We start from the raw sequence: 57,671 nt of genomic DNA, 5'->3' as shown, positions 1-57,671 counted from the left end.
TGCACCGACGACAGCGATCGAGACCGCGCTCGCCGACATCTTCGCCGACACTCTCGGACTCGACGACCGGCCGGGCGTCGACGACGACTTCTTCGCGCTCGGCGGCGACAGCATCGTCTCGACGACCTTGGTCAATCGCGCACGACGACGTGGCATCCGATTCACGCCGAGGGATGTCTTCACTCACCGCACGGTCGCCGGGCTGGGCTCGGTCGCCGAGTGGATCGACGACACGTCGTCTGCCGCTCCGACGAGCACGGACGACCCGGCGGCCACCGCGCCGACGCCCATTCCGCTGCTGCCGATCGTCCATCGACTCCGTGAGATCGGTGGCACGATCGACCGGTTCAACCAGTCGCTCGTCGTCGACACCCCGGCGGAACTCGACGCCGACACGCTTCGCGCAATGTTCCGTGCACTGCTCGATTCCCATGAGGCGCTTCGGAGTTCGTTGCAGATCGTCGCCGGTGTGCTCTGGAACATGCAGAGCGCGCCACCGGGATCGGTCGACGTCGACGACGTCCTGCGAATCGTCACGCTCGACAGATCCGTCTTCGACGACCCGGACGCGCTCGCCGCAACCGTGTCGGCCGAATCCAGCGCGGCGGCAGGCAGATTGTCGCCCGGCGCAGGACTCATGGTGGCCGCGACCTGGTTGACGACCGGCTCGCCCGACGATCCGATCGCGGGGCGACTGATCCTGGTCATTCACCATCTCGCCGTCGACGGCGTCTCACGGCGCATCCTGCTCGAGGATCTCCGCACCCTCTGGGAGACGGCAGCCACCGGTGTTGCGCTGCAACCGATTCCGACCCCGACACCCCTGCACGCATTCGCCGCCGCCGTGACCGAGCGAGCCGCCGATCCGGCACTGCTCGACGAGGCTGCCCATTGGGCGCAGGTGCTGGCACCGGGCGGCGAACTGGTGCCCGGTCAGCTCCCCACGTCGGGCACCGTCACCGACCAGCGGCGCCACGTCGTCACGTTGTCTCCGGAAACCTCGGCATCGCTCGTCTCCGATCTACCCACCCGCCGCGGTGTGGGAATCACGTCGCTGCTCCTCGGGGCGTTGCGTGTCGCCGCAACACGAGCTCTCGACACAGGGGACCTCATCGTCGACACCGAACGTCATGGTCGCGATGCACATGAGTTCGGCATCGACGCGGATCTGTCACACACGGTGGGCTGGTTCACCACCGTCGCGCCGATCCGGCTATCGGCCACCGGCGACATCGCCGACGCAATCGCCGACGCTGAGACAGCATGGACCGCAATGCCCGCTGCCGGAGCGGGATTCGGCATGCTGCGCTACCTCAACCCGCAGTTGTCGGCCGCGCTCGCCACCATGTCGCGACCGTCCGTGCTGCTCAACTACCTCGGACGCTTCACCGTCGGCGGGGGCTCGCCATGGCAGCCCTCGGTGGAATCGACGGCACTCGCCGCAGATCCCGACCCGGGCCTCGGTGTCGCCTACCCACTCGAGATCGACATCGTCTGTCGTGACGAGTCGTCGGGTCCCGTTGTCGCCGCGACTTTCAGCTATCTACCCGACCACCTCGACGACGCCGCTGTGCGCGACCTCGCCGCTGCACTGTGCACGGCGCTCGATTCGCTTGCGGCGCCAGCAGAATCCGGAGTCAACCAGTGACCTCGCAGCATGTCAGCCCCCAACATCCGACTTCGCAGCATCCGACTTCGCAGGATCAGACACTGCCCGTCCTCGCCGGTCAGCGTGACATCTATCTGTCGATGCAGGCCTCGGGCGACCCCGCACTGTACGTGACCGGACTCTACGTCGAGGTCGACGCACGAACCGATGTCGAACGTCTCCGGGCGTCTATCCTCGCGGTCCTCGAGAAGGCCGAAGCGATGCGCGCCGTGTTCGTCGAAGAGGGCGGCGACGTACGGCAGCGAGTCCTGCCCATTACCGACTTCGATGTCGACATCCTCGACATGCCTCTCCCCGAAGCGCGCGACTGGATGGCCGCACAACTCGCGCAGCCGATGGACATCGCGCACGGCCCACTCACCGAATGCACGATCCTGCGCACCGCCCGAACCGACACCGACTCAGCAACCGACCAGCCCGACCCGACATTGGCGCTTGTGAAGGTTCACCACCTCGTCTGCGACGGCATGGGGCTCGGCTTCTTCACCCAGGCGGTGCAGGAGCATTACGACGTATCCGGCGTTTCTGGGACATCCGAGACTTCTGGCAACGGCACTGCGTCGCGAGCCAGGGACTGGCGGCTGCTCCCGGTGCTCGACGCCGAGCACGACTATCGCGACGGTCCCGACTTCACCGCCGATGCCGACTACTGGTTGGCGCGCATGGGCGACCGGCCGCAGCCGGTGCGACTCCTCGACGACGATGTGGTGCCCGGTCGCGGCATCATCGCGTCACGCTTCGACATTCCCCTCGAGGTTCTCGACCCGTTGCGCACGCTCGCGCGCGATGCAGGGGTACGACCGACCGTCCTGCTGATCGCCGCGGTTGCGGCGTTTGCCCACGTGCGCACCGGCCGCACCGACCTGGTTCTCGCGCTACCCGTGACCGGGCGACTTGACCGTAGGGCACGCACAACACCGTCGATGGTGACCAGTGTGCTGCCGCTGCGCGTCGACGCGGACCCGCGCGACAACCTCGCCGACCTCGCCGCCCGCACCGAACGCGCGGTGTTCGCGCTCGTCGCCCACAGTCGTTTTCGCGGTGAGGATCTCGGCCGTGCTCTCGCAGCGCAGGCCAGGGAGGCGGGTTCATCGGCACCATCTGACGGCCCGTACCGCATGTTCGGTCTCGGCGTGAACGTCATGGCGAACACCTCGCGGCAGACGATGGGCGGCCATCCACTCTCGCTGCATGCTCTCGCATCCGGTCCTGTCTCCGATGTCGAGATCCAGATCCAGGTGAGGCGTCGGGACAGGCCCGCCGAAGTCGTCGTTCGCACCGTCGCCGAGGCAGCCGAACAGGCGCACCGTCTCGGCGAAGATTTCGCCGCTTTCCTGCGCGCGCTCGCCACCGCTCCCTCCGAACGCCTACGCGCATTCACTCCCGACGGACAGCTCGACGATGCGCTGCGCTCGGTTCGCACCGAAACGCACGGAGCTGCGGGCGCGGTATCGCTCACACCCTCGTTGGCGCGACTTCGCGAAGGCCAGATCGATCCGGATACATTGCCGCCCCGCGTCATTCGTGCCTGGGCGCCCTCAACAGTGACCGCCGACGCGGTCAGTGACATCGCCTCTGCGCTGGCCGCGGCACATCCCGCGTTGCGCACCACGGTCAGTCGGCCCGCACCGATCCTGTGGACCTTGACGACCGCGTCCACGCATGACATCACCCTTCCGGTCTCGATCACCGACGTCGAGCCGACCGGAGCACCCGCGCACGGGTTGACCTTCGTGCCCGCGACCGGTGAGGTCATCGGCGCGTTCGACGCCGCGCTTGTCGATCCGACGTCCGCGGAGATTCTCCGCACCGACCTGCAGACCGCGCTCGACGACGCCGCCGCGGGTAGGCACATCGAGGTCGATGCACCTGACGCCGAACTCAGCACTCTGGCAACGGGATTGGCAGGACGAGCCGCCGATGTCGGCGCGTTGGCGCACTATCTTGAAGCCCTCGCGCCGGGAGCGTCGCTACCGCGCATCGACGGCGCGTCCGGCGCATCCGGGGCCGACCACTCGACACACAGCTCTCGCGTCGACGTGGACGACCCGAACGTCGAACATCCCACCCAGCACGCTCTCGTTGCGGCGCTGGCAGGTGCGATCGCAGACGTCTTCGGCGTCGATGCGCCGCGGGAACTCCTGATCGACCTCGCCGTCGACCTGCGACCCGTCGGCACTCGCACGGTCGGCCCGTTGCAGGCACTCGAGCCGATACGCATCGACCTGGCGAATCCCTCGCTACCCTCCGGCCCCAACCCGACGCTCGGCAACGGACCGGGTCTCGATGTGCTGCGCTATCTCTCACCGCAGGTCGGCGCGGCGTTGGCCGGCGCCACTGCTGCGGGGCAGATCGTCGAACCCGACGTGCTCGTCGGCGACCACGGACTGCCGACCGCACACCCCGTCTCGATCAGGCTGTTGCGCAACGACTCTCCCGATCACGCAGGCTGGTCGGTCATCGTCGACGTCGATTCGGAAGTCATCCCACACGCCGACACCCTGGCGCAGGCGATCACCGACCGGGTGATCGCAGACGCCGATCGACGTCTGGTGGCACTCGACGAAGCGACCGTCGAGCGACTCACTCGCGAACACGGAACCATCGACGACATCTGGCCGCTGACACCGCTACAGGAGGGATTGTTCTTCCAGTCGCAGGTCGACGCATCCGACGACATCTACACCGCGCAGTTCTGGCTCGACCTCGGCCACCGAATCGACGTTGAGGCGCTGCGGCGCGCCGCACGCGCGCTACTCGACGAGAATCCCGAATTGCGGGCCGCATTCGTCGAGGTCGACGGCTCCCCTGTGCAGATCATCCGCAGCGCGGTCGATCCCGTCATCGCGGAGGTCGACCTCACGGAGGTGTCGCCCGACGTCGTCGACTTCGAGCTCGACGCGGTCCTCGACGCCGACCGCGGCCGCGAGATCCCGATCGGCACCGCACCCCTCTGGCGGATCACGCTGATTCACCTGCCCGGCGAGCACGACCGCATCGTCGTCAACCGTCGATTCCTGCTGTGGGACGGCTGGTCTGGCGGACTCGTGGTGTCGCGGCTGCTCGCCCACCTCGAAGGCGCCCCGGCGACGACACCGGAAGCCTCACTGCGCGATTACCTCGCCTGGATCGCTGACACGTCCGACGCCGACGCGCTCGCGGCATGGCACGCACATCTCGACGGCTACACCGAGCCAGCGCTCGTCGCGCCGCGGGCGGTGGGGTCTACTCCTCGTGCGCCGCGTCGGATCGAGGTCGACCTCGGTGTCGCCGCGTCGGAGTCACTCCGCGCTGACGCGAGGTCTGCGGGCGTCACACTCAACACCGTCATCTCGGGAGCCCTGACCCTCACGTTGTCGCGCGTCCTCGGAGTCACCGACGTCGCGTTCGGTTCCACCGTCGCCGGCCGTCCGACAGAGGTTGCCGGCCTCGACACCGTGATCGGGCTGTTCCTCAACACCGTCCCCGTGCGAACGGTGCTGCATCCGCAGGAGTCGGTGCGAGACTTCCTGCGCCGCAGTCAGGATGCCCGCGTAGAGCTGATGGCCTACGACCACATCGGATTGGCCCGCCTTCAGCAGGAGACCGAGCATCCGGTGCTGTTCGACGTCCTCTACGTCCTGCAGAACTTCCGAACCGAAGAAGAGGAGCGCGAGCAGTCGGCGCTGCACGACGTCATCGGCGAGGGCAGTCTGGACCACACCCATTACCCGTTGGCGCTCGTGGTGACACCTGGTGCATCGATTCGGTTCCGACTCGAGTATCGAGACGACCTGATCGACCATCGTTACGCCGACGGATTCGTGACACGATTCCGCCACGCACTGGAGTTGATCGGTCGCGACCTCGGCACCACGGTTGCCTCTCTCGATCTGTCGCTCGAGTCAGACGTTGCGCTCGTCGGTCCACTCCATCGGCTCCCCGACACCACGGTGTCGGGATTGCTCGCCGAGCGCGCCGCAACGATCCCCGACGCCGATGCACTCATCTACGGCGATTCGCGTCTCACCTACGCACAGCTCGACGGCGAGGTCGACCGTGTCGCACATGTGCTCGCAGACCACGGCGTCGGAGCGGAAACAGTTGTCGCACTGGCGATCCCCCGTTCCATTGAGACCGTCGTCGCGCTGTTTGCGATCCTGCGGGCCGGCGGAGCGTATCTGCCCCTCGAACTCGATCACCCCGACGGCAGACTCCACGGCATCATCGACGACGCAGCGCCGCTGCTGATCCTGACCCACAGCTCGGTGGCGCACCGATTCGACACGGTCGGCCTGCCGACACTTGCGGTCGACGGCCTGCCCGACCCCACATCACCGGCGTGGGCGGCTCCCCACGTCGACCCGGATCAACCGGCGTACGTGATCTACACGTCGGGTTCGACGGGCAAACCCAAGGGTGTCATCACGCCCTACCGCGGCCTGACCAACATGCAGCTCAACCACCGCGAGAAGGTCTTCGAGCCCGCGATCGCGCTCGCTCGTGAGGCCGGTGTCAGCAGGAGACTCCGCATCGCGCATACGGTCTCGTTCGCGTTCGACATGTCCTGGGAAGAGCTGCTGTGGCTCGTCGAGGGCCACGAGGTCCACGTTGCCGACGAGCAACTCCGTGCCGATTCGACGGCGCTCGTCGCCTACTGCGCGACCCACCGCATCGATGTCATCAACGTGACGCCCACGTATGCAGCGCAGTTGTTCGCCGACGGTCTGCTCGCAGGCGACCACGTGCCCGCGCTCGTCCTGCTCGGTGGTGAGGCAGTCTCCGAACCGGTGTGGACTGCGCTTCGTCAACACCCGCACACCCTCGGCTACAACCTCTACGGCCCGACCGAGTACACGATCAACACCCTCGGGGTGGGCACCGACGAAACACCGACGTCGTCGGTCGGTACCCCGATCTGGAACACCACCGCACACCTGCTCGACCCGTGGCTGCGCCCGGTGCCCGCGGGTGTGCCGGGCGAGTTGTACATCAGCGGCGCGGGCCTTGCGCGCGGATATCTCGGACGGCCCGATCTGACCGCCGAGAGGTTCGTCGCGGATCCGTTCTCCGACGGAGGCCGCCTGTATCGCACCGGCGACGCGATGAAGATCCGTCCCGACGGCAATCTCGACTTCCTCGGACGCACAGACGATCAGGTCAAGGTCCGCGGTTACCGGGTCGAGCTCGCCGAGATAGACGCCGCAGTGACCGCGCTGCCGCAGATCGCGTCGTCGGCAGTCGTGGCGACCGCCGATCCCGCGACACCCGACGTCAAACGTCTGGTGGCGTACGTGATTCCCACCGACGCGGGCTCGGAGCTCGACTACGCGCAATTGCGACGCGAGTTGAGCGCAAACCTCCCCGACTACATGGTCCCCACCCTGTTCGCCACGGTCACCGAGTTCCCGATGACCGTCAACGGCAAGCTCGACGTGAAGGCGCTGCCCGCCCCCGAGGTCGGCGGTACGCGACGCGCACCCCGCACCGATCTCGAACGACGGCTGTGCGAGGTCTTCGCCGAGGTCCTCGGACTCCCGGACACCGATGAGGGATGTGCGGTCGGGATCGACGATGACTTCTTCGCGCTCGGCGGTCACTCGATGGCGGCGATGCGTCTCGTCTCGACGCTGCGCGCCGAACTCGGCGCCGAACTGGCGATCCGCGACCTCTTCGAGGCGAGGACTCCCGCCGACATCGCGCTGCGCACCGAACTGACCGGATCGACCACCGACATCACGACCGGTGTTCGGCCGGACCGTATCCCGCTCTCGCCCGCACAGGAACGACTCTGGGTGCTCTACGAGATGGATCCCGACGACATCTCATATCACTACGGCCACGTCGTGCGCGTGCACGAATCCATCGACACCGACGCACTGTCGGCGGCATTGAGAGATGTACTGGCACGCCACGAGAGTTTGCGCACCGTCTTCGAGACCACGGCGGACGGCGAGGTGTACCAACGTGTTCTCGACTCCGCTGAGGTCCCCGATGTGGTCGAGGTGCGCACCGCCGGTGCCGAGGTCACAGAGGTGACACGTGAGTTCCTCACGCGCACTTTCGATCTGCGTTCGGCGCCACCGATACGGGTGCAGGTGGCGCAGGTCGCTGCACCCGCCGAGTCGACCGTTGCGGTCCTGACCATCGCGATGCACCACATCGCCACCGACGAGTGGTCGGACCGACCACTGCTCACTGACCTCACCGCTGCCTACGCCGCACGGGCCGCAGGTGCAGTACCGGAGTTCTCACCGCTGCCCGTCCAGTACGCCGATTACGCACTGTGGCAACGTGATCGGATCAGCGAGCGCGGTCAGAAGCAGCTCGACTTCTGGACCGACACACTCGCCGACCTCCCCGAGGAGCTCGCACTCCCCCGCGACCGTCCACGGCGTCCCGGTGCGCCCGGACCCGCGGCAACGGAGTCGACCGTCGTCGATGCCGACACCCGTGCGACTCTCGCGCGTATCGCCGCCGATCATGGAGCCAGCATGTTCATGGTCGCCCAGGCGGCAGTGGCCACGCTGCTGTACCGAGTAGGTGCCGGAGCCGACATCCCGCTCGGATCGCCGGTCTCGGGCCGTAACGATCCCGCGCTCGACGACCTCGTCGGCTTCTTCGTCGACACCCAGGTATTGCGCACCGACGTCGGCGGCCACCCGCGTTTCGACGAACTCATCGACCGTGTCCGCTTAGTTGATCTCGCTGCATTCGACAACCAGGACATCCCCTTCCAGCAGATCGTCGAACACCTTGCACCGCAGCGCGTTCCCGGACGCAATCCGCTGTTCTGTGTCAGCGTCGGATACCTGCCGTTCGGCGCGATGCCCGATCGCTTCCTCGGTGTCCCGGCGACGTTCGAGCACCTGACGTCCGTATCGGCCAAGTTCGATCTCGCCTTCACCGTCGTCGACAACACCGAGACGGGTGAACTGACACTCGCCCTCGAGTACGCGACGACGATGTTCGACGCCGCTACCGCTCAGGACCTGCTCGCACGCCTTGCCCGCATCCTGCGCGTCGTCAGTGCGACGCCCGACGTCGTCGTCGATCAGATCGAGCTTCTCGGTCCCGACGACGAGGCTTCCATCCGCGACGCCGAGCGCGGCGCGCAGGCGCTCGCCGATCACGCCGACACGGTGACAGATCTCATCGACGACGTCACCCGCCGGCATTCGTCGCAAATAGCGTTGTCCGACACCGATGGTGGATCGGTCGACTACGCCCAGCTGGCAGGAGCGACCGAACGACTGGCTGCGCGACTCATCGACCTCGGCGTGCGACCCGGCGACGTGGTTGCCGTCCTCGTCCCGCGGAGCATGGCGCAACTGGCCGCCCTACAGGGCGTGCTGCGCGCGGGTGCGGCCTACCTGCCGATCGACAGCGACACACCCACTGACCGTGTCGCGACGATCCTCGACGACGCGCGGCCCGCCGCGGTCATCGTCGGAAGCGGCAGCTCGGCAGTGACCACCGCCAGTGTCCCCGCGATCAGTGTCCCGACGATCAGCGTCGACGATCGGCTCTTCGAGGAGAACCCAGCGGCATCGATCACCGACTCCGAGCTGCCTCACGTACGCGCCGACGACGCCGCATATGTGATCTACACGTCGGGTTCGACGGGCAGGCCGAAGGGCGTGGTGGTCACCCATCGCAGCGTGGTGAACGTGCTGCGGTGGCGCGCGGAGACCATGCCGGGCGGCGGTATCGGACCCGCCGACACCGTTCTCGCCAAGACGCCGGTGGGTTTCGACGGTGCCGTGTGGGAGTTGTTGCTGCCGTTCACCGTCGGCGCGCGCGTTCTCGTCGCAGAACCGGGCGCACAGCGCGACCCCCGCCGACTCGCCGACCTCATCGGCGCCCACGGCGTGACGACGACGGTCTTCGTGCCGTCGCTGCTCGAGCTGTTCGTCCCCCACCTTCCTGGCCTCGACTCACTGCGTCACATGATCGTCGGCGGCGAGGCGTTACGCACCGAGCTCGTCGACGACGTACTCGCCGCGGCACCGTCGCTGGCAGTGATCAATGCCTACGGTCCCACCGAGACCACGGTCGTCGTCACCGATCACACCGCGGTTCCACACGCGTCCACCCGCACGGCACCCATCGGACGTCCGATCGCCGGTACCGACCTCCTCGTCCTCGACACGTCGTTGCGGCGTGTACCCGACGGCGCGGTGGGCGAACTGTACGTGCGCGGAACACCGCTCGCCCGTGGATATCTCGGGCGCCCAGCTCGCACCGCGGGCTCCTTCGTCGCCGATCCGACCGGTGACCAGCCGGGCACGCGGGTGTATCGGACGGGCGATCTGGTCCGACGTCGAGCAGGCGTCCTCGAGTACCTCGGCCGTATCGACAGCCAGGTGAAGGTGCGCGGAAACCGCGTCGAGCTCGGCGAGATCGAGGCGGCACTGCGTTCGCTGCCCCGGGTCGCCGACGCCGCGGTCGCCGTCGACTCCGATCGGGTCGTCGGCTGGATCGTCGCAGCAAGCAATTCGGAAGACGCCGACTCGCAGGACGAGTCGTCCGTCGTCGAGTCCGTGACACGTCAACTCTCGACGTTGCTGCCGGACTACATGATTCCGTCACCGCTGGTCGTGCTCGATGCGTTTCCGCTGAATCAGACCGGCAAGCTCGACCGCCGTGCGTTGCCGACGCCGACCGTCGACGGTTCGCAGGGCACCAGCCCGCGGACCTCGCTGGAATCCGACCTCGCCGAGATATTCTCGGCGGTACTCGGGACCGACGTCACCGATATCCACGCTAGCTTCTTCACCCTCGGCGGCCACTCGCTCGCCGCCATCAAGTTGGTCAACCTGATTCGCGGTTCACTCGGGTACGACGTCGGGGTCCGGACAGTGTTCGACGAGCCGAGCATCGCTCAACTGGCCGAGTGGCTCGTCGCCAACGGGGATGCCACGTCGACGGAATCGCATTCGGACACAACGAGTTTGCGTCGTCGCGCCGACGCCGAACCGGTGCTCTCCTTCGGTCAGGCCCAGATGCTGACGCTCGCGGGAGTGTCGGGACCCACCAGCACGTACAACGTGCCGCTGCTCTGGCGTCCGGGCGGGCCCCAGGGGACAACACCCATCGACCCGGATGTGTTGCGCGCAGCAGTCCGCGACGTCGTCGACCGCCACGAGATACTCCGAACGCGGTACCCGGACGATCGCCCCGATGTCGTCGTCGCGCCACAGATTCCGGTCCGCGTGGTCTCCGACATCGCTGAGCTGCACGCGGACGCGGCACACGCCTTCGACCTTGCCGCCGAGATACCGATTCGGGTGGCGACAACATCCGAGTTCGCGGTGGTCACGATCCATCACATCGCCACCGACGAGTGGTCGGCAGCGCCGCTGCGTGCCGACCTCGACACGGCGTATCGTGCACGCGCACAACAGATTGCACCCGAGTGGGACGATCTCGCACTGCAGTACTCCGACTTCGCCGCATGGCAGCGGGATCTGCTTGCCGACGACCGCGGTCGACGCGAGCTGGACTTCTGGCGCCGCATTCTCGACGGTTCGCCGGAGGAGCTGTCACTTCCCTACGACCGGGCCCGACCTCCGCGACCGTCAGGTCGTGGCGACGGAGTCCTCGTCGGCGTTCGCCCCGAGACGGTCGTGGCACTCAAGGAGCTTGCCGCATCGACGGGAACGTCGATGTTCATGGTGTTCCAGGCGGCCGTGGCGGTTCTACTGTCGCGACTGGGTGCAGGCACCGACATCCCGCTCGGTTCGCCGGTCACCGTGCGCGACGACGCACGGCTCGACCAACTGGTCGGCTTCTTCCTGAACACCCTCGTGCTGCGCACCGATGTGTCGGGTGATCCGACGGTGGCCGAGCTACTCGCACGGATCCGCGCGGCCGACCTGTCGGCGTTCGAGAACAAGGACGTCCCGTTCGAGCAGGTCGTCGAAGCGGTGGCGCAGTCACGCTCGTCGGCGCTCAACCCGCTGTTCCAGACGATGGTGGTCTACGTCGACGGGCGACTCCCCGAGTCACCAACCGACGGCAACACGGGAACCGGCGGGGGTGAAGGCATCGCGCCGCCACTGCCGACGACGGCCAAGTTCGATCTGTCGTTCGACTTCACCGAGGACGCCACCGGCGTGACGCCGCGGGTGGGCGGAGTGATCGAGTACAGCACCGATCTGTTCGATCGGGCGACGGTCGAATCGATGGCCCTACGGCTCGTCATGATCCTGGACTTCATGGCGGCACAACGGGATCGGCCGCTACGCGCGCTCGACATCCGAATCGCGACAGAACTGCGCGACCTGCATCGTCCGCCCGCTCCTGCGACGACCTTCCCCGAGTTGTTCGACGCCGCGGTGGCCCGCGATCGATCTGCACCTGCGCTCCGAGGGCACGACGGTACTCGCACGTTCGGCGAGCTCGACCTGCGCGTGAAGACAATCGCGGCCAGGCTCGTGGCCGAGGGCATCGGTCCCGAGGACGTCGTGGTCGTGTCGCTGCCTCGTGGTGTGGTCGCGCTCGAAGCGATCTTCGGCGTACTCGTCGCGGGTGCCGCCTACCTACCGATCGAGCCGGGCACACCGCCCGAGCGAGTTGCCGCGATGACCGGCGTCGCGTCGCCGCGACGCGTGATCGACACCCTCGACGACCCGATTCTCGCTCCAACACAGGCCGATTCGGCGCCTGCGCTGAGGCGGACAGCGACGGTGCTGCCCGATCACCCCGCCTACGTCATCTTCACCTCCGGGTCCACGGGCACACCGAAGGGGGTCGTGGTGCCCCATCGCGGTCTTGCGAACCTCTTCGCAAGCCATCGACGCATGCTCCACGAGCCCGCACGTCGCCGTGCCGGGCGTGATCGCCTGCGCGTCGGCCACGCGTGGTCACTGGCGTTCGACGCCTCGTGGCAGCCACAGCTGTGGCTCCTCGACGGCCACGAGGTGAGCATCGTCGACGCCGATACCCAGCACGACGCGCAGGCGCTCGCCGCGCAGTTGCGTGCTGAAAGCTGGGATTTCCTCGAGCTGACGCCGTCACACCTGCGTCAACTCGACGGTGCCGAAGAATCCCTGTGCGCCATCGGTTTCGGTGGCGAAGCGGTTCCCGACGCCCAGTGGCAGCGCTATCGCGAACTGAACGGAACCGAAGCCTACAACCTCTACGGCCCCACGGAGGCGACGGTCGACGCTCTCGTCGCACGCGCGGCCGACGCCGAGCATCCGGTTGTCGGCCGACCCGTCGACGGTGCGCGCGCCTACGTCCTCGACCCGGCACTCATGCCGGTTCCCGACGGCGTCGACGGTGAGTTGTACCTCGCCGGAGCGGGATTGGCACGCGGCTACCTCGGTCGCGGCGACCTCACCGCCGAACGTTTTGTCGCCGACCCGTTCGCGGCAGACGGGTCGCGGATGTATCGCACGGGCGACACGGTTCGTTGGACGCGCGACGGCCAGCTCGACTTCCGCGGCCGTGCCGACGACCAGGTGAAGATCCGCGGCTTCCGCGTCGAGCTCGGTGACGTCGAGTCGGCGCTGACGTCGGTACCGGGAGTGACGACGGCGCTCGTCGTCGCGCGTGCCGGCAGGCTCGTCGGCTATGTCGTGGCCGATCGTTACGCAGGCGAGGAGCAGGCTCCGGTGGAGCCCGCCACCCTGCGTGCTGCCGTGCGCACGATGCTGCCCGACTACATGGTGCCCGCGACCGTCGTCGTGCTCGACGCGCTGCCCACCCTGCCGAACGGCAAGATCGATCGCCGCGCACTACCGGAACCGACCTTCGACCACACTGTGCGTCCGCCGGAGACGGACGTGCAGCGGCGAGTGTGTCATGCCGTGGCCGACGTGCTGGAATTGCCGGCAGACCAGGTGGGACTCGACGACGACTTCGCAGAGCTCGGTGGCGACAGCATCGTGGCGATGCAGCTCGTCGCCCGGTTGCGCGCCGAGGGCTTCACACTCAGTCCGCGTGACGTGATGGTCAATCGCACCATCGTCGGACTCGCAGAGACACTTCAACGCGCAGGGACCGCACCGAAACTCCCCCGGGTGGCCGCGGGCGTCGTGCCTGCCACCCCGATCGTTGGCTGGCTCGACGAACTCACGAGCGGCAACCCCGAGCACATCGGTGGCTTCCACCAATCAGCGCTGCTCACGGTTCCCGCGGGTCTCGACGTCGACGCGCTCACACAGGCGCTCAACATTCTCGTGTCGCGCCACCACATGCTGCGCGCTCGACTCGTCGCCACCACGTCGCCGTGGCACTTCGACATCCCCGAGATCGGCGAGGACACAACCGAATCCGGCGTCGTGCCCGAGGTGCTCGTCGTCGACGGCAGTGACGGCACTGACGGCGACCTGACTGAGCTCGCACGCACTGTGCGCGCTCGCCTGGATCCCGTGGCAGGACGCATGGTCGCGGCCGCGTGGAGCGACCGGGGCGATGAACCGGGCCGCCTGCTGGTGGCCATCCATCACCTCGTCATCGACGGTGTGTCGTGGCGCGTGCTCGTCCCGGAACTGATTGCCGCGTACACGCAGCTGACCGCAGGTGTTGCACCGGAGGACATCTCGCTCGCGCAGGTATCGACCGACTTCGGTGCGTGGGCGCGCGAGTTGGCGGAGTTGGACCGCAGTGGTGAGACGGACCTCTGGCGTCAGATCGCCGCCGATGTCGATCCGCTGGCCGTCTTCTCGCGTGCCCTCGATCCCACTCGTGATCGCCAGGGCACCGTGCTCCGACATCGCGTCGATGTCGATACCGATGTCGCGCGGGAGATCCTGGGTCCGGTCGGCGCGCGGCTGGGTGTCGGCGTCGACGAGGTGCTGTTGGGCGCGTTCGGTGCGGCGATCAGCACCCCGACGCTCGTCGACTCCGAGGGGCACGGCCGCGTCGAACATCTCGTTCCGGGCGCCGATCTTACCGGCACCGTCGGGTGGTTCACGGCCGTCCATCCGATCCGGGTCGGCGGTACCGACGACGCCGCAACACAGGCGAGAGATCTCGCGGCGCAACGGGCGACGATCCCGGACGGTGGCGTCGGGTACGGTCTGCTGCGGTACGGTTCCGCGAGCGGCGACGAAAACACTGACCGGGAGGTCATCGACCTACCGAGCGCGGCTATCGAGTTCAATTACGTTGGTCGATACCGTGATTTCGCCTTCGACGGGTGGTCGATGGCGCCCGAGTCGGTCGACATCGGACCCGACGACGAGATGCCCGCCGGTTACGGACTCATCGTCGACGTCGCGACGGTCGACGGGCCGAACGGGCCGCGACTGTCGGCAACGTGGAACTACCAGCCCGGAATGATCGACGCACATGCCATTGCGCGTCTGGCAGATCGATGGCTGGCTGCCCTCACCGAGTTGGCGAGCGTGAACAGCGGCGAGACGGAAGGTGGTCGATGAGCGGCAAGGTACGTGGGGTCCTGATCGATATCAGTCCCCTGCGCGAGAGCGCGGCCTTCCGCCGCATCTTCTGCGCCCGACTCATCTCGATCATCGGCATCGGGCTCCTCATGGTGTCGGTGCCGATCCAGATGTACGACCTCACCGGATCGTCGGCGCAGGTCGGCGCGGCGACTGCCGTCACGGGCGTCACGACGTTCGTCGGCATGCTGGTCGGTGGTGTTCTCGCCGACCGGTTCGATCGCAAGAAGCTGATTCTTCTCGGACGCACGGGCGCGGCACTGAGCTTCGCAGGCCTCGCGCTGAACGCTTTCGGTGTATTCGGCACGACGTCGGTGGTGGCTCTGTACGTTCTTGCGGGCGTCGACGGGCTGATCGGTTCGCTCTCGACGTCGGCGTTGATGGCGGCGGTGCCGACGCTGATCCCGCGAGACAAGCTCGTGGCGGTCGGCGCACTCAGTTCGCTGACAGTCCGGGTCGGGACCGCGATCTCGCCTGCCATCGCCGGATTGATCATCGCGGCTGCCGGTGTCGAGTGGGCCTACACCATTGCCGCGATCCTGGCGACCCTGACGGTGCTGATCCTGCTGGGTCTCCCGTCGATGCCTCCCACTGCGGCAACCCTTGGCGCAGAGTCGGAGTCGTCGTCCGGAGGAGCTCAGGTCAACGCCGCGGACGCGGCACACAGCGACTCGCCGCAATCACTCGTCGAGTTCCTCACCTCGCAACGCGTCGTGCTCGGCGTGATGATCGTCGGTGTTCTGGCGATGCTGGGCGCGGGACTCGTGGCACTCCTTCCCGCGCTCGTGGCGGAGCGGTTCGGCGGCGACGCCAGAGCAACCGGCCTGCTGTACGCGGCCGTCGCCTGTGGCGCGATGCTCGGCGCACTCACCAGTGGATGGTTGGCAGGGGTACGGCGTCCGGGTGTCGTGTTGCTCGGCGCACTCGCGGGCGCGGCGCTCGTCCAGGTGCTCTTCGGGTTCGCACCGGTCGCGTGGCTGGCGATCGTCCTGCTGTGCATCGTCGGATATCTCGAGGCGACGCAGGAAGTGCTCCGGTATTCCCTCATCCAGCACCACACCCCCGGGCCGCTGCTGGGACGGGTGAACGGCATCTGGATGGCCCAGGAGGTCGGCGGCGTGACGATCGGTGCGCTCGTCGCAGGCGTCTTCGGCACGATCTGGACCGCATCGGATGCCATCGTCTACTACGGACTCGCGCTGCTCGTCCTGTCGATCATCGCGGCCTTCGTGCTCCGGGCGGTCGTCGCAGTACGTAACGACCGCCCGGTGGAGAGCACGCTGTCCTGAGCGGTCTGAGCGGTCGGAGCGGTCGGAAGGGTCAGCCCGCGAGGATCTCGCGGAGTTTCTTGCGGCTCACCTTGCCGACGCCGGTCTCGGGGAATTCGTCGATGATCTTGACGATGTCGGGGAGCTTCCACTCGGCGAGGCCGTTCTCGCGGACAAAGCGTCGGATACCCGCGAGGTTCGGCGGATTGTCGGCGTCGTCGGCGATCAGGTAGGCGCAGGTGCGCTCACCGAGATAGGGGTCGGCTACCGCCACCACGATGGCGTCGCGCACCGCAGGGTGTGTCAGCAACTGTTCTTCGAGTTGCTCGGCGGACACCTTCTCGCCGCCGCGATTGACACGATCGCCGCCACGACCGCGCACCACGACGTTGCCCTCTGCGGTCAGCTCGACGACATCCCCTGTGCGGTACCACCCGTCGGTCGCGAACGACGACGGACTCGCGTCCTGCCAATACGAACGAATCGTGTACGGCCCCTGCGTCTCCAGAAAACCAGGTCCGGCGCCGACGTCGACGCCGTCCTCGTCGACGAGCCTGACCTGGTCATCTGCCGACATCGGACGGCCCTGCGTCGTGGTGATCACGTCGATCGGATCGTCGAGTCGCGTGTAGCAGACCAGGCCCTCGGCCATACCGAACACCTGCTGCAGGCGCACCCCGAGTGCCGGGCCGATGCGGCGTGCGAGTTCGTCCGGGCAGCGCGCACCTCCGACCTGAATGACGTCGAGAGACGAGAGGTCGAAAGATGTTCCGGCCTCGGCGGTTTCGGTCCACAGCCGCGCAAGGGGCGGCACGAGGCCGGTCATCGTCACGCCCTCGCGCGCCACCATCTCCCATGCGACGGACGGCGCGGGCGACGCGGTGAGGGCGATCGTCCCACCGGCACACATCGCGCCGAGAATGCCTGGCGAACTCATCGGGAAGTTGTGTGCGACGGGCAGCGTCGCGAGATAGACCGTGTCGGCGGTGACGCCGCAGAGTTCATTACTGCGACGCACGCTGTAGAGGTAGTCGTCGTGTGTGCGCGGAATGAGCTTGGGGATGCCCGTACTTCCACCCGACAGTTGTAGGAAGGCGAGTTCGGCGGGGTTCGCGCGGTCGTGCTCGCACGGTGGCGCCAACAACGCGTCGAGGTCGTCGGCGTCGATCCACCGGGTCACCGAATCAACCTGCGCCGCAATGGTGTCGGCGAGTCCGCGATAGTCGAATCCCGCGTCCTCGCGTGGCGAGATGATCGCGGTGGCACCGGCCGCGCGCGCGATACCGACGAGTTCGCCTGCACGATGAGCGGGAAGCGTGAACACCGGGATAGCGCGGAGTCGGAACAGCGCGAAGACGGCTTCGACGTAGCAGACCCGGTTCGGGATCTGCACCAGCACACGATCATCGGGCGCGATACCGAGTTCGACGAAGCCCGCCGCGATCCGGCTGACGCGATCGTTCAACTCCGCGTAGGTGAGCCTGCGGTGGATGTCGACGACAGCGGTATGGTCGGCGGACGCCGGGTCGTCGGCCCGAGAGCGCAGGACGTCGTCGAACGTCTCCCCCACCCACAGTCCGTCGGCTCGATATTTCGCTTCCAGTTCCGGGGGCCATGGAGACACGAGCATAAAGGTGAGGCTACCCTAATGGCGTGGCTATCCCGACGATCACCCCGTACCAGATTCCCGACGGACCGTTCCCGCAGCGCGTCGACTGGAAGTTGGAACCCTCGCGCGCCGCACTGCTGATCCACGACATGCAGAACTACTTCATCGACGCCTACGATACGCAGGCCGAACCGATGGCGACCGCGCTCCCGAACATGGTCGCCATCCGTGCGGCAGCCACCGCCGCGGGCATACCCGTCGTCTACACGGCGCAGCCCGGCGATCAACACCCCTCGCGTCGAGGAATCCTGGCCGACTTCTGGGGCCGCGGACTCGATTCCGGCCGTGACGAGCACATCATTCCCGCACTGGCTCCTCGCCAGGGCGACATCACCGTCACCAAGTGGCGGTACTCGGGATTTCAGCGCACCGATCTGAGACACCTGTTGGCACGGCACGGGCGTGATCAGCTCATCGTGATCGGCGTGTACGCCCATATGGGGTGCATGATCAGCGCAACCGAGGCGTTCATGATGGACGTCGAGCCGTTCTTTGTTGCCGACGCCGTCGCCGACTTCACGCGCGACGAGCACACGATGGCGTGCGAGTACGTCGGCAAGCGTGCGGGACGGGTCCTCACCACCGACGACGTTGTCGACGCGCTGCAGAAAGGCGCAACGTCAGAATCGGACACCCCCGCGCGCGGGGCGCGCAGCCATGCCTGATTCTGCGCTGCTTCAACCTGGGTCGCTCGCGGGAACACGTGCGGTGGTCACCGGCGCCGCGGGGGGTATCGGGGCAGCCGTCACCGCGTTGCTGCGCGCACACGGATCCTCAGTCGACGCGTGGGATCTGGTGCACGACAACGGTATCCGTCGTGTCGATGTGACGGATCGGCAGGCGGTCGGTGAAGCGTGGAGGACGGCGACGCAGCCGGGCCCCGTCGATATCGTCATCTCGGCCGCCGGAGTGATGTCCGACGACTGGGATACCTGCATGGCCGTGAACGCGGGTGGGGTGCGCAATCTGCTCGACGTCTCACTCGACGACCTCACCGCGCGACGGAGCGGATCCGTCGTGGTCGTCTCGAGCAACGCGGGAGCCACCCCGCGATCGGGCCTGGCCGCGTACGGCGCATCCAAAGCCGCCGCGACGTCGTACGCACGCAGTCTCGGACTTCGGGTCGCGCCGTACGGTGTCCGCGTCAACATCGTCTCCCCCGGTTCCACCGACACGCCGATGCTGCGGGGAATGTGGACCGACAACGCTGACCGCGACCGGGTACTCGCCGGGGAACCAGACGCCTATCGACTCGGAATACCGTTGGGACGCATAGCAAGTCCCGAAGATGTTGCATCGACAGTGGTATTCCTCGCGTCGAACGCCGCACGCCACATCACCATGCACGACCTTCGCGTCGACGGAGGTGCGACGTTGGACATGTGATGTGCGATGTACCGTCCGAAACTGACATACCCGACACAGACGATTGGATTGAAGTGAAGAAAACGCGCGCGACGCGGGCACTCGCGGTTCTGCTGACAGCAGGACTCATCGGTTTCCTGGCCGCATGCTCGTCCTCGGAGGACGACGCATCGTCGTCGTCATCGGAATCGTTCGCCCCCGTGACGATCGACCACGAGTTCGGCAGCACCACGATCGACAAGAAGCCGACCAAGGTGGTCAGCCTGATCACCGACTGGACCGACACCCTTGCGGCGCTGGATATCCCGATCACCGCTGAGTTCGTTCCGCAGGGCACCCCGAGCTTCGAGTGGACGCCCAAGCACGACTCCGAGGTGATCCAGGTTGCAGACATCTCGCAGGTCAGCGTCGGCGAGATCGCCAAGTACCAACCGGATCTGATCCTGGCAGGCTATGTCGGCGACAAGAGCCGCTACGACAAGCTGGCTGAGATCGCACCGACGATCCCCGTCCTGACCAAGGGCGCGACGGTCGATACGTGGGAGAAGATCGCCACCACCACCGGGCAGATCTTCGGCAAGCAGCAGCAGGCAACCGAACTCGTCGACTCGACGAACAAGAAGATCTCCGACTTCAAGGCGAAGTACCCCGCGGCCGTCGGCAAGACGTTCACCTTCGCACAGGTCGGTCCGACCGGCCAGGTCGGTGCGATCAACACCACCGACGATGCCGCCGCAGGTCTGATCGCCCAGCTCGGTTTCACCCTGAACCCGAAGGTCGCAGCGGAGCACAAGGAGGGTTCGACGCGCTCGCTCATCTCTGCCGAGCGAATCGACCTGCTCGACTCGGATCTGCTCGTTGTCTACACCCCGGGCGGCGATCCCGCTGTCGCAGAGCGTGTTCCGGGTTGGTCGTCGCTGCCCGCGGTCCAGAAGGGCACCGTGGTGTTCCTCGACGACAAGACGCAGCCCGCATTCAGCGTGCCCAGCGCACCGTCGGTCGGATTCGTGATCAACACCCTCGATCCCGTGGCCGCCAAGTTCTGAGGCCTGCGCCGGGGAGAGAAACCCACCACAAAGACTGCGTCCCGCTCACCGATTCCTCGGTGAGCGGGACGCAGTCTTTGTAGATCGTTGTAGCGCTGACGCGCTGCGATCAGGCCGTCGGCCAGCGGAGCCCTTCGGACCATGCCAGCGCGTTCGTTTCCGCGTAGACACCGACGCCGTGGCCGGCCTGGTAGGTCCGCAGATCGACATTGACGCCGTTCGCCTTCGCGCGGTCAACCCACCGCTGTGTCAGCGGCGCGAATGCCACCGGATCGAGTGCGCCCTGCTGGAGCAGAATCGGTGCTGGATAACCCTTTTCGGGGACGTACGTCACCGAGCGCAAAGCCGGGATCAGCGGACCCTCGTTGAACGGCTTCGCAACGAGTTGCCCGACGGTCATCCCCTTTGTCGCGCGACCCTGATTCGGGTAGCACAGCGTCTGCGCGTCTTTCACGACCTTGCGCCCCTGCGGGGTCAGGTAGGAATCGACGTCCACATCGGGTCGCGCGACCTTGAGTCCCGCGAGCACGTACGAGAAGTAGGTGACGTAGTCGGGCACCTCGACCGGCGGAACACCCGGTCGGATCGCCGAGAAGTAGTCGGCGATGTCGACGGGCGGTGAGGTCGCGGCGACACCGACATTGGTCAACTCGGGAGCGTACGACGGCGTGAGATGACCCGCCCACAACGCGGCGTGTCCACCCTGCGAACCACCCGTGGACACAAAGCCCTTCGAGGTCTGCACTCCGGTGAACTGTGGGGTCACGACGCGCGCCGCGCGAACGGAATCGAGGATGTTCTTGCCTGCGATGTCGCCGTCGAGGTAGGCGTGCACACCGGGGCCGCCGATACCCGCGTACTCGGTCGCCGCGATGACATAGCCCTTCTTGAGCCACGGACCAAGCCAGGAGTCGTAGCGCCCCTGATGCCCCATGCGGTCGGTGACGGTGCAGTCGTCGCCGAGGCCCGCGGTGCCGTGACCGTAGGCCAGGACGCGATAGCCATCCTTCGGTGCGGCGACCGCGGGAATCATGATCGTGGCACGCACGGGCACGAGCGTGCCGTCACTCTGCGGCGAAAGGTAGGTCACGGCAACAACTTTGCCCGCACCTGCGACCTTCGCGTCCGGCCTGTCGGTGATGTCCTCGGCGCTGAGCACCGTGCCCGCGGTGGCAGGCGCTGCAGCAGCGGGGGTTGCGGTGAGCGTGGGCACCAACCCGATCACCACCGCGACGAGTACGGATACCACCGACCCAAGCATCGCGGCGAAACGACGCCGCGGGATCCTGGCCAGAGAACGCATGAGACCGCCTTCCTTACAGACACGGCGCCCGACATTAGGCGACCCTAAGCAACGTAGCAGGTCATCTGGGTCTCGCCGTCGATGGCCCTTCGGTCACCGACGATCGAAGGAGGCGAGGATTTCCTGCGCAGCCAGGGCGGGCGTCAGGTCGCCGGATCCGACACGCGCTTCGACGTCACTGCGGATCCCGGCGACCTCCGGGCTGGCCGCCAGGCGATTGAGCAACTCGTCGCGCACCATCGTCCACGTCCAGTCGATCTGCTGGCGGCTGCGCCTGGCGTCGAACTCGCCCGCGTCGACCAGCACGGAATGATGGCGCTCGACGGCCCGCCAGAAGTCCTCGACGCCGGTGTTCTCGAGTGCGCTCATCGTCAGGACGGGTGGCACCCACAGCGCGTCGTGCGGATAGATCAACTTGAGCGCGTTCTTCAGTTCGCGCGCAGCCCCTTTGGCCTCGGTGAGATGCGAGCCGTCGGCCTTGTTCACCACGATGACGTCGGCGAGTTCGAGCACGCCCTTCTTGATGCCCTGCAGCGAATCGCCTGTCCGCGCGAGGGTGAGGAACGTGAAGGTATCGACCATGTTGGCGACGGTCACCTCCGACTGACCGACGCCGACCGTCTCGACGAGCACGACGTCGAATCCGGCGGCCTCGACGAGCACGATGCTCTCGCGGGTTGCCTTCGCGACGCCACCGAGCGTGCCCGACGTCGGAGACGGGCGGATGTAGGCGTCGGGGTGCACAGCCAGCGTGCCCATGCGTGTCTTGTCGCCGAGTATCGAACCACCCGTACGCGTCGACGATGGGTCGACTGCCAGCACCGCGACGCGGTGGCCCTGCTCGATGAGGTGCATCCCGAGCGCTTCGATCGTCGTCGACTTGCCGACGCCGGGCACGCCGGTGATCCCCACGCGAAACGACTTCCCGGCATGCGGGGTGAGCGCCAACAGCAACTCCTGTGCCGCCGCACGGTGGTCCGGTCGCGTTGACTCGACCAATGTGATCGCCCTCGCGAGATCGGCGCGACGATCACCGAGCACACCGTCGGTCAGCGCCTGAACATCAACCCGACGTTGCACTCCCATTAACCGGCAGCCACCTCTGGCAACTCGATGTCGAGGCTGCTTGCGAGCTTGGAGATCAACTCGACGGCGGAATCGGCGATCACGCTGCCGGGCGGGAAGATGGCGGCTGCACCTGCCTCGTAGAGCTCGTCGAAATCGCCCGGCGGAATGACGCCGCCGACGACGATCATGATGTCCTCGCGACCGACGTCGGCCAACGCCTGACGCAGCGCAGGTACCAGGGTGAGGTGACCCGCCGCCAACGATGACACCCCGACGACGTGGACGTCGTTGTCGGCAGCCTGCGCGGCGACCTCTTCCGGCGTGGCGAACAGCGGGCCGACGTCGACGTCGAAGCCGAGGTCGGCGAAGGCGGTCGCGATCACCTTTTGTCCGCGATCGTGGCCGTCCTGACCCATTTTCGCGACGAGCACGCGGGGTCGTCGACCCTCCGCCTCCGCGAAACGTCGAACGATGTCGGTCGCCGCGTCGATGTTGCTCACGTCGCCTGCCTCATGCCGGTACACCCCGCTGATGGTCTTGATCTGCGCCTGATGGCGACCATAGACCTTTTCCAGGGCGGCCGAGATCTCACCGACGGTCGCCTGATGACGTGCCGCCTCGATCGCGAGCGCCATCAGGTTGTTGTCCAGACCGCCCGAGGTGTCGGTCGACGCCGCGGCGCGGGTGAGATCGGCAAGTGCAGCATCGACCGCGGCCTGATCGCGTTGTGTCCGAAGCCTTTTCAGCTTCTCGAGCTGCTCGGCCCGCACCTTGGAGTTCTCGACCTTGAGGACCTCGATCTCCTCGTCGTCGTCGACTCGGTACTTGTTCACGCCGATCAGTGGTTGCTGCCCGGAGTCGATGCGCGCCTGTGTGCGGGCGGCGGCCTCCTCGATGCGGAGTTTCGGCAGACCCTCGTTGATGGCCTGCGTCATGCCGCCGGTCTCCTCGACCTCAGCGATATGGCGACGAGCCTTGTCGGCGAGTTGCGCGGTGAGCCACTCGACGTAATTCGACCCCGCCCACGGGTCGATGGGACGCGTGGTGCCCGACTCCTGTTGGAGCAGTAGCTGCGTGTTGCGGGCGATCCTGGCCGAGAAGTCGGTCGGCAGAGCGATGGCCTCGTCGAGCGCGTTGGTGTGCAACGACTGCGTGTGCCCCTGCGTCGCAGCCATTGCCTCGACGCAGGTACGTGCCACGTTGTTGAAGACGTCCTGCGCAGTCAGCGACCATCCGGAGGTCTGCGAATGTGTGCGCAGCGACAGCGATTTCGGATTCTTCGGGCTGAACTGCGCCACCAGCTCACTCCACAGCAGCCGTGCGGCACGAAGCTTGGCGACCTCCATGAAGAAGTTCATGCCGATGCCCCAGAAGAACGAGAGTCGGGGCGCGAACTTGTCGATGTCGAGGCCGGCCTCGATGCCTGCACGGATGTACTCGACGCCGTCGGCAAGCGTGTAGGCGAGCTCGAGATCGGCTGTCGCTCCGGCCTCCTGGATGTGATAGCCGGAGATCGATATCGAGTTGAACTTCGGCATCTTCGCGCTGGTGTAGGCGAAGATGTCGGAGATGATCCGCATGGAGGGCTTGGGCGGATAGATGTAGGTGTTGCGGACCATGAACTCTTTGAGGATGTCGTTCTGGATGGTCCCGGCCAACTTCTCCGGCGGCACGCCCTGCTCTTCGGCGGCAACGACATACAACGCCAGGATGGGCAGCACGGCGCCGTTCATCGTCATCGACACCGAGACTGCGCCCAGGTCGATGCCGTCGAAGAGCTGGCGCATGTCGAGGATCGAGTCGATCGCGACACCCGCCATTCCCACGTCACCCGCGACGCGCGGGTGGTCGGAGTCGTAGCCGCGGTGGGTTGCGAGGTCGAAGGCGACCGACAAACCCTTCTGCCCGGCCGCCAGATTCCGTCGGTAGAAGGCGTTCGATTCCGCGGCCGTCGAGAAGCCCGCGTACTGACGAATCGTCCACGGCTGGTTCACGTACATCGTGGGGTATGGCCCCCGGATGAAGGGTGCGGCGCCGGGGATGGAGTCGAGCGGATAGGGGTGCTCGGCGTCGCGGGTGACGGCGTCGCGGTCGGCCCGGGTGTAGATGGGCTTGACGTCGATCTGTTCGGGTGTGCTCCAGACGACCTGCTCGGTCGTGTAGCCATTCGCCGCTGCGAGCGTGTCGATCGCACCGGCGACATCCGACGACCCCGCGGTGGCCGCGAAATCGCCTGCGCCGTCGAGATCGACGTCGGCGAAACTACCGATGGTTCCCGCCTGCTGTGTGCCCGTCTGCTGCGTACCCGCCTGCTGTGTTTCGGTCATGCCGAGGCTCCCGAGGTGTTCGACCCGGCCGGGGTCGATGTGGTCAGCGTGTCAAAGAGATCGTTCAGGGTGGCGACGGCGTCGATACCGACACGGAGCGACCCGTCGGGCTTCGCCTGCCCTTCGGATTCGGTTGCAGGCCACTCCTTTTCAGGACCGGCGAGAAGCACATTGCCGATCCCGGCCGCACGTGCCGCCGCAAGTGCGGCAGGCCCGTCGTCGGCATAGCGCTGCTTGGTTCCACAGATGACCGCGATCGGGGTGTTCGCCGCTGTTGCCAGGTCGGCGATGTCGTCGGCGGTCACCGGCCCGGGGTTGATGACCGCGATACCGCCTGCGGCGAGGAGATTCGCCACGAAAGTGGTACGACCGTTGTGTTCTGCGACGCTCCCGAGCGGCAGCAGCAGCACCGTCGGACGACGTCCGGTGTCGGCGAGCACGGCGTCGGATCGGTCGCGCAATTCCTCGAATGCACGTCCCACCCGTGCGAGCCGCGGACCGCCGGTCACGAGGGCGGTTGCGTCTGCGGTGTCGGGGCCGAGCGGTTTCTCGTCGAGGTTGGGGAATTCGCTCACGCCGGTGACCGGCTTACGCCGGTGCGCCACCTCGACGTCGCGTCGTGCCAGGGATTCGCCGATACGGTCGGCGACCCAGCCCGACGAGAGTGCGGCGCGGTAGCCCCCGGCTGATTCGATGTCGGTGAAGACCGCCCACGCGTTGGATGCGAGGTCGTCGGTGAGGCTTTCGACAAACCACGAGCCGCCCGCAGGGTCGAGGACGCGGCCGACATTGGACTCCTCGAGAAGCAACAGTTGGGTGTTGCGGGCGATGCGTCGGGTGAACGTCGACCCCGACGTACGCTTCGACGCAGGCAGCGCGGCATCGTAGGGCAGGACGCTGACCTGGTCGGCGCCACCGACACCCGCACCGAATGCCGCAACCGTGCTGCGCAGCATGTTCACCCAGGGATCCCGCTGGGAGTACATCGAGAGTGCTGTCACCGCGTGGGTGAGCGCACCACCGACCTCCGGCGCGCCGACGACACCGGCGACGCGCGCCCAGATCTTACGCAGCGCACGCAGTTTCGCGATGGATGCGAACTGGTCGTCGTCTACCGACACACCGAACGACACCTGGGTCAACGCCTGCGCCGGGGTCAATCCGGCGTCGGTGAGGTCACGCAGATGTGTGAGGGCCGCGCCGACGATGAGCGCGATCTCGAGGCCGTTGTCGGCGCCCGCGGTGGCAAAGTCGGCACCGTCGACGCGGAACGTACGCAGGGCGGGGTCGGGATTCGAGACTGCCAGCGCCGTGGCCTGCGCCGCGTCCACGGTCGGTCGGCCGCTGTACGCCGCAGTCAGCGGCGAGAGTCCCAGCGAATGCGTGGTGCCGACGGTGGGCGCGGTGGTCACCGGCGGCTCCGGCGCGCCCGCACGTATCGCAGCGAATGCCTGGGCCGCCGCGATTCCATCGGCCCCGGCGTCGAGCGTCACCGGCGCGAGATCGAGATAGACGCCGTCGAGCACCGTGGCGAGGTCATCGGCTGCCACGGCCCCGCCGACCGCGATCCACAGGCCGCTGGTGCCGTTGTTCATCGCCTCGAGGATCTCGGTGTTGACCGCCGCTGCGTCGACCGTCGGGTCGTCGCCGAATCGTTCGGTGACTCGCCAACCGGCCGTCACATCGCGCGCGGGATCTGCACCTCGGACGAAGGGAAACGCCCCGGGCAGTCCGGGCTCGGGGGTTTCGTCCTTGCGGGTGTAGAGCGGCCGAACCGTGAGGCCGTCGGCTGTCGAGGTCGACAGCAGGGCTTCCGGAGTATCGGGAAGGTCGGCGACGTCGACACGTCGCGACTTGGCGAGCACCGCAGCCGCCGACTCCGACCAGTGTTGGTAGGCCTCGTCGAGTGCCGGGTCTGACTGCACAGGCTGATCATTCATGTGGTCTGGCTAACCTCCGTGATGCTCCTGTTGGGCGCGTAACCGAACCTTAGCCGATCGTTCGCTCGGTCGGGTAAGCGCTCCATGGAAGCAGTTCGCCACAAGGGACGACGAGTAGAGTTACCCGGTGCCCTCAGAGACCGTGACCCCGACGCCTACACAGGATGTCGGAGACCGTGCGGCACGCAGGCGTCTGGTCCGCAACGCGGTCATCGCGTTCATAGCGGTGTGCGCTGTGCTGGTCACGTCGTATCTGGTGCCCGTCCCGACGGTCGCGAGCGTCCGTAGTTGGGGCGAGGACCTCGGACCGGGGTTCGTCTGGGTCTTCTTCCTCGCGTACGCGCTCGTCACCGTGTTTCCCATCCCCCGCACCGTGTTCACGGTGTCCGCGGGCGTGCTGTTCGGGCCCGTCGTCGGACTCATCGGCGCACTGATCTCGACAGCGGTGGCCGCAACGCTCGGATTTCTGCTTGCGCGGTGGGCAGGGCGCGATCGGGTCACGCCTTTCCTGAGCCGTCCGGTTGTCATGACGATCGACGCAAGGCTTGCTGCACGCGGGTGGCTGGCGATCGGATCGCTGCGATTGATCCCGATCTGTCCGTTCTGGTTGTTGAACTGGTGCGCCGGGCTCTCGTCCGTGCGGCTTCTCCCCTACCTGATCGCGTCGGTCATCGCGTCTGCGCCGGGCACCGTCGCGGTGGTCCTGCTCGGCAACGCTCTGACCGGCGAGCGCAATCCTCTGCTCATGCTCTTGAGCGCGACCTTCTTCGCCGTCGGGGTCATCGGACTGATCGTCGACGTCCGACTACCGGTACGCGAGCAGTCGACCACTGCGTGAGCGCGGCCTCACTCGGTTCGCAGCGCCTCATCGTCGGCCGTCGTCGCGGGAGACGCGGTGTCGGCCAACTCGTTCGCGGCGGGCTGGGGCTCGGCGTACGGCAGCGACGACCGCACGGGACGCGCAGTCACCTCGGGGGCGACGGGCTTGCGCGCAACGGCCTCGGCCTCTGCTACCGCCTGCGCCACCTTGGGATCTGATGCGAGAGAGAACCAGTCCTCGGTCTCGGCGTCGTCGACCTCCGGGGCCGATTCGTCGTGGTTGGGCTCGTACCGGAACACGCCGTCATCACCCTGCTGAGCGAACGACCTCGCGAATCCCTGCAGCGCCGAGCCGAAATCGGTGGGGAGCACCCAGACCTTGTTCGCCTCACCCTTGGCCATCTCCGGAATCTGCTGCAGGTACTGGTAGGCGAGAACCTCGGGCGTCGGCTTGCTCGACTTCACCGCAGCAAAGGTCTTCTCGATTGCCTTGGCCTCGCCTTGCGCCTGCAGGTAGACCGCCGCGCGATCGCCCTGGGCGCGCAGAATGCGTGACTGCCGGTCGGCCTCCGCGCCGAGAATCGCAGCCTGCTTGGCGCCCTCCGCCGCGAGGATCTGGCTCTGCTTGTTACCTTCGGCCGTCTTGATCGCCGACTCACGCTGGCCCTCGGCGGCGAGAATCGTCGCGCGCTTCTCCCGGTCGGCCTTCATCTGCTTCTCCATCGACTCCTGGATCGACGGGGGCGGCATGATCGACTTCAGTTCGACGCGAGCCACTCGCAAGCCCCACCTGCCGGTCGCCTCGTCGAGGACACCACGCAGCTGCCCGTTGATCGAGTCACGAGAGGTCAGCGTCTCTTCGAGAGTCATGCCACCGACGACGTTGCGCAACGTGGTGATGGTGAGCTGCTCGACACCCGCGATGTAGTCGTCGATCTCGTAGACCGCCGACCGCGGGTTGGTCACCTGGAAGTACACGACTGTGTCGATCGACAGGGTCAGGTTGTCCTCGGTGATCACCGGCTGCGGCGGAAACGACACGACACGTTCACGGATGTCGACCCGTGCGCGAATGCGATCGATGAACGGCAGCAGGAGCGTCAACTGACCGGAGACGGTTCGCGTGTAGCGACCGAGCCGTTCGATCACCGCCGCCTCGGCCTGCGGAATCAGTGCTACCGATTTCGCCAGGACCACCACAACGAGGAGCACCAGCAGGATCACCACGGCCAAGCCGATGTATTCCATTGCCATTCATCCCTTCCAGACGACAGCGGTCGCGCCGTCGATCTGCACGATCGTCACATGTTCACCCGGCTCGATGGTCTCGGCCGGGTCCATCGACCGCGCCGACCAGATCTCGCCGCCGATCTTCACCCGACCGTCAGTGCCGTCGATCTGCTCGGTCACTATTCCCTGCTTGCCCTCCAACGCCTCGGTGTTGGTGAGCACGCGCGGTCGACTCAACATGTGGCGCTTGGCAACCGGCCGCACGACGGCGACCAGCAGGATGGACACCACGGCGAAGACGACCCCGTCGACCCATATCGGTGGATCGAACGCGACGTCGACACCCGCGGTGGCGAACGCACCACCTGCGAGCATGAGAAGGACGAGATCGCCACTGAAGATCTCTCCGATCAGCAGCACGATCGCGGCGGCAAGCCAGATCAGTGCGCTCATATATTCATTGTGCCAGAACGAATCCGACAAACCCGACGACGAGCAGAAACTGTGCCGTCTGGTCAGTCGTCGCCGGGCGTGAGCGTCACGAAGTCGATCAGCTCTTCGACCGACCGCAACAGCGGAACCTCGAGATCACGAAAGTCGTTGACTCCGGCCAGAACTCGACGCCAGCCGTCCTGCGGTGTGCCCCATCGAAGTCGTGCACAGATGCCGGTCTTCCAGTCCTCACCACGCGGAACATCAGGCCACTTCGCGATCCGTACCGATGACGGCTTCACCGCCTGCCAGACGTCGATATAGGGATGTCCGCACACCAGAACGTTCTCGCCGACGTCCGCGGTCAGTCGCTCCTCCTTGGATCCCGCGACGAGATGATCGACCAGAACGCCGACGCGGCGATGCGGTGCCGGACCGAACTCCGCCAACGCGGATTCGAGATTGTCGAGTCCGTCGAGACTCTCCACGACGACACCTTCGGCACGGAGGTCGGCGCCCCACACACGCTCGATGAGGGTGGCGTCGTGCACACCCTCGACAAACAATCGACTCGCTCTGGCTTGCCGTGCACGTTGTTGCGGTAGCGCCCGCGATCCGGATGCGGTGCGCGACGCGGCCTGCGGACCGCGGGTCCGCGGACGTACGAGCGTCACCGGCTTGCCGTCGATGAGAAACGCCCCCGGCAGCATCAGGAACACGCGCGATCGTCCGTGACGGTCCTCGAGTCGCACCAGGTCGCCGGAGTAGCTCTTCTCGAGTCCGATGACGGCACCACAGAAGCCCGTCGCGGCGTCCTCGACAACCAGGTCACGTTCGGCCGCCACCTCGGGAGGCCTCGGCTTGGCCCGGCGCGGCGTCGCCAGCACGTCTCGTCCATATCGATCGTCGCTCACTCCGGACACGCTAAGGGCAGACCCGACGCGCTGCGTGTCGCCACGCCGGGCACCTCCATGACGTGTCGGTGTCGATGCGAGCGGCGCGGCGCGGCGTGAGTCGATGCGCGCAGCGCGCATGAGCCGCCATCGGTATCGTGATTCCTCGTGACCAGTACCGACCACACCGTGACGCGAGCGTGGCCAGCATGCGCGCTCGGCGGCTGGGCCGCGGCGTGGCTGGCGGGCCGATGCTCACCCGACGACGTGGCCGACACACTCGCGATCTTCGCCGATCACCACGCGGTCGACGACCACACCGACCACCCGCGCGTCGGCGACGACGGCGTTCTCGGACTCCTCTCGCTCCTACGCGGTGCCACGGCGATGTCGGTGCGTCTACCGTCAGCGGGCGACCCCCACGGTCTGCCCCCCGGACCTGCCACGTCTGCGTGCTTCGCAGCCGGCGAAGTCCTGCTTGTCGACGACGAGATCGGAAAGCGCGCAGGCCCCCTCGCGCTCGTCCCCGACCTCGACGCCGACGTATGCCGGTGGTCTGTGTACCGCTACTCCGCCCCGCTGCCCGCAGACCCGTCGGCACCCGTCGGAGAAGTGGAATATCAACTGCGCCAATCGGTGTCGGAGGCGGCGGCCCTGGCGACCCGGGTCGGCTCGCGTGCGGGCAACCCTCCCGCCGACCTGCGCGGCTCCGTCCGCGCGCTCACGCTGCGCAATCAGGTCGACCTACCGCCCCACGACGACACCCGTGCGAGCAGAGTGATCGATACCGCCGCTCAGATCGAGGCGATCGTGACCGTCGCCGGTCGAGGTGACGTCACCTTCGGCGCGACGTCGAACGAATTGCATTCCGGCGACGGCGAATTACGACGCCTGGTCTCGCTTGCCCGCGCCGCTCGCGGCGCCGCGGTCAATCGGGTCATCTCCGAGTACGTACCGACGATCCCGTAAAGCCGTCGTCAGCGTCGGCGTGCCTCGATGAGGTGACGTGTGGAGTGGGCGACGAACGGCCCCTCCCGCTGGATCTGCTCGTGTAGTTCGTGAAGCCGGCCCCTATATCCGTCCACCGTGAATCCGGGGACCCACCACACAATCTTTCTCAGGAGATAGATCACCGCGGCGACGTCGAAGATCTCGATGCGGAGTCGGGCCGTGCGAAGATCGACGACCCCGAGCACGCGCGTAACCCCACGGAGGGCGTTCCTCGGTTGCACGTCCGTCCAACCACGAGAAATCCCAACCCGACACGTCGGCGGCCGCGCCGTCGGCCACGAGGTCGGTGAACGACGTCGCGACCGCATCGTCGTCTACCTCCGACCCCACTGCTAGGCCCGCTGGGGTCGGCGCACCGGGACGCAGCAGTTCGGGCGGCACGTCGCACCGTTGTCGGCGCACCCGAGTGCCCGCAGGTCACCCCCGCCGTCGGCGTAGCGGTCGATGAGGTCGGCGATCATCGTGATGAAACGCGGATCGGTTCCCACGCTGTCGGCACGCGCGTACTCCATCCCGAGTTTCTCGGCGACTTCCGCGGCCTCGTTGTCGAGGTCCCACACCACCTCGAGGTGATCGGAAATGAATCCGACGGGACTCACCACCACTCTGGAAACGCCTGCCGCAGAGAGCGATTCGAGGTGGTCGCAAATGTCGGGCTCGAGCCACGGGATCTGTGGCGGGCCAGACCTCGACTGCCAAACCTGATCGACATCGGAGTGTGCAGCACCCTCGAGCGCCCCGGCGACGGCATTCGACGCCGCGCGCACCTGCCGTGAGTAGAGCCGACCGCCACCGGCTGCGATGCCCTCACCATTCGTGGTGTCGCCGGTGCGCTCGGCGGTTTCGTCGACGGGCCCCGACGCCGCGTCAGCCGACATCGGTACGGAATGCGCGGTGAAGACGAGATGAGTGGGCGTGTCCGAAGCGGGCAGCGAAGCCACCGCGCGACGCACCGCGTCGGCGCCGGCGTCGACGAAAGACGGCTCGGCCCAGTACTGCGGGAGCTTCCGAAGCAACAACGGGTCGTCAGCCGAAGCGGGGACGCGGGCGGCGAGTGCGTCGAGGGCGCGCGCGATGTCCTCGTGATACTGACGGCATCCCGAGTAACCGCCCCAGGCGGAGGTCGGGAACACGAGCACCCGCCGATGACCGTCGGCGTACATCTGCTCAACGGTGTCCTCGACCATCGGCTCCCAGTTGCGGTTGCCGAAGTAGACCGGAAGGTCGCGTCCCCGTCGCGCGAGTTCGGCACGCAACGACTCGATCATGTCCAGGTTCAGTCGATTGATCGGCGACACCCCACCGAAGTGGTAGTAATGCTCGGCGACGGCCTCCAGTCGCTCACGCGGGATGCCTCGACCGCGCGTGACGTTCTCGAGGAATGGCATCACCTCGTCGGGCCCGTTGGGTCCGCCGAACGAGAGGAACAGCACGGCGTCAAATGCCGTGCTGTTCTGCGTGCTCGAGCTCTGCGAAGTCACTCGCTGAGGAAGTTCTCCGGGAACCAGGTGTTGTGGCTGGCTCCGCCGTCGACGTACACGATCGAGCCCGTTGTGCCGGGCAGCCAATCGCTGAGCAGGGTGCACACACTCTTACCGACCACTACCGGGTCGTTGACGTCCCAACCGATGGGCGACGCGCCGTCCCAGTAGGTGTTGAGCATGGTGAGCTTCTTGGCGTCGTCGGTAGCCGTACCCGAAATCGCCTTGGCTGCAAGCGTTTTGATCGGGCCGGCGGCGACGAGGTTGGAACGGATCTTCTTCGCGTAGCCGACCTCGCGCGCCACGTAGCGGTTGACCGACTCGAGTGCGGCCTTCGCAACGCCCATCCAGTTGTAGTCCGGCAGCGCGGTCCGCGGGTCGAAGTCCATGCCCACGATCGAGCCACCCTCGTTCATCACAGGCAGCGCCGCGCGAGCCAGCGATGCATAGCTCCACGCCGAGATCTCGAACGACTTCGCGACGTCGGGACCAGGACCGTCGAGGAAGGGCACGGCGTCGGGGCCCATCAGCGTCTTCGGTGCGAACGCGATCGAGTGCACGAGACCGTCGACCCCCTCGGGCGCGAGTTCGCGCACCTTGTCGGCGAGTTCGCCGAGGCTCTGCTCATCGGTGACGTCGAGCGGAATAGCGGGCGGCACCTCCTGCGGGAGTCGCTTCGCGATGCGGTCGATCAGTCGCAGACGCTCGGGGATGCCGGTGATGATCACCTTCGCGCCCTGCTCCTGCGCGACCTTGGCCGTGCTGAACGCGATCGACGCGTCGGTGATGATGCCGGTGATGAGGACGGTCTTTCCGTCCAGGATTCCGCTCACAGTGCTGGGCTCCTCTGCGGGTAGGCGTGTCTGTGGATGGTGTCTGTGCGTGTGAGGCTGGGGGGTGTGCGGCTGAGGGGGTCTAGTGGCCCATGCCGAGGCCGCCGTCGACGTTGATCACGTTGCCGGTGACATAGGCCGAGTCGTCGGACGCGAGGAAGCTGACCACTGCGGCCACTTCTTCCGGCTGCCCCATGCGCTTGGCGGGGATCGCCTGGTCGACGGCCGTCTTGGTGTACTCCTCGGGCAGCGACCGTGTCATGTCGGTGTCGATCAGACCGGGTGCGACGACATTCGCGGTGATGTTGCGTCCGCCGAGCTCACGGGTCACGGAGCGGGCGAGGCCAACCAATCCAGCCTTCGACGCCGCGTAGTTGGCCTGCCCCGGGGTGCCCATCAGCGCGACGACCGAGCCGAGGTAGATGAACCGACCCCACCGCTTGCGCAGCATGTCGCGCGTCGCGGCCTTGGTGACGCGGAATGCGCCCGTCAGGTTGGCGTCGACGACGTCTTCGAAGCTCTCGACGCTCATCCGCATCAGAAGGGTGTCTGCGGTGATACCGGCGTTCGACACGACCACCTCGACCGGCCCCTGGTGCTCTGCGACCTCTTTGAACGCGGCGTCGACGGATGCGGTGTCGGTGACATCGCACGTCACGCCGAACAGGCCCTCGGGGGCGCCGGAGCCGCGGTGGGTGACGGCGACCTTGTGACCGTCCGCGGAGAGCCGGCGAGCGACCGCGAGACCGATGCCGCGGTTGCCTCCGGTCACGAGAACCGAACGCGAGACACGGCTGGGAGATTCATTGCTCTGCGACATGGGTTACAAACCTATCGGTTGCGAGTGCGTGTGACGTCGGCAGGGTCGATGCGGTGATGATCGCCGACGATCAGGGTAATCGCTGGTTGATGAGCATCGCACCGCCCGCGGCGAGGATGACGAAAATGGTGCCGGCGAGCAGCCATGGCCACGAATCGTCGCCCTTGCGGTACTCGTAGCCGATCTCCTCCTGCAAGGTGCTGTAGACCTTGTTCAGCTCATCGAGACTCGACGCCGTGAAGAACCGGCCGCCGCTGAGGTTGGCGATCTTGCGCAGCGACTCGTCATCAACCGGAACCGGAACCTGGTCGCCCTCGAGATCGACGGTGCCTGTCGAGGTACCGAACGAGATCGTGGAAACGGGGATCTTCTCCTCTTTCGCCTTGCGAGCGGCGGTGAAGGCTCCGCGCGGGTCGTCCGGGTCGTCTGGCACGGTCTCTTTACCGTCGGAGAGCAGCACGATGCGCGCGGGTGGTGCGCCCTCGTCTCCGCCGAGCACCGCGTTGAGCGTCTGGATCTGCTGCAGAGCGGCGAAGATTCCCTCACCGGTCGCCGTCTTGTCGGCGAGCTGCAACTTGTCGACCGCCTGCTTGGTGGCGTCGTGATTCGGCGTAGGGGTGACCAGCGTCGACGCCGTGCCGGCGAACGAGATCAGTCCGAGGTTGATGCCGTCGGTGAGGTTGTCGGCGAACTGTTTCGCCGCCGACTGTGCCGCCTTGATTCTCGACGGTGCGACATCGGTGGCGTTCATCGAGCGCGACACGTCCATCACCAGGATCACCGTCGCCTTGTTCCGCGGGATCTTGCGGTTGGCCTGCGGTCCGGCGACTGCGACCACGAGCAGCACCAACGCCAAGAGCAGCGCGACCATGGGCGCGTGGCGCACCCAACGCTTCCACCGCGGCTCTGCGGGCACGATGCGGTCGAGCATCTCGGTGTTGGCGAACTGCAACGCCCGCTGGCGCCGCATCCGGAGCATGTACCAATAGCCTGCGCCGAGGGCGGCGACGAGGACGAGCGCGAGCAACCACCATGGGTGCGAGAACACTGTCGTCCTCACCCAACCCCGGCGGCGAGTCCGCGGCGACGACGCCCCACGAACTTCACCATGTCGTTGATCCAGTCCCGGTCGGTACGCAACGACAACACGGGCCCGCCACAGCCACGGATGGTCCGATGCACCTTCTGCTGGTGAGCTCGGGCAGCGTCGGCGAAGTCGCGACGCAACGACTCGGTGATCGTAACCTGCCTGATCTCACCCGACTCGGCGTCGGCGAGTGTGACGTCGCCGATGGGTGGCAATTCCAGATCGCGTGGGTCGAGAACCTCGATCGCCAGGAGTTCGTGATGGGCGCCGATGGCGCGAAGCGAGCGCTCCCAGTCGATCGGACCCAGGAAGTCGCTGATCACGACCGCCAGGCCGCGACGCCGCTGCGGTCGGCGCAGCGCTTCGAGTCCTGCCTTGAGATCGCCCCGCACGCCGGGTTCCGCGCGACGGGTGGTGGCGATCGTCTTCAGCAGACTCAGGTCGTGGGCACGCCCGGCGTGGGCGGGTACGCGGACGATCTTGTCACCGGTGCACACCACCGCGCCGTGGCGATTGCCACCACCGGAGGTGAGATGCACGATGGCCGACGACGCGGCCACCGCGAGCTCGCGTTTGGTGTGGGCGACGGTGCCGAAGTCGAGGCTCGCTGACGCGTCGACGACGAGCCACGTCTCGAGCTCGCGGTCGGCGATCATCTGTCGGACATGGGGTTGGGTCGTACGGGCAGTGACCGACCACTCCATCCGGCGGATATCGTCGCCGGGCTGGTACGGCCGTGCCTCTCCCGGTTCGGAACCCGGTCCCGGAATCAGTCCCTGGTGTTCGCCCTGCAGCACGCCGTCGAGCTTGCGGCGCACCGTCAGTTCGAGCGACTTCAGCGCTGCCGAGAGCTGCGGTTCGTCGAGCAGGCCTGATTCGAGCGACGGCAGTGTGCTGTTAGCCGCCATACCGCGCTGACGTCTGGTTGGCCGGACCCGCCGGGTAGCGGCCCTGTGCACCGTTGACCGGCTGTTCCTGTTGCGGGGGCTGCTGCGGGTTCTGACCGGGTGCGCCGTTCACGCCCGGGGCCTGTGGTCCGACGCCGGGCTGACCCGGCATCGCCTGCATCGGCGGCGCCTGCTGCTGCACGGGCTGTGTACCCACCTGCGGCAACCCGATGGTCTGCAGGATGCGGTTGATGATCTGGTCGGCTGTGACCTCGTCGGCGAGAGCGTCGTAGCTCAGCACCAGACGATGGCGCAGGACGTCGGGGATGAGCTCGACGATGTCGGCGGGGATCACGTAATCGCGACCACGCACGAGTGCCAGCGCGCGGGCAGCCGCAACGATGCCGAGCGTCGCACGCGGTGAGGCGCCGTAGGACAACCAGGAATCGACGTCGTGCAGACCGAGCTCGGCGGGACGTCGGGTCGCGTTGATGACACGGACGACATAGTCGACCAAAGCATGGTGGACGAACACATTGGCCGCGGTCTCCTGCAGCCGGATCGTCGTCTCCGGATCGAGGATCTGCGCCGCGCTCGGTGGCACATTGCCCATCCGGTAGACGATCTCGCGCTCTTCCTCGACCGACGGGTAGTCGACGAGGATCTTGAACAGGAAGCGGTCGCGCTGTGCCTCGGGCAGCGGGTAGACACCCTCGTTCTCGATGGGGTTCTGCGTCGCCATGACGAGGAACGGGCTCGGCATCGGATAGGTGGTTCCGCCGATCGAGACGTGCCGCTCGGCCATCACCTCGAGAAGAGCCGACTGCACCTTCGCCGGTGCACGGTTGATCTCGTCGGCGAGGAGGAAGTTCGCGACAACCGGGCCCAGCTCGGTGTCGAACTCTTCACGACCCTGGCGGTAGATGCGCGTTCCGAGCAGGTCGGTTGGCACGAGGTCTGGCGTGAACTGAACGCGGGAGAAGTTGCCGCCGATGACCTTCGCGAACGTCTCGACCGCGAGCGTCTTGGCCACACCGGGGACACCCTCGAGGAGGATGTGCCCGCGAGCGAGCAGTCCGACGAGGATGCGCTCGACGAGCTGATCCTGGCCGACGATCACACGCTTGACCTCATAGATCGCACGTTCCACGAGCTTCACGTCGTCGTCGCTGAGCGTCACCGCTCCCCCGCCCGAGTTCGACGCGGCGTGCGCCTGCTCAGTGTTCGGATGCGAAGAGGTCAACCCCTACTCCTAAGGTTCGTCCGGATACCGGCGCAGCCGCGTTGTGCCTTCGCAGAATCGGTTGCCGACATGATTGCAAGCCAGCCTAGCCGTGCGTCCTGAAAACGCGCCAAGAAGGTCGTTCGGATGGCGCGGCATCACGGCATCCGGCTCGGTGCGGAATCAGAGCAGGCGCACCACGTTGGGCATCGCGCCCGCCGTCCGCAGCGGCGACACCTTGACGACGTCGCCCGACTGCGGCGCCTCGACCATCTTGTTGTCGCCGAGGTAGAGCGCGACATGCTCACTCGCATTGGGTCCGTAGAAGATCATGTCGCCACGCTGCATCTGCGCCAGCGGCACCTGGGGACCCGATGTGTACTGGTAGCCCGTGTAGTGCGGGAGCTGGATACCGACGCCGCCGAACGCATACATCATGAGACCCGAGCAATCGAAGCCGACCTTGTTGTAATCGCCGTAGCTGTCGGCAACACCACCGTCGCGGATACCGAGGGTGGGACCGTTGGCGTCACCACCACCCCACGCGTAGGGCACGTTGAGCTGCGAGAGCGCGCGGTTCACCACGATCTCGACGGCCTGAGGGCCACGCAGACCAGGACGCACCGGCCCACCGCCACCCGAGGAACTGCCGAACAGCGTGCCGAGACTGCCGGAACCGAGCCTGCTGGCGATGCTGTCAGCACCAGAGGAGCCCAGCGACGCACCCCCGAGGCCGAGTTCGTCGAGGAGTTCCGAGTGCGGGATCTGCGCCTGGCCGACCATTGCCGCGAGCGCCTTCTGGCCAAGGTCTCCCGCGAGACGAGCGGCGGCCTCCGCGGCCACCTGAAGCGCTTGGTTGTCACTCGTCCCTTCGACCTGAGTCGCGCCGGGCGCGCTCGGACGAGGTCCCGGGAGTCCCGGGATTCCGGGGAAGAGTCCCGACAACAGGTCGGTCGGCGCGGGAGCGTCGACCTTCTTGGGTGTTGTGACCGTGCCACGCAGCTTGTCGAGTTTCTGCTGGACCGAATCACGTTGAGTCACGAGCGAATTGCGACGCTGCTGTTCGTTGAGCATCGCCGACCGGGCTTCGCGTACGGCGGCAAGTGCGTCGTTCTTGCGCTGCTCCGCGCCCGAGGTGGCAAGCGCCGCCTGCCGTTTGAGAGCTTCGAGCGCCGACACCCTGTTGGCTTGTTGGTTGCGGGCCACCTGCAGGCGACGGATCGTGTCCTGCTGGTTCCGGGCGAGCCGGTCGAGCGTCGACATCCGCTCGAGCACCCTGTCGGGATTGTCGGAGGACACGTACTTGGTCATCGAACTCGACGTGGTGCCATTCCGATAGACATCACGGATCAGTGCATCGAACGATTTCTGGGCGTCTTTGGCAGCACGGTTGGCTTTGGTGAGAGAGTTCTCGGCGCCGGATGCCGCCTGGGTGGCCAGCTGCTGCGCCGCGATCGAGTTCTGATAATCGGCAAGCGACCTGTTGGCGTTCTCCTGGCGAACGGCGACCGCTCCGTCGAGATCCTTGATGTTCTGATTCGCCGTTGCGATCTGATTGATCAACGTCGACACCGCGCTCGTCGGCTTTTTCGGCGCCATCGCGCCAGGAGCGGCCAATGCCTGGCCCGCACCCATTCCGCTGAGTATCGCGACCGCAAGTACGGCCCCTAGACGTGCGAATCGCGGCCTACCCCGCCCCGGGGTACCACGAGCCACACCGGTGGTCACTCGCCTCACGTGAAACTCCTCGCCCTCGCCGGCGATGTCATGCCTCGAGTCGCACCGTCTCGAGTCGCACGCATCTCCATGTCCGAACACAGGGTGCACGTCTTCCCCAACCAACCAACGTGCATCACCTACCACATGTGGTGCATTGGATACCAACAGCAACACAAGCGACATGAGAACCGTACGTCACATCGGACACACGAGAAAACCGCTGCAACGAATTACATAGGGGTGATTACCTGGGAAAATGCCGTGAACAGCCCAAAGGGTGACATGACTTGCCAGGTATCGAATTGGCAACAGAGCGTCGAACGACGACAAGACCCGGTTGTGCCGTACGACCCGGGTCCGAGCTTCGCGAGGTTGGTTGGTGCAGCCTGCCTCAGCGGGCGGACGACTCAGTAGCCGACACCACGTCGTCACCCGAGGTCGACTCGGCTGATCGCGGCGGTTGTGCAGCCGGTTGCGCGACCTCACCGCGGCGCCGACGCGCACGTACGGTCCGCACACGGGCGAGCACGGCACCGATGATCGTCACGACCACCAGGAGAAGCGTCACGAGCGTCCAGTCGATCTGCGGCGACGTCAGTTCGTCGTACATCTGCGTGGCGGCGACGGACGGATTCTGCAGCGTCAGGTCGTCCATGGCCTGCTCCTGCACCACGCGACTGAAATCGGCCGACGAACTACCGACCGAGTTCGGGCCGATGACCAGTACGGTCCCACCGACCTCGGACTGCAACTGGGTGGCGATGTCGCGGTAGTAGGTGAAGTTCGGCTGCGGCACGGTCAGAACGACCACGTTGAGGTCGTGCCCGTCAGACTCGGCGCGGGCCACGAGGGCGCGAAGCGCTGGTTCCTGATCGGCGGGTGCGGCGACGTGGTCGGCAAGCAGCTCTTGCCGCAGGGCCGTCATGTCGACATTCGCAGGAATGATCGCGGGGTAGCCCTGTGGACCTGGACTCATCGGCTGTACCCAACTTTCTGTTCTGCTCGAAACTGCGTGCACCTACCGCATGCTCCGAACCGCATGCGCGCTGCCACGACAATCCTGCCCAATGGGTCGTCGCGGCCGGGGACCCACCCCCGCGTGTCACCGGAGAAGGTTTCGCAGCCATTAAATGTCGCCGACGCGCACACGACCGCGTGACCCTCGCCTCGTGCCATGCGACAGAATGGAGGATGCTGTAGGTAGGCGGTAAACGGGCGTGTCGCGTGTTGTAAACAGTACAGCCGTACTGTTAGGATGACACGGTGACCACGGCGGCCCCGTGGCCGCCCCGCGAGGGCAGGGAGGCATCGGTACCACCCACCGGCGCCACCGACAGCACTCGAACACCCGGCGCAGCCCGTCGGGTCACGGTCGGAGTCGACGAGCGGCGTTCGTCGACGAGCCGGCCAAGCAGTCCACGTGCGCACACGTGAGATGTCGAACGACGCCGACGCAGCCCGTCGGCACGAGGAGAGTGGATTAAGTCGTGAGTATCAATTCCTTTGGCGCCCAAGGCACCCTCGAGGTGGGCGACAAGTCGTATGAGATCTACCGGCTGAGCGCTGTCAAGGGAACCGAGAAGCTCCCTTACGCACTCAAGGTCCTCGCCGAGAACCTGCTTCGCACCGAAGACGGCGCGAACGTCACCAAGGACCACATCGAAGCGATCGCCAACTGGGATCCCTCGGCCGAGCCGAGCATCGAGATCCAGTTCACCCCGGCTCGCGTCATCATGCAGGACTTCACCGGCGTCCCCTGTGTGGTCGACCTGACCACCATGCGCGACGCGGTCAAGGAACTCGGCGGCGATCCCGACAAGGTCAACCCGCTCGCACCCGCTGAGATGGTCATCGACCACTCCGTCATCATCGAGGCCTTCGGCAACGCGCAGGCATTCGAGCGCAACGTCGAGATCGAGTACCAGCGCAACGAAGAGCGCTACAAGTTCCTCCGCTGGGGCCAGGGCGCATTCGACGACTTCCGCGTCGTGCCGCCGGGCACCGGCATCGTGCACCAGGTCAACATCGAGCACCTCGCCCGCTCGGTCATGGTTCGCCCCAACTCCGAGGGCACCGAGGTCGCATACCCCGACACCTGCATCGGCACCGACTCGCACACCACGATGCAGAACGGTCTCGGCGTGCTCGGATGGGGCGTCGGCGGTATCGAGGCCGAGGCCGCCATGCTCGGCCAGCCGGTTTCGATGCTCATCCCGCGCGTCGTCGGCTTCAAGCTGACCGGCGCGGCCAAGCCGGGCGTCACCGCGACCGACGTCGTGCTGACCATCACGGAAATGCTGCGCAAGCACGGCGTCGTCGGCAAGTTCGTCGAGTTCTACGGCAATGGCGTCGCCGAGGTCCCGCTGGCCAACCGCGCCACCATCGGCAACATGAGCCCCGAGTTCGGCTCCACCTGCGCGATCTTCCCGATCGACGGCGAGACCATCAACTACCTGAAGCTCACCGGCCGCAGCGCGGAGACGCTGGCCCTCGTCGAGGCATACGCCAAGGAACAGGGCATGTGGCTGGAGAAGGACGCCACCGAGCCGCAGTACTCCGAGTACATCGAGCTCGACCTGTCGACGGTCGTCCCGTCGATCGCAGGCCCGAAGCGCCCGCAGGACCGCATCGAGCTCTGGGATGCCAAGAACGCATTCCGCAAGGACATCCACAACTACGTCGAAGAGGGCAACACGCCCGCCTACAACGGTGTCGACGAGTCGAACGCGGAGAGCTTCCCCGCCTCGGACTCCCCCGCCATCGACCCCAATGGCGCGAAGCTCTCGTTCGCCGATGACGGCTACGAGCCCGCCCACAACGCCAGCAAGGGTGCTGAGGGTCGTCCGTCGAAGCCCGTCAAGGTGTCGTCGACCGAGCGTGGCGACATGATCCTCGACCACGGCATCGTGACGATCGCGTCGATCACGAGCTGCACCAACACGTCGAACCCGTCGGTCATGCTCGGCGCTGGCCTGCTCGCCAAGAAGGCCGTCGACAAGGGCCTGACCTCCAAGCCATGGGTCAAGACCTCGATGGCCCCCGGATCGCAGGTCGTGACCGGCTACTACGACAAGGCGGGCCTGTGGCCGTACCTGGAGAAGCTCGGCTTCTACCTCGTCGGCTACGGCTGCACCACCTGTATCGGTAACTCGGGCCCGCTGCCCGAGGAGATCTCGAAGGCGATCAACGACAACGACCTGACCGCGACCGCGGTGCTCTCGGGCAACCGCAACTTCGAGGGTCGTATCAACCCCGACGTGAAGATGAACTACCTCGCGTCACCCCCGTTGGTCATCGCCTACGCACTCGCGGGCACGATGGACTTCGACTTCGAGTCCGATCCTCTCGGCCAGGACGAGAACGGCAACGACGTCTTCCTTGAGGACATCTGGCCGACCAACGAGGAGATCGCGCAGACCATCTCGAACTCGATCAGCCCCGAGCAGTACGCCGAGGACTACGCCGACGTCTTCAAGGGCGACGAGCGCTGGCAGAGCCTGCCGACCCCCGAGGGCAAGACCTTCGACTGGGACGACGAGTCGACCTACGTGCGGAAGCCTCCGTACTTCGACGGTATGAAGCTCGAAGCCGATCCGGTCTCCGACATCAAGGGCGCGCGCGTGCTCGCGAAGCTCGGCGACTCGGTGACCACCGACCACATCTCCCCCGCCTCGACGATCAAGCCCGGCACGCCCGCCGCGCAGTACCTCGACGCACACGGTGTGGCTCGCAAGGACTACAACTCGCTGGGTGCCCGCCGCGGTAACCACGAGGTGATGATCCGGTCGACCTTCGGCAACATCCGCCTGGCCAACCAGCTCGTCGACGTCACCGGTGGCTACACCCGCGACTTCACGCAGGAAGGCGCTCCGCAGTCGTTCATCTACGACGCCGCGCAGAACTACGCGAAGGAAGGCACCCCGCTCGTCGTGCTCGGCGGCAAGGAGTACGGCACCGGTAGCTCGCGTGACTGGGCAGCCAAGGGCACCAGCCTGCTGGGCGTCAAGGCCGTCATCACCGAGAGCTTCGAGCGCATCCACCGCTCGAACCTCATCGGCATGGGCGTGATCCCGCTGCAGTTCCCCGAGGGCGAGTCGCACAAGTCGCTGGGCCTCGACGGCACGGAGACCTTCGACATCACCGGCATCGAGGAGCTCAACAACGGCACCACGCCGAAGACGGTGCACGTCACCGCCACCAAGGAAGACGGCTCGAAGGTCGAGTTCGACGCCAAGGTGCGCATCGACACACCCGGTGAAGCCGACTACTACCGCAACGGCGGCATCCTGCAGTACGTGCTCCGCAACATGATCAAGAGCTGACAGGGCGATAGCAGTGCCCAAGGTCAGTGATGACCGCCTTGCCGCGCGTCGTCGGGAAATTCTCGACGGCGCGCGGCATTGCTTCGCGGAGTACGGCTACGACGGAGCGACGGTCAAACGCATCGAGGAGTCGACAGGACTCTCTCGCGGTGCGATCTTTCATCATTTCCGCGACAAGGAGGCGCTCTTCCTCGCGCTCGCGCGGGAAGACGCCGAACGCATGGCCGACGTCGCGGCAGAGCAGGGCCTTGTTCAGGTCATGCGCGACATGCTCGCGCGCCCACAGGATTTCGATTGGTTGGGCACGCGGCTGGAGATCGCGCGCAAGCTCCGCACCGACCCGACGTTCCGGTCGGCATGGCTGGAACGCTCGGCTGAACTCGAGAAGGCCACGCTCGATCGCCTCGAACGCGGCCGTGAGACCGGCCGACTGCGAGACGACGTCCCCACCGACGTTCTGCTCGACTACCTCGACCTCGTCCTCGACGGGCTGATCACCCGATTGGCGTCGGGACGTCCTACCGACGACCTGTCGGCCGTTCTCGATCTCGTGGAGGCATCGGTGCGCTCGCGCGCCACCGCGGAGTCATGAGATCCCTTGCCGTGCAAGGAAGTCTGCGGATCTCTGGGCAACGAGTTCCCAATTGTCGTCGATCACCAGTGAGTGACCGGCGCCGGGAATCTCGACGAGTTCGGTCGCTGACGGATTCGTGCGTTGCTTCGCGAACGCCGCTCGAGTCATCACGCCTGGCGCAATATGGTCCTTCTCGCCGGTAATCAGGAGCATCGGGCCTCGCTCGGGATTGCGCTTGTCCACCTTCGTCTTGGCCCACGGGTTGAAGTTGGCTGTCGCGGCTTGGAACAGCGGGCGCCCGGGCCCCGGCGTGTGCTGTGCGTCGTACAGTTCCCGTGCCTGAGTCTCGTCGACCGCATTGGCGAATCCGTAGCGAAACTGATCGAAGGTCAACGTGACGGTCCGTCCGAAGGTGAACGGGTTGCCCAGCACCGGCAACGCGGACTTGATGGTCGAGACCGGCAGCGGGAGCACGCCCTGGCTCGGCGCGGGGTCGATCGACACCGTTGCGGCTGCCACTCCGCGCCCCGCGACCATCTGCACCACGAGCCCGCCGAAGCTGTGCCCGATCAGCACAGGCTCGACGTCGAGTTGCGCGACGACCGCTGCCACGTGGTCGGCGACGTCGGCGATCGACGTGCCGTCAAGCGACTCGGGGTGGGCGTGGGCGAGTGAGGTTGTCGGCTGGTCGCCCGGCCAGTCCACCGCGACGGTCGCGAAACCCTTGGCATCGAAGAAGTCTCGCCACGGATTCCAACTTTCGGCCAAGAGCCACAACCCGTGTACGAAAACCACGGGCCGTTTGCCCGACGCATTGGCTGTCGCTATGTCGCCGGACTCTCGGACACTGATCGATGACAATGTCATGGGGCCATCCCTAGGTAGAACGAACGTTCTGTTCATTGTTTGGGTGCGACACTCGATACGTCAAGACCTACGACTGGAGAGTGATGGTGATGGGCACCACTAGTGCGCCGCGCGACAGGCTGGTCGAGACCGCTTCGCGGCTGTTCTACGCGGAGGGCATCAAGGGCGTCGGCGTCGACCGCATCCTCGCCGAGGCGGGAGTCACACGGGCAACCATGTACCGCCATTTCGCAGGCAAGGAGGCACTCGTCGTTGCGTACCTCGATCGGGAAGATGCGACGATCCGCGGTTACTTCGATGCGGCCACCACGGCCGGGGGATCCCCGGGCGAGCTTCTCGGGGCGGTGATCGAGGGTATTGCGACCGATGCGACGCGGTACCACACCAGGGGCTGTCCGTTCATCAACGCCGCTGCTGAGTATCCAGATCCCGATGGCTCGGTTCGACAAGTGGTGCGACGCCACCGCGAATGGTTCCGAGCCTCCTTGAGCACGCTCTGCGACGCGGCGGGCATCGCAGACTCCGACACGGCTGCCGCCGAGTTGGTTCTGCTTCGTGACGCCGCGTTGGTCGGTGTCTATCTCGATGGCGACGGCGTGATGACGGCGTTTCGTTCGGCCGCGCGGCGCTCCGTCGGACTCGGCTGAGTCGGATCACTGCCGCCATCGGATTCCGAACCCGATGAGCAACCGAATCACACGACAGAAGTCCCATCACGGCCCCACCGAACTATCGCTCGGTATACGATCTCGCATGAGATGTCGATCACAATCGACATCGTCCGTATCCCGAGTCATCGAGGAGATAGTCGTGTTCCCAGGAACCATCGCCGCAACCACACCTGACAAAGCCGCCGTAGTCGACGCTGCCACCGGAACCGCCCTCACCTATCGCGAACTCGATGACAACTCCGCGCGCTTGGCGAACCACCTCGACGAACTCGGGCTACGTCCTGGCGACACCATCGCGATGGTGTCGCGCAACAACCTTCACATGTTCGAGGTGTACTGGGCAGCGATCCGCAGTGGCCTCTACGTCACCGCGATCAATCATCACCTGACCGCGGACGAAACCGCCTACATCCTCACCGACAGCGCGGCGAAGGTGCTGTTTGCCGATGCCGCTGTGGCAGAAGCGGTCTCGACGAGCGGCGAAATCGCAGCACTTGCCGAAACAGGCCATCGCATCGCGTGGGGTGGGGTCATCGATGGCTTCGAACCCTACGACGACGTCTTGGCGGCAGCACCGGACACGCTGCGTACCGACGAACCCCGCGGCACCGACATGCTCTACTCGTCGGGAACCACGGGACGCCCCAAGGGGATTCGCACACCGCTACCGGACGGCTTGGTCGCAGAAGTCCCCGATGCGTACACCGCGATCTTCAGCCCGCTCTACGGATTCGATGCCGAGAGCGTCTATCTATCCCCAGCGCCGTTGTATCACGCTGCGCCACTGCGCTTTTGCGGCGTCACCAATTCTGTCGGCGGCACCGTGGTGTTCATGGACCACTTCGAGCCGGAGGAAGCACTGAGTCTCGTCGAGGAGTATCGCGCCACGCACAGCCAATGGGTGCCGACGATGTTCATCAGGATGCTCAAGTTGCCCGCGGATATCCGCGACAAATACGACGTGTCGAGCCTGAAGGTGGCGATCCACGCCGCAGCCCCGTGCCCCGCCGAGGTCAAGCGCGCGATGATCGAATGGTGGGGTCCGGTGATCCACGAATACTACGCATCGACCGAGGCCGCGGGCGCGACGTTCATCGGCCCCGAGGACGCGTTGACGCATCCCGGTTCCGTCGGACGAGCGGGCATGGGCGTCATCAGGATCTGCGACGACGCCGGCGACGAGATGCCCGTCGGCGACGTCGGCCTCGTGTATTTCGAGCGTGAGACACCCGCTTTCGAGTACCACAACGACCCGGGCAAGACGGCGTCGGCGTATCACCCGAAACACCCGACATGGGCAACAACAGGCGACATGGGCTACGTCGACGATGAGGGTTTCCTCTATCTCACCGACCGCAAGGCGTTCATGATCATCACCGGCGGCGTCAACATCTATCCCCAAGAAGCCGAGAACGTACTCATCAACCACCCGGCCGTCTACGACGTCGCCGTGATCGGTGTGCCCGATGACGACCTCGGCGAGGTCGCCAAGGCGCTCGTGCAACTCGATCCGGCGTACGAGGCCTCGCGGACGCTTGCCGACGAGCTCCTCGACTTCGCGGGCGATTCGCTTGCGCGGTACAAGGTTCCACGCTCCGTCGATTTCGTTGCAGATCTGCCTCGTACACCCACCGGCAAGCTGGTCAAGGGCGAACTCACGAAGCGGTATGCGGCGTCGAGATGAGCAGTGGTCGCCGTCGAACGCGTGAATGACACCAGGTAACGCGTCGATAACGGTTCTTCGCGCGTGTTAACGATCCCCCTCCCGATTCGGACTCATCAGACATCGGGGGTCACACAGTGATCCGATTCGGGTCGGGGAGATCGCGAGTCCGCTCATGCGTACCGTCACACATTTCCGTTCTTTCTCGAGCACACTCATCGTCGTCGCGGCGTGCCTGTCTCTCGGGGTGGGTGGTGCCCACGCCGACGTCGACACGACCGCGCCGTCGGTGACCACCCCATCCACCACGGCACCGACAACCACGACGCCGCCGACGACAACACCGCCAACAACAACCACGCCGCCGACAACCAACCCGCCCTCGTCATCGACCCCACCGAGCACACCCGCGAGCACCGAAACGTCCACGCCCACAAGCCCTGTCGCGTATGGGTCCGTGATGATCAATGCCGTGCTCGACGGCGCGCACGACGGGGTCAACGGCGTGTTGGTTCGTCTGGTCGCGGTAAACCCCTACGTCACGACCCTGCCCGCGACCGTGCAGTCCCCGACCGGGACGGTGAGTGTCCTTGTGCTCGAAGTACCCGCGGGACTGACGCTCGTGGGGCCGTCGTCGTTCAACATTCCACTCGAGCGTGGTCGGGACATCATCTACACGATCCACTTCACCGCAAAGGGCACGTCAGGCCCGGGAACAACGAATCCCGGACCCTCGGCTCCCGGCCGTGATCCGGGCGCACGCACTCCGCTGAGTTCGATTCCCTCGGGGCCCGTCGACCGGCCGTGAATGCACCGCCACGTACAGGCCGTACGACGCGTGAATGATTTCCGCCCGCCGACGGCCGCAGGCGATAACGAATCGATTGGCCCACCCGACTTCACGGGTGTCGGGGCCGTCCACCCCACCGAAAGGCTCACTCCAATGTCGAAACGATCACCCAAGCACCCCAGCAGATTCCGCACTCCGCGGACAAGCACCGCAGCCTTTGCGGCGGGAATCCTGCTCAGCCTTGCGATGGCTCCCGCAGTCGGTTCGGCGGAAACCCCGTCGACCTCGTCGACCACGGTCGCACCCGCCACGACGGTTGACCAGCCGACGACGCAGTCACCTTCAACCACGACACCCGCCACCACCGATCCGTCAGTCCCGAGTTCGTCGGTACCGAGTACCCCCGCCCCCGGTCCGTCGACGACCGTCGAAGCGCCGACGTCGACAACCCCGAGTTCTCCGACGACCCCTCCGGAGTCCGGGACCGCACACCTCTATGTCACGTCATTCATCCCCTACCCCAACGGCATCACGCCGGTGCAGGGTGCTCGGGTACGTCTCACCAACAACGAGACCGGCGCGGTAACGATGGTCACCGCCCCCGCCGAACTGACCCTGAACGTGGGAACCTACAGTTTCGAGACGATCAGTTGGCCCGACGGATTGAGGCTGATTTCGGGAAGCGGCACAGTCGAACTCGGACTGCTCGGCAACCATATCCAGATTTCCTTCGCACGCACCGACGGCGGCGGAGATGGTTCCGGAACCCTACAGGTGGTCAAGGCCGACAGAGTCACCGGCGCCAAGCTGCCGGGAGCGAGCTTCGTCGTGTCCACCTGCTCCGGGGATGTGTTGGGGTGGGAAACCACCGGCGAGGGCGGCGTGGTCAACCGTGAGGTGGCACCGGGCTGCTACCGCGTCAAGGAGACGGCGGCACCGAAAGGCTATGTGCCCGAGGGTCGCTCGTACACCGTCGACGTGTCCACCGACAAGGTGTCGACGGTGACGGTCTACAACACCCCCGTCGACCACGTGACCGACCGCAATCCGTCGGGCAGGACATCGCTGTCGTCGATTCCGTCGGGACCGGTGGATCGACCATGAAAACCACGCCGATACGCACACTGTTCTGCCTGCTGGCTCTGAGTCTGACGCTTCTCGTCGGCTGCTCGACACGCACGAGCGAATCGTCCGTGGCAACACCGTCTGCGCAGACCCAGCTACCCGCACCCGTTGCCGCACGCACCGACGAGCCGGCCGCACCGAAAAGTATTGAGGTCGGCGGTGATTCCGCTGTCACCGATGCGGTTGCGACGGATACGACCGGTGCGCTCCTGCCGCCACAGGACGTCCATCGTCTCGGCTGGTGGGTCGATTCGGCGTTACCCGGATCGGGCAAGGGCACAATCGTCGTGACCGGCCACGTCGACGAGGCCTCGCAGGGGCGTGGCTTCGCCGCCCGGTTCAGTTCTCTCACACCGGGAACCGATGTCGCGGTCACCACCGCGAAGGGTGAGACCGTCCACTACCGGGTGCGTAATGTCCAGAAGGCCGACAAGGAGGAGGGCTTTCCCGCAGAGGAACTCAACCGCCTCGACGGTCCGGAAACCCTCGCCCTTGTCACGTGCGGCGGGGCGTTCGTCGGTCCCCCACTCGGCTACGCCGACAACATCATCGCCTGGGCGACGCGAGCATGAACGGCCGATTCGTCCGTGTGACAACGACTCTCACGGTCGTCGGCGCAATGACGCTTGCCGGAATCGTCGGAGCGTCGGCGGCCGCCTCGGCCACACCCGGTTCGGGAACGTTCACCGTGACGACGCGCGACCAGCAACCGAGTCGATCCATCGGAACCGGCGTCGACCGCAAGGGCGGATTCGACGACGGGTCGGGCCAACTGCGGATCGCAGTCCGCGACCGCATCGACGGCCACCCGCTGCCGGGCGCGCGGTTCGCGATCACGACGTGCGCCGGGCAACCCCGTGGCTCAGGTGTCACCGATGCACAGGGACTGCTGATTCGTTCGCTGCCGACGGGCTGCTACCGCGCTCGCGAGGTAGCAGCTCCCAGCGGATACATCGCGAACGGCGCGTCGGGAACGATGCACGTCGAGTCCGATGCCACCGATCATCACGAGATTCTGGCCACTCCCGTCGGTCACGTCAGCACGCGGGACGTCGGCAAGCGCGTGCAGTTGTCGGGCATCGTGGCCGGACCGACGGAGCGGCCCTGATGCTTGCCAGCCTCTCCTACTTGATCACCCACTGATCCGTCGGTGTGCCGGCGGGCAGCGTGTAGCGGCCAGCCACGGCCAGGTAGTCGTCGAGGAACACCGATCGGCCACCCACGGTTGGCGGCCACCTGTGGGCATCGATGGGCAGAGACAACGTTCCACCGGTCACCGTGACCGTCGCACTGCTGCGCGACGGCAGATAGAGCTCGGAGTTGGTGTTCACGATGCGTATTCCGAGGCGGTGCCCAGGCGCCACCAACCAGTCGTTGGGGAGCAACCGGAATGTCGTCGTCGCGGCGCCGCGTTCGAGAACCGATGCGGCACGGGTGATCCGAGTCGCCTGCACGGATGGGGGGAGATCGTAGAGGTCGACAACCAGATGCGCGCCCGCCTGAGCGGTCGTCGTGCGCACCGACACCTGTGGCGCCCCCGAGATGCGGACGGACCTGCTGACCGGCGCGCTGACCCGCCACAGTCCCGGGTTGCGATCGAGTCCTGACGGCGCCGAGATCTCCGAAGCCTGGGTTCCGTATGAGCCGACTGCCGTGACGCCGTCACGATAGCTTCCGGTCGGAAGTGCGACCGTCTGCGTGGACGTCTGCATCGGCCACGACGGCTGCGCACGCCACGACCCGGTGTTGTCCTCCACGACGATGGACGGATCGCTTGCGACGTCAGTGCCCTTGAGATACCTGTCGTACCAGCGCATCACCTCGGCGAACCATCCGGGTCGCCCCATCGCCAGTCGCCCGTCGGCGGCGGTCTCGTTGCCGCGCACGTGGTCCCACATGCCCAGCCACGCCCTCGTCGGAGCCTTGCGCCCGGCGATCGTCTCGTATAACCCGTCGGGCCACGTGTTGTTCTCGATCAGGCCCTGGGTGAGAAACAGCGGCACCGGCGAGTCGTGGGCGGCCTCGGCGAAGCCCCGCTCCCGCCAGTACGACGAGTTGTGATCCGAATCAGCCATCTGCGCTGATGCGTTGCGCGACAAGCACTCCGGATGCTGGAGCTCATACAGCGAGGACTTCATGTAGCGCGCGTCGTCGCCGAACGGCACCCCCGACGCCGAGGCAATCTGGTCGTACCAGATCCCCATGTAGAGCGAGTTCAGGTAGCGCACACCGTTTTGATACAGGTAGCGATAGCCGTCGTACATCGGCTCTTGCGCGACCACCGCGCGCAGCCCCTTCGGGGCCAGTGCCGTTCCCATGATCCCGGTGTTGCCATCGTAGGACTTGCCGTACATGCCCACAGCGCCGGTCGACCACGGCTGACTCGCTGCCCACTCCACCGCTGCGCGCACGTCGGCCTGCTCACCCGGCCCGTCGTAATCCAGGCATCCCGTACTCCCTCCGAATCCTCGGAGGTCGACCATCACGTAGGTATACCCCTTGCGCATGAGGTCACCCTGGGTGACCAGATCGGAGAATCTGTCGTTCGGCTGTGCGGGCGGAAGGGGCTTATAGGTGAATCCGTCGAGCGCACCGGCGACGCCACCGGAGCCCGAATGATTGAAATACGGACTGACACTGAGGATTACGGGCGTCTTCGCGCTAGCGGACAGGTGCGCGGGCCGCAAGATGTCGGCGTGAAGGACGGTGCCGTCCTTCTCGGGGATGTAGGCCTGCGACCAATGCGCCCCCGGCGCCCAGGCGACATTCTCGGACTGCATTGGGGCCGCCTGGGCGGCTCCGGTCGGCACCACGAACCCTGCGGACACAGTCAGCGCGGCGATCGCCGCGACGAGCCACGAACGGCGACGATGCGCCGCCGTCACCGGACCTCCCCGAACCGTGCAGCGAGGAAAAGGATGAGCGATCGCAAAGGTTGCCGCACGGACGCTTTACTCCTAGGTGAGGTGGATACCGGGCGCTCACATGAATGATTCGTGACGCTCAGACAAACCTTGCACGGCTAATGAAGATTGGCAGTGCGTCCACGCCACTTGGGCAGCGATTCACCTCACAGCAGAGATGGGAGCGCAATCACGACGAGAAAAAGGGAGTGATCTGCGCGTCACGCGAGCTCGATGAGCTCCTGGTATTCGTCGCTCCAGTGGTCTTCGGTGCCGTCGGGCAGAAGAATCACGCGTTGCGGATCGAGCGCCGCCGCGGCACCGGGGTCGTGAGTAACGAGGACCACGGCGCCGGTGTAGCTGCGCAGGGCGTCGAGCACCTGCTCGCGCGAGATCGGGTCGAGGTTGTTGGTCGGCTCGTCGAGCAGCAGCACGTTGGCCGCCGACGACACGAGTCCTGCCAGCGACAGTCGCGTCTTCTCACCACCGGACAGCGTGCCTGCGGGTTGGTCGAGCTGAGGTCCGGTGAACATGAAGGCACCGAGCAGGCTACGAAGATCCTGTTCGCCTGCGTCGGGCGCGGCGTGCCGAATGTTCTCCCACACCGTCGCCATGTCGTCGAGGGTGTCGTGCTCCTGCGCGAAGTAGCCGATCTTGAGTCCGTAGCCGGGCTCTAGCGAGCCCGTATCCGACGCCTCGACACCGGCGAGCACCTTGAGCAGGGTGGTCTTACCGGCACCGTTGAGTCCGAGCACGACCACACGACTGCCCTTGTCGATCGCGAGGTCGACGCCGGTGAAGATCTCGAGCGAGCCGTAGGACTTGCTCAGCCCCGACGCCATCAGCGGCGTCTTGCCACACGCCGCGGGCTCCGGGAAGCGAATCCGGGCGGTGCGGTCGGCCACCTGCTCCTCGTCGAGGGAATCGATCATGCGATCGGCGCGCTTGAGCATCTGTTGTGCCGCAGTGGCTTTCGTGGCCTTGGCGCCGAGCTTTGCCGCCTGTGCGCGCAGCGCGGACGCCTTCTTCTCCGCATTGGCGCGCTCACGCTTACGACGCTGCTCGTCGGTTGCGCGTGCGTCGAGGTAGCGCTTCCAGCCCATGTTGTAGACGTCGGCTTCGCCGCGGACGGCGTCGAGGAACCACACCTTGTTGACCACGTCGGCCAGCAGGTCGACGTCGTGGCTGATCACCACGAGTCCGCCCTCGTGGTTCTGCAGGAAGCTGCGCAGCCAGGTGATCGAGTCGGCGTCGAGGTGGTTGGTCGGCTCGTCGAGGAGCAGCGTCGTCGCAGATTTGCCCGAGCCGTCGGAGGCTGCGAACAGGATGCGGGCGAGCTCGATGCGACGGCGCTGTCCGCCCGAGAGCGTGCGCAGCGGCTGGCCGAGCACGCGGTCGGGCAATCCGAGGCTGTTGCAGATGCGCGCGGCCTCGGACTCGGCGACGTAGCCGCCGAGGTCGGAGAAGCGCTCTTCGAGACGGCCGTAGCGTGCGACAGCCTTGTCGCGCACCTTGTCGTCGGCGGCCTCGGCCATCAACGCCTGCTGCTTCTCCATCTGATGCATGATGTCGTCGAGGCCACGCGCGGACAGCACTCGATCGCGTGCGACTACGTCGAGGTCGCCTTCTTTGGGGTCCTGCGGCAGGTAGCCGAGATCGCCGGTCCTGGTCACCGTCCCCGCGTAGGGTTCGGTCTCGCCCGCGAGAATGCGCAGCGAGGTCGTCTTACCTGCGCCATTGCGGCCGACGAGGCCGATCCGGTCGCCGGGTTGAATACGCAGAGCTGAGCCGGGCGCCGACAGCAGGGTCCGAGCGCCCGCTCGAACTTCCAGGTCGGTCGCGGTGATCACGACGGTCCAGTCTACTGTGCGCAGGCCCGTGGTTTTTCCACCCCGGGCGGCCGCGACTTCCTCACGTCGCTCGATACGGTGGCAGGGTGACCGAACGCACAGCTGAACCCACCGGAATGTTGCCGACACCCGATCTCACCGGGCGATCCGCACTCGTCACCGGCGCGAGCCGCGGCATTGGATTGGCCATCGCCACCGAACTCGCCCGTCGAGGCGCCACGGTGGTCATCACCGGCCGTAAACCCGAACCGCTGCAGCAGGCGGCCGAGTCGATCCGGACTGCGGTCGACGGGGCGAAGGTCGACATCTGTCCCGGCAACACCGGCGACGCCGCTCATCGGGCCGACGCCGTTGCGACCGCGGTGCGGCTCGGGGGCGGAATCGACATACTGGTCAACAACACGGGAATCAACCCGACGTATGGGCCTCTCGTCGACGCCGATCTCGACGCGGTGCGCAAGATCTTCGACACGAACGTGGTCGCCGCCCTCGGGTTCGTGCAGGAGGCATATCGGGCAGGCATGGCCGAATCAGGAGGAGCTGTGCTCAACATCGCCTCGGTCGCCGGAATCCGCTCCACCGGAGTCATCGCCGCCTACGGGGCGTCGAAAGCCGCGTTGATCCGCCTGACCGCGGAGCTCGCGTGGGAACTCGGGCCCAAGCAGATCCGCGTCAACGCGATCGCGCCTGCCATCGTCAAGACGAAGTTCGCCGACGCACTCATCGCGGGCGACAACGAAGAGCGCGCGATTGCCGGCTACCCGCTGCGCCGACTCGGCAACCCGGAAGACATCGCGCAGGCTGCCGCCTTCCTCGTCAGCGACAACGCGTCGTGGATCACCGGTCAGACCTTGCAGGTCGACGGCGGACTGTTGGCCACCGGATCGATGTGACCGTGTCCCGTTCGGCGGTGGTGGTCGGCGGCGGTCCGGCGGGCAGGGGCCTGGCCCATCGCCTGCGCCACCACGGGGTGGATACCACTCTCGTCGATCCCCACCCGGACAGGGCGTGGCACGCCACCTATGCGGCATGGACCGACGAACTGCCGAACTGGTTGAGCGACAACGCGATAGCAGCGCAGACCGACGCCGTGCAGGTGTCTGCGCGAACCCGTCACGAGATCGCCCGCGGATACACGGTTCTCGACAATGTCGCTCTCGCAACCGAATTGAACCTCGACGGCGTGGCGCTGGTGGCGTCGGCCGCGACGTCGGTGTCGGCTGATCGGGTGGTGTGCGCTGACGGTTCGGTCGTCCAGGCCGACCAGATCGTCGACTGTCGAGGTGCGCTGCCGCACGACGCCCCGTACCAGACCGCGTTCGGGATCGTCGTCGACGCGACGGACGCGGAGGCGGTACTCGGCGGCACGGGCGCTCTGCTCATGGACTGGGCGAGTCCTCGCCAGCTCGGTGCCGCAGGCTCACCACTACCGTCGTTTCTCTACGCCGTGCCGCTCGGTGATGGGACTGTGCTGCTCGAAGAGACCTGTCTCGCAGGGCATCCCGCGCTGTCGATCCCAGACCTCGAACACCGCCTGCGCTTTCGATTGGGCGACCACGAACCGACCGTGCTCCGCACCGAGGTGGTGAACTTTCCGCTCGTCGGCGCGTCGACGACGCCGTGGCGCGACCCGGTCTTCCGGTTCGGCGCGGCGGGTGGGATGAAGAATCCGACGACGGGCTACAGCGTCGCCACCTCCCTCGCCTGTGCCGACACCGTCGCGGTCGCGATCGCGGACGGCGAGGACCCGAAGGCCGCGCTGTGGCCGGCATCGGCACGTTCGGTACACGAACTCCGAATCCGCGGCCTCTCGGCGCTGCTGGATCTCTCGGCCGAGCAGACCCTCGACTTCTTCGATGCCTTCTTCACCATGCCGATCAGCGCCCAACGCAGCTACCTCAGCGAGCGCGACAACCTCGCGGGCACACTCGAGGCGATGGGCCGCGTGGTCAAGGGCGTCGGAATGCGAACCAGGATGACGATCGCCCGCGGTGCGGCGACCGGTCACGGCTGGTCCGACGTGTGACCGGTCAGGCGAGCGGTGCCGTCAGGGTCACCGACGTCCCGGCCTGAGCGCCCGCCACTGCTCGACGATCTCGTCAACGTCGACGACGTGGGCAGTGACGACCGACGGGAGTCCGGCCCGCGTCGTCAGATGTGCTTCGCGCACACGGCGATTGAAATCGGCGAGGATATCGCGCACCGCTGATTCGTCGGCGATGTCGGCCAGGGAATCGGGAAACCCTTGCGCCTCTTTGCGGAGTTGCAGCGAGGCGGGCAGCAGGGCCGTCGAATCAAGTCCTTCGTCGCGGATCTTGCGCTTGACCCACCAGTCGGGGTCGTCGGTATCGGAGAGGTCGAGCGGCTTGCCCATGCCCGGCAGGTTGTCGAACTCGCCCCGCTCGGTGGCCTCGCGGATCATCTTCTCCACGCGCGTTTCGTACGTGGGCGGCTTCCAGCGGCGGACACGACGAAACCGTCCTTCGGGTTCGTCCATGTGTTCAGGCACCGGGGTGTCCTGTCACCGTGTCTCCGACGGCTCAGACAGTGAAGCCCAGCGCGCGTAGCTGCTCGCGGCCGTCGTCGGTGATCTTGTCGGGGCCCCACGGCGGCAGCCACACCCAGTTGATCTCCAACTCGGTGCACAGGCCGCTGCCGATGAGCGCTGCGCGTGACTGGTCCTCGATCACGTCGGTCAGCGGACACGCCGCCGACGTCAGGGTCATGTCGATCTTGGCGACGGCGTCGTCGGTGACCTCGATGCCGTAGACGAGTCCGAGATCGACGACGTTGATTCCGAGCTCGGGGTCGACGACGTCGCGCATCGCTTCCTCGACGTCCTCGAGCTGGGGCAACGAGGTGCTCGGCGCGCTGACGGGCGCGTCAGCCGCGGGCGTCTCGACAGGGGGCGTCTCGACTGCGGCAGTATCTGCCAAAGGCTGTTCGGTCATGGGGCTTCCACCTGTTCTGATTCACGTTCTTCCACCGACTGCGCCAGGGCGTCCTTGAACGCCATCCAGCCCAGCAGTGCACATTTGACGCGTGCCGGATACTTGCTCACTCCGGCGAACGCGATGCCGTCGCCGATGATGTCTTCGTCGCCCTCGTCGGAGCCGCGCGAAGTCATCATCGCGTTGAACGACGCGACCGTGGCCAGCGCGTCGTCGACGCTGGCACCCTCGAGCTGGTCAAACAGCACCGATGTCGACGCCTGCGAGATCGAGCAGCCCTGCCCGTCGTAGGAGATGTCGGTGACGGTGTTGCCGTCGTCGGACAGCGCGACGCGCAGGGTCACCTCGTCACCACATGTCGGGTTGACGTGATGGACCTCTGCGCCGAACGGCTCGCGCAGCCCGCGGCCGTGCGGGTGCTTGTAGTGATCGAGGATCACGTCCTGATACATCTGCTCCATACGCATGTCAGACG

Annotated in this window: 41 protein-coding genes and 1 pseudogene (2 of these 42 only partly in view); 18 read left to right on the top strand and 24 right to left on the bottom strand. The window is 66.3% G+C overall.

What is annotated here, in order from left to right; genetic code table 11:
* The 3 genes in view from ACRVY7_RS12605 to entS are tightly spaced (each overlapping or abutting the next) and all read left to right on the top strand, a layout consistent with a single transcriptional unit that may run on beyond the window.
* Nucleotides 1-1,648, top strand: the final stretch of a protein-coding gene (locus tag ACRVY7_RS12605; RefSeq protein WP_431817281.1) for an amino acid adenylation domain-containing protein. Its footprint begins 5,930 nt before the window's first position; the window shows 1,648 of its 7,578 coding nt (coding positions 5,931-7,578); its start codon lies off the left edge, out of view; it ends in the stop codon at nucleotides 1,646-1,648.
* Nucleotides 1,645-15,039 carry an amino acid adenylation domain-containing protein gene (locus ACRVY7_RS12600; RefSeq protein WP_431817280.1) on the top strand — a complete coding sequence of 4,465 codons (13,395 nt, stop codon included), beginning with the start codon at nucleotides 1,645-1,647 and terminating at the stop codon, nucleotides 15,037-15,039. Before ACRVY7_RS12605 ends, ACRVY7_RS12600 begins: the two co-directional genes overlap by 4 nt.
* Nucleotides 15,036-16,349 carry an enterobactin transporter EntS gene (gene entS, locus ACRVY7_RS12595; RefSeq protein WP_431817279.1) on the top strand — a complete coding sequence of 438 codons (1,314 nt, stop codon included), beginning with the start codon at nucleotides 15,036-15,038 and terminating at the stop codon, nucleotides 16,347-16,349. The genes ACRVY7_RS12600 and entS overlap by 4 nt, the downstream gene beginning before the upstream one ends.
* A gap of 31 nt (nucleotides 16,350-16,380) precedes the next feature.
* Here entS and ACRVY7_RS12590 read toward each other — a convergent pair whose 3' ends face one another.
* A complete protein-coding gene (locus ACRVY7_RS12590; protein WP_431817278.1) occupies nucleotides 16,381-17,958 on the bottom strand; it encodes a (2,3-dihydroxybenzoyl)adenylate synthase in 1,578 nt (525 codons plus the stop codon).
* Between the two features lie 23 nt (nucleotides 17,959-17,981).
* Here ACRVY7_RS12590 and ACRVY7_RS12585 point away from each other — a divergent pair, with 23 nt between their 5' ends.
* From ACRVY7_RS12585 to ACRVY7_RS12575, 3 genes are read left to right on the top strand one after another with little or no spacing between them, the layout of a single operon-like run.
* Entirely contained in the window at nucleotides 17,982-18,662 is a 681-nt protein-coding gene (locus ACRVY7_RS12585) for an isochorismatase family protein (protein ID WP_049697338.1), read from the top strand.
* On the top strand, nucleotides 18,655-19,383 hold the full coding sequence (locus ACRVY7_RS12580; protein ID WP_431817277.1) for an SDR family oxidoreductase: 729 nt from the start codon (nucleotides 18,655-18,657) through the stop codon (nucleotides 19,381-19,383). The genes ACRVY7_RS12585 and ACRVY7_RS12580 overlap by 8 nt, the downstream gene beginning before the upstream one ends.
* A 53-nt stretch (nucleotides 19,384-19,436) precedes the next feature.
* Complete coding sequence (locus ACRVY7_RS12575) at nucleotides 19,437-20,408, top strand: ABC transporter substrate-binding protein (protein WP_049697525.1); 972 nt, start codon at nucleotides 19,437-19,439, stop codon at nucleotides 20,406-20,408.
* Between the two features lie 109 nt (nucleotides 20,409-20,517).
* Here the strand turns inward: ACRVY7_RS12575 and ACRVY7_RS12570 are convergent, their stop codons facing one another.
* From ACRVY7_RS12570 to ACRVY7_RS12555, 4 genes are all read right to left on the bottom strand, one after another.
* A complete protein-coding gene (locus ACRVY7_RS12570) occupies nucleotides 20,518-21,711 on the bottom strand; it encodes a lipase family protein (protein WP_064870755.1) in 1,194 nt (397 codons plus the stop codon).
* Between the two features lie 93 nt (nucleotides 21,712-21,804).
* A complete protein-coding gene (gene meaB, locus ACRVY7_RS12565) occupies nucleotides 21,805-22,797 on the bottom strand; it encodes a methylmalonyl Co-A mutase-associated GTPase MeaB (protein ID WP_431817276.1) in 993 nt (330 codons plus the stop codon).
* Nucleotides 22,797-25,106: a methylmalonyl-CoA mutase gene (gene scpA, locus ACRVY7_RS12560; RefSeq protein WP_431817275.1), complete on the bottom strand. Its 2,310-nt coding sequence runs from the start codon at nucleotides 25,104-25,106 to the stop codon at nucleotides 22,797-22,799. The genes meaB and scpA overlap by 1 nt, the downstream gene beginning before the upstream one ends.
* A complete protein-coding gene (locus tag ACRVY7_RS12555; protein WP_431817274.1) occupies nucleotides 25,103-27,046 on the bottom strand; it encodes a methylmalonyl-CoA mutase family protein in 1,944 nt (647 codons plus the stop codon). Before ACRVY7_RS12555 ends, scpA begins: the two co-directional genes overlap by 4 nt.
* A 127-nt stretch (nucleotides 27,047-27,173) precedes the next feature.
* Here ACRVY7_RS12555 and ACRVY7_RS12550 point away from each other — a divergent pair, with 127 nt between their 5' ends.
* Nucleotides 27,174-27,884, top strand: coding sequence for a TVP38/TMEM64 family protein (locus ACRVY7_RS12550; RefSeq protein ID WP_431817273.1), 711 nt, complete (start codon nucleotides 27,174-27,176; stop codon nucleotides 27,882-27,884).
* Between the two features lie 8 nt (nucleotides 27,885-27,892).
* Here the strand turns inward: ACRVY7_RS12550 and ACRVY7_RS12545 are convergent, their stop codons facing one another.
* From ACRVY7_RS12545 to ACRVY7_RS12535, 3 genes are all read right to left on the bottom strand, one after another.
* On the bottom strand, nucleotides 27,893-29,119 hold the full coding sequence (locus ACRVY7_RS12545; protein WP_049697331.1) for an SPFH domain-containing protein: 1,227 nt from the start codon (nucleotides 29,117-29,119) through the stop codon (nucleotides 27,893-27,895).
* The gene (locus ACRVY7_RS12540) at nucleotides 29,120-29,548 is read right to left on the bottom strand and encodes an NfeD family protein (RefSeq protein ID WP_431817272.1); all 429 of its coding nucleotides are present in this window, start codon (nucleotides 29,546-29,548) and stop codon (nucleotides 29,120-29,122) included.
* A 62-nt stretch (nucleotides 29,549-29,610) separates the two neighbouring features.
* Nucleotides 29,611-30,441 carry a DUF3097 domain-containing protein gene (locus tag ACRVY7_RS12535; protein WP_431817271.1) on the bottom strand — a complete coding sequence of 277 codons (831 nt, stop codon included), beginning with the start codon at nucleotides 30,439-30,441 and terminating at the stop codon, nucleotides 29,611-29,613.
* Nucleotides 30,442-30,588: 147 nt separating this feature from the next.
* On the opposite strand from ACRVY7_RS12535, the gene ACRVY7_RS12530 reads away from it, so the two are divergent.
* Nucleotides 30,589-31,389: an Rv1486c family protein gene (locus tag ACRVY7_RS12530; protein WP_431817270.1), complete on the top strand. Its 801-nt coding sequence runs from the start codon at nucleotides 30,589-30,591 to the stop codon at nucleotides 31,387-31,389.
* 8 nt (nucleotides 31,390-31,397) lie between these two features.
* Here ACRVY7_RS12530 and ACRVY7_RS12525 read toward each other — a convergent pair.
* The 9 genes and pseudogenes from ACRVY7_RS12525 to ACRVY7_RS12485 form a co-directional block, all read right to left on the bottom strand.
* Nucleotides 31,398-31,613 (bottom strand): annotated as a pseudogene (locus ACRVY7_RS12525) (SAM-dependent methyltransferase); the annotation flags it as partial.
* A gap of 150 nt (nucleotides 31,614-31,763) precedes the next feature.
* Nucleotides 31,764-32,912, bottom strand: a complete 1,149-nt coding sequence (locus ACRVY7_RS12520) for a ferrochelatase (protein WP_431817269.1) — start codon at nucleotides 32,910-32,912, stop codon at nucleotides 31,764-31,766.
* On the bottom strand, nucleotides 32,909-33,745 hold the full coding sequence (gene inhA / locus ACRVY7_RS12515) for an NADH-dependent enoyl-ACP reductase InhA (RefSeq protein WP_005202835.1): 837 nt from the start codon (nucleotides 33,743-33,745) through the stop codon (nucleotides 32,909-32,911). Before inhA ends, ACRVY7_RS12520 begins: the two co-directional genes overlap by 4 nt.
* Nucleotides 33,746-33,827: 82 nt before the next feature.
* Nucleotides 33,828-34,565 carry a 3-oxoacyl-ACP reductase FabG1 gene (gene fabG1, locus ACRVY7_RS12510; RefSeq protein WP_064870763.1) on the bottom strand — a complete coding sequence of 246 codons (738 nt, stop codon included), beginning with the start codon at nucleotides 34,563-34,565 and terminating at the stop codon, nucleotides 33,828-33,830.
* A 70-nt stretch (nucleotides 34,566-34,635) separates the two neighbouring features.
* Nucleotides 34,636-35,613, bottom strand: coding sequence for a VWA domain-containing protein (locus ACRVY7_RS12505; RefSeq protein ID WP_431817268.1), 978 nt, complete (start codon nucleotides 35,611-35,613; stop codon nucleotides 34,636-34,638).
* A gap of 8 nt (nucleotides 35,614-35,621) precedes the next feature.
* Complete coding sequence (locus ACRVY7_RS12500) at nucleotides 35,622-36,560, bottom strand: DUF58 domain-containing protein (RefSeq protein ID WP_049697325.1); 939 nt, start codon at nucleotides 36,558-36,560, stop codon at nucleotides 35,622-35,624.
* Complete coding sequence (locus tag ACRVY7_RS12495; RefSeq protein WP_431817267.1) at nucleotides 36,550-37,782, bottom strand: AAA family ATPase; 1,233 nt, start codon at nucleotides 37,780-37,782, stop codon at nucleotides 36,550-36,552. The genes ACRVY7_RS12500 and ACRVY7_RS12495 overlap by 11 nt, the downstream gene beginning before the upstream one ends.
* Before the next feature lie 162 nt (nucleotides 37,783-37,944).
* The gene (locus ACRVY7_RS12490) at nucleotides 37,945-39,477 is read right to left on the bottom strand and encodes an NlpC/P60 family protein (protein WP_431817514.1); all 1,533 of its coding nucleotides are present in this window, start codon (nucleotides 39,475-39,477) and stop codon (nucleotides 37,945-37,947) included.
* A gap of 394 nt (nucleotides 39,478-39,871) precedes the next feature.
* Nucleotides 39,872-40,456 (bottom strand): Rv1476 family membrane protein, encoded by a 585-nt coding sequence (locus tag ACRVY7_RS12485; RefSeq protein WP_064870766.1) that lies wholly within the window; start codon nucleotides 40,454-40,456, stop codon nucleotides 39,872-39,874.
* Nucleotides 40,457-40,967: 511 nt separating this feature from the next.
* On the opposite strand from ACRVY7_RS12485, the gene ACRVY7_RS12480 reads away from it, so the two are divergent.
* Nucleotides 40,968-43,802 carry an aconitate hydratase gene (locus ACRVY7_RS12480; protein WP_431817266.1) on the top strand — a complete coding sequence of 945 codons (2,835 nt, stop codon included), beginning with the start codon at nucleotides 40,968-40,970 and terminating at the stop codon, nucleotides 43,800-43,802.
* 13 nt (nucleotides 43,803-43,815) lie between these two features.
* Complete coding sequence (locus ACRVY7_RS12475) at nucleotides 43,816-44,394, top strand: TetR/AcrR family transcriptional regulator (RefSeq protein WP_005202820.1); 579 nt, start codon at nucleotides 43,816-43,818, stop codon at nucleotides 44,392-44,394.
* On the opposite strand, the gene ACRVY7_RS12470 is transcribed toward ACRVY7_RS12475, so the two are convergent.
* Nucleotides 44,389-45,243, bottom strand: a complete 855-nt coding sequence (locus tag ACRVY7_RS12470; protein WP_431817265.1) for an alpha/beta hydrolase — start codon at nucleotides 45,241-45,243, stop codon at nucleotides 44,389-44,391. The genes ACRVY7_RS12475 and ACRVY7_RS12470 overlap by 6 nt on opposite strands.
* Before the next feature lie 89 nt (nucleotides 45,244-45,332).
* Here ACRVY7_RS12470 and ACRVY7_RS12465 point away from each other — a divergent pair, with 89 nt between their 5' ends.
* The 6 genes from ACRVY7_RS12465 (at nucleotide 45,333) to ACRVY7_RS12440 (ending at nucleotide 50,600) form a co-directional block, all read left to right on the top strand.
* A complete protein-coding gene (locus ACRVY7_RS12465; protein ID WP_431817264.1) occupies nucleotides 45,333-45,890 on the top strand; it encodes a TetR/AcrR family transcriptional regulator in 558 nt (185 codons plus the stop codon).
* Between the two features lie 163 nt (nucleotides 45,891-46,053).
* Nucleotides 46,054-47,598 carry an acyl-CoA synthetase gene (locus tag ACRVY7_RS12460; RefSeq protein WP_431817263.1) on the top strand — a complete coding sequence of 515 codons (1,545 nt, stop codon included), beginning with the start codon at nucleotides 46,054-46,056 and terminating at the stop codon, nucleotides 47,596-47,598.
* A gap of 154 nt (nucleotides 47,599-47,752) precedes the next feature.
* A complete protein-coding gene (locus tag ACRVY7_RS12455) occupies nucleotides 47,753-48,385 on the top strand; it encodes a hypothetical protein (protein ID WP_431817262.1) in 633 nt (210 codons plus the stop codon).
* A 135-nt stretch (nucleotides 48,386-48,520) separates the two neighbouring features.
* The gene (locus ACRVY7_RS12450) at nucleotides 48,521-49,471 is read left to right on the top strand and encodes an MSCRAMM family protein (RefSeq protein WP_431817261.1); all 951 of its coding nucleotides are present in this window, start codon (nucleotides 48,521-48,523) and stop codon (nucleotides 49,469-49,471) included.
* Nucleotides 49,468-50,064 carry a class F sortase gene (locus ACRVY7_RS12445; RefSeq protein WP_431817260.1) on the top strand — a complete coding sequence of 199 codons (597 nt, stop codon included), beginning with the start codon at nucleotides 49,468-49,470 and terminating at the stop codon, nucleotides 50,062-50,064. The genes ACRVY7_RS12450 and ACRVY7_RS12445 overlap by 4 nt, the downstream gene beginning before the upstream one ends.
* A 17-nt stretch (nucleotides 50,065-50,081) precedes the next feature.
* Nucleotides 50,082-50,600, top strand: a complete 519-nt coding sequence (locus ACRVY7_RS12440) for a SpaA isopeptide-forming pilin-related protein (protein WP_431817259.1) — start codon at nucleotides 50,082-50,084, stop codon at nucleotides 50,598-50,600.
* Between the two features lie 16 nt (nucleotides 50,601-50,616).
* Here ACRVY7_RS12440 and ACRVY7_RS12435 read toward each other — a convergent pair whose 3' ends face one another.
* Together ACRVY7_RS12435 and ACRVY7_RS12430 are read right to left on the bottom strand one after the other, a co-directional pair.
* The gene (locus ACRVY7_RS12435; protein ID WP_431817258.1) at nucleotides 50,617-52,377 is read right to left on the bottom strand and encodes a CocE/NonD family hydrolase; all 1,761 of its coding nucleotides are present in this window, start codon (nucleotides 52,375-52,377) and stop codon (nucleotides 50,617-50,619) included.
* A gap of 239 nt (nucleotides 52,378-52,616) precedes the next feature.
* Nucleotides 52,617-54,245: an ABC-F family ATP-binding cassette domain-containing protein gene (locus ACRVY7_RS12430; protein WP_005202799.1), complete on the bottom strand. Its 1,629-nt coding sequence runs from the start codon at nucleotides 54,243-54,245 to the stop codon at nucleotides 52,617-52,619.
* Nucleotides 54,246-54,361: 116 nt separating this feature from the next.
* Between ACRVY7_RS12430 and ACRVY7_RS12425 the strand changes: the two genes are divergently transcribed.
* Both ACRVY7_RS12425 and ACRVY7_RS12420 read left to right on the top strand, forming a co-directional pair.
* On the top strand, nucleotides 54,362-55,138 hold the full coding sequence (locus tag ACRVY7_RS12425; protein WP_039854571.1) for an SDR family oxidoreductase: 777 nt from the start codon (nucleotides 54,362-54,364) through the stop codon (nucleotides 55,136-55,138).
* Nucleotides 55,135-56,271, top strand: a complete 1,137-nt coding sequence (locus ACRVY7_RS12420) for a lycopene cyclase family protein (RefSeq protein WP_431817257.1) — start codon at nucleotides 55,135-55,137, stop codon at nucleotides 56,269-56,271. The genes ACRVY7_RS12425 and ACRVY7_RS12420 overlap by 4 nt, the downstream gene beginning before the upstream one ends.
* A gap of 27 nt (nucleotides 56,272-56,298) precedes the next feature.
* On the opposite strand, the gene ACRVY7_RS12415 is transcribed toward ACRVY7_RS12420, so the two are convergent.
* The 4 genes in view from ACRVY7_RS12415 to ACRVY7_RS12400 are tightly spaced (at most 43 nt apart) and all read right to left on the bottom strand, a layout consistent with a single transcriptional unit that may run on beyond the window.
* Entirely contained in the window at nucleotides 56,299-56,742 is a 444-nt protein-coding gene (locus ACRVY7_RS12415; RefSeq protein ID WP_431817513.1) for a DnaJ family domain-containing protein, read from the bottom strand.
* Nucleotides 56,743-56,785: 43 nt separating this feature from the next.
* Entirely contained in the window at nucleotides 56,786-57,196 is a 411-nt protein-coding gene (locus ACRVY7_RS12410) for a metal-sulfur cluster assembly factor (protein WP_049697314.1), read from the bottom strand.
* Nucleotides 57,193-57,663, bottom strand: a complete 471-nt coding sequence (gene sufU / locus ACRVY7_RS12405; RefSeq protein WP_049697313.1) for a Fe-S cluster assembly sulfur transfer protein SufU — start codon at nucleotides 57,661-57,663, stop codon at nucleotides 57,193-57,195. The genes ACRVY7_RS12410 and sufU overlap by 4 nt, the downstream gene beginning before the upstream one ends.
* A 1-nt stretch (nucleotide 57,664) precedes the next feature.
* Nucleotides 57,665-57,671 carry the final stretch of a cysteine desulfurase gene (locus ACRVY7_RS12400; RefSeq protein WP_431817256.1) on the bottom strand. Its footprint extends 1,277 nt past the window's final position, so only the last 7 of its 1,284 coding nucleotides appear in the window; the start codon falls outside the window, past its right edge; it ends in the stop codon at nucleotides 57,665-57,667.

This window comes from Gordonia jacobaea (assembly GCF_965344965.1).
Classification (GTDB): Bacteria; Actinomycetota; Actinomycetes; order Mycobacteriales; family Mycobacteriaceae; genus Gordonia; species Gordonia jacobaea.
Note: the sequence above shows the minus strand (reverse complement) of the source record. Positions and strands in the feature narration are given on the sequence as shown.

Excerpts from the sequence above, each read along its gene's own strand:
- ACRVY7_RS12545 (WP_049697331.1), bottom strand. The coding sequence starts at position 29,119 with ATGGCAATGGAATACATCGGCTTGGCCGTGGTGATCCTGCTGGTGCTC.
- meaB (WP_431817276.1), bottom strand. The coding sequence starts at position 22,797 with ATGGGAGTGCAACGTCGGGTTGATGTTCAGGCGCTGACCGACGGTGTG.
- ACRVY7_RS12415 (WP_431817513.1), bottom strand. The coding sequence starts at position 56,742 with ATGGACGAACCCGAAGGACGGTTTCGTCGTGTCCGCCGCTGGAAGCCG.
- entS (WP_431817279.1), top strand. The coding sequence starts at position 15,036 with ATGAGCGGCAAGGTACGTGGGGTCCTGATCGATATCAGTCCCCTGCGC.
- ACRVY7_RS12500 (WP_049697325.1), bottom strand. The coding sequence starts at position 36,560 with ATGGCGGCTAACAGCACACTGCCGTCGCTCGAATCAGGCCTGCTCGAC.
- fabG1 (WP_064870763.1), bottom strand. The coding sequence starts at position 34,565 with ATGTCGCAGAGCAATGAATCTCCCAGCCGTGTCTCGCGTTCGGTTCTC.
- ACRVY7_RS12570 (WP_064870755.1), bottom strand. The coding sequence starts at position 21,711 with ATGCGTTCTCTGGCCAGGATCCCGCGGCGTCGTTTCGCCGCGATGCTT.
- ACRVY7_RS12410 (WP_049697314.1), bottom strand. The coding sequence starts at position 57,196 with ATGACCGAACAGCCTTTGGCAGATACTGCCGCAGTCGAGACGCCCCCT.
- ACRVY7_RS12555 (WP_431817274.1), bottom strand. The coding sequence starts at position 27,046 with ATGAATGATCAGCCTGTGCAGTCAGACCCGGCACTCGACGAGGCCTAC.
- scpA (WP_431817275.1), bottom strand. The coding sequence starts at position 25,106 with ATGACCGAAACACAGCAGGCGGGTACGCAGCAGACGGGCACACAGCAG.
- ACRVY7_RS12590 (WP_431817278.1), bottom strand. The coding sequence starts at position 17,958 with ATGCTCGTGTCTCCATGGCCCCCGGAACTGGAAGCGAAATATCGAGCC.
- ACRVY7_RS12445 (WP_431817260.1), top strand. The coding sequence starts at position 49,468 with ATGAAAACCACGCCGATACGCACACTGTTCTGCCTGCTGGCTCTGAGT.
- ACRVY7_RS12465 (WP_431817264.1), top strand. The coding sequence starts at position 45,333 with ATGGGCACCACTAGTGCGCCGCGCGACAGGCTGGTCGAGACCGCTTCG.
- ACRVY7_RS12470 (WP_431817265.1), bottom strand. The coding sequence starts at position 45,243 with ATGACATTGTCATCGATCAGTGTCCGAGAGTCCGGCGACATAGCGACA.
- ACRVY7_RS12485 (WP_064870766.1), bottom strand. The coding sequence starts at position 40,456 with ATGAGTCCAGGTCCACAGGGCTACCCCGCGATCATTCCTGCGAATGTC.
- ACRVY7_RS12540 (WP_431817272.1), bottom strand. The coding sequence starts at position 29,548 with ATGAGCGCACTGATCTGGCTTGCCGCCGCGATCGTGCTGCTGATCGGA.
- ACRVY7_RS12425 (WP_039854571.1), top strand. The coding sequence starts at position 54,362 with ATGTTGCCGACACCCGATCTCACCGGGCGATCCGCACTCGTCACCGGC.
- ACRVY7_RS12455 (WP_431817262.1), top strand. The coding sequence starts at position 47,753 with ATGCGTACCGTCACACATTTCCGTTCTTTCTCGAGCACACTCATCGTC.
- sufU (WP_049697313.1), bottom strand. The coding sequence starts at position 57,663 with ATGCGTATGGAGCAGATGTATCAGGACGTGATCCTCGATCACTACAAG.
- ACRVY7_RS12580 (WP_431817277.1), top strand. The coding sequence starts at position 18,655 with ATGCCTGATTCTGCGCTGCTTCAACCTGGGTCGCTCGCGGGAACACGT.
- ACRVY7_RS12450 (WP_431817261.1), top strand. The coding sequence starts at position 48,521 with ATGTCGAAACGATCACCCAAGCACCCCAGCAGATTCCGCACTCCGCGG.